Source organism: Perspicuibacillus lycopersici, assembly GCF_025660475.1.
GTDB classification, from domain to species: domain Bacteria; phylum Bacillota; class Bacilli; order Bacillales; family Caldibacillaceae; genus Perspicuibacillus; species Perspicuibacillus lycopersici.
The window spans coordinates 461,371-519,041 of record NZ_JAOUSF010000001.1 but is presented as its reverse complement, the minus strand read 5'-3'; the positions used below and the strand labels follow the sequence as shown (position 1 = coordinate 519,041).

Genomic DNA, 57,671 nt, shown 5'->3' with positions numbered 1-57,671 from the left:
ACCAAATAATTGCTTTAAGTGATTTTATTGGATATTTCATCCAAACATTTCATTCTACACAAGGCTACATACTCACATTAGACCCCGAAAGAAGACTATTTTTCACCTATACAAATATTATTCCAATTTCAACAAATCGTGCCTATACGATTCAAAAACAACATCGTTTTGCCAATTCTTTTAAAGATCTAATCGGAAATAACATATTTCCCCAATATTTTTACCATCCGTGGATTCAATCAATCGAAAGCTGGCTAAAAAATTGTATTATCAGTCCTGACGCAAGGAAAAATGCATTTCTCCAATTTCTGTATGTTAATCGAATACATCCGTTAGAGCTACCCCCAGAGATTGGCGTCCCAGTACCGGAAATGTATTACATCAAAACACCACCACTGGAATGGCAAGCATATCTATGGGTAGCCTTTCTATGGGATAAACCAGTAAATAGTAAATTTCATTTATCAAGTATTCGGGCGTATATTTATCATAAGATGAAAAATTATATTGTGTGGAGGCAATTAGCTACTCTGATTGGAAACGAAAATATGAGGCCATTTGTCCATTATTTACAATTTCTCACGAAAACCGGACATTTAAAAAAAGAGGGGGATACATTCATTGTAAGAAAATCAGGTAAGTTAATAGATAAGCCGAATATATGTAGGGAACCTTTAAGAAACGATTTTTTTCGTCGGTATAAAGGTGTATTAATCAGAAGTTTTCTGTTGACGGATGAATAGAATAAGTTTATTTTAAAAGATAACAATATATTTTTCGTTCTAATGAAAATTTTCTATCAGTATAGATTTTTTTATTATTTTGGGGAATATATTATACAGATGAAAGAATGGAGGAATAGGTATGTCTAATGAAACAACGGTAAAAAAGCTACCTACAAGAAGTGAAATTAAAGTAGAAGATACTTGGAGATTAGAAGATATTTTTGTAACGGATGAAGCTTGGGAACAAGAATATGAAGCAATTAAATCATTGCTACCGAAAGCAGAGCAATATCAAGGAAAGCTAGGAGAGAGTGCAGAGCTATTATATGAAGCACTTCAATATCAGGATGAAGTGTTATCACGACTTGGAAAACTTTATACATATGCACATATGCGTTATGACCAAGATACAACGAATTCGTTTTATCAAGGTTTAAACGATCGTGCTCGCAGTTTATACACTTCAGCAGCAAGCAGCTTTGCATTTGTTGTTCCAGAATTGTTATCCATTGATGAAGAAAAGCTTAAACAATTTTTAGAGGAAAATAAAGAGTTGAAACTATATGAACATGCAATTGAAGAAATTAATTTACAACGTCCACACGTACTAACTGCAGAATTAGAATCTGTTTTAGCACAAGCAGCCGATGTAATGGGTGCATCCAGCAATACTTTTGGAATGTTGAATAATGCAGATCTTCAATTTCCATCGATTAAGGATGAAAATGGGGAAGAAGTAGAGGTTACCCATGGACGTTATTCACGGTTTTTAGAAAGCTCCGATCGTCGTGTTCGTCAAGATGCATTCAAAGCAGTATATGATACATATGGTAAATTCCGTAATACTTTTGCAAGTACTTTAGTAGGACAAGTGAAAAGAGATAATTTTAATGCGAAAGTAAGAAATTATAAATCTGCAAGACATGCTGCACTTTCGAACAATAATATACCAGAAGAAGTGTATGAAAATCTTGTAAACACGATTAACAACAATCTACACCTATTGCATCGCTATGTGTCTTTACGCAAGAAAGTGTTAGGTGTGGACGAAATTCATATGTATGATCTTTATACTCCGCTAGTGAAAGATGTAAAGATGGAAGTTACCTATGAAGAAGCTAAGGATTTAGTATTAAAAGGCTTAGCACCATTAGGTGAGGAATATTTATCCGTATTGAAAACAGGCTTCGAAAATCGCTGGGTAGATGTTCATGAAAATAAAGGGAAACGTAGTGGCGCATATTCTTCAGGATCATATGGAACAAATCCATATATTTTAATGAACTGGCAGGATAATGTAAATAATTTATTTACTCTTGCACATGAATTTGGCCATTCGGTGCATAGCTACTATACTAGAAACAATCAGCCGTATCCATATGGTGATTATTCTATTTTCGTGGCAGAGGTTGCATCTACCTGCAATGAAAATATTTTAAATGATTATTTGTTAAACACTTTAGAGGATCCGAAAAAACGTTTGTACTTGTTAAACCATTATTTAGAAACATTCCGCGGTACTATTTTCCGTCAAACAATGTTTGCTGAATTTGAACATGATATCCATGTTCGTGCGCAAAATGGCGAAGCTCTTACAGCAGAGTTATTAACGAAGCTTTATTATGATTTAAATAAAAAATATTTCGGTAAAGATATAGTTGTGGACGAAGAAATTGGCCTAGAATGGGCACGTATCCCACATTTCTATTACAATTATTATGTCTATCAATATGCCACTGGATTAAGTGCTTCTACTGCGTTAAGTAAGCAAATTTTAGAAGAGGGTGCACCTGCAGTTGAACGATATATTGGTTATTTGAAATCAGGTAGCTCCGATTATCCAATTGAAGTATTGAAAAAAGCTGGAGTAGACATGACAAGCTCCAAACCAATTGAAGATGCTTGTAAAGTATTTGAAGAAAAATTAACAGAAATGGAACAACTATTGGCTGAACTATCCTAAGTCAATGGAATAAAAATAAGGCTGATTTTATCAGCCTTATTTTTTTAACCCTTTAAATCGGTTTCGATTATTTGAATAGAAAATAAACAAAAACAATGAAAGAATCAAAATTCCAGAAGTAATCGATAGCGGATAAATATTTAATATCCCAAATATATGTATAATAAAGGCGATGACAATAAACAAAAGCAATAATATAAATAGCATGGTATGACCATCCTTCATCAAGCAAGTGTATATTTCATTTTATGTACAAACAGGGATAATATGATACTATAAGAAATACGAGTCAATCATACAATGCATATTAAAACAGTTAGTACCTACTAATAAACAAAAAAAGTAGAACGTTTGGAAAACAATCCAAATTTATGTAAACATGTTACGGAATTGTGAAACATTGAATAATCTCTTGCTTAGAATGAAAAATCATGTTATTATTTAGGTGTGAAGTTATTCACAAGCAAACATATACCCCTTTGTTTGACCGTGAAAATTTCTCCCATCCCCTTTGTTCGTAACATATAAGAAGGTTCAGTGGACTACCCATCTACTGAACCTTCTTTGTTTTTATTAGAAATGCCAAAAGAAAAACAGCCTGTTAACAGACTGCTTTATGATTTACATATTATTTCCAGTAAAGCACCAAAAGGTTCCATAGCTTGATTTAATTTTGTCCACTTCCTGGCGAAGCATTAATTTCTTCATTTCCATTTCCACTTGGAGTGGGGACCAATTATAAACAAAAGCAATTTCATCCGTTGTTAAAAAATGATAATGTTGGATAAAAGATAATAATGGCGGTAACGGATGCTTTAATGGTTTTTTACCAAGAATTTCAGACATAATCTCAATATAAATCTCATATGGATTTACCCCAGCTACCTTAATTCCAGCTTCTTCGACATTATTATTAAAAAAAACAATGGTTGGGATTTCTGTAACATCCATCTCATTCGTAATTTTCAAATCACATTGGAATGCATGGGAAGTACTTACAGAATGGATATCTTTAATGAATTCCTCGACATCCAAATCAGCTTCTTTTGCACAGTTTATTAATGTATGAACTTCGGTAATATTCATATTTTTAAAGAAAAGATATTCTTGCAGCTTTCTTAAAAATCTTACGCCAGCTCTTCTACCTTGCAATTCTGCAGCTTTTATTGAAATAGAAGCCAAAAATGGGGACGACAAATTTACTTCTGTTAGAATATCATTACAATCAATACATTCCCGACTAATCGTTTTATCGGTTGATTTTGATGTGGACTTACAATTTCTCGTTTTTGTCGTAAGCTGGTTTAACCGTGTAAGCTTTCCTGCTAATACATACGTCAATGTAAAATAATGACCGAACTCTATTTGTAATTTTTTGATGATTGGTTCAAGCGACCAACAATCCGTGCATAACGGATCAATAAATAAATAGAGTTCTAAAGGTTTATTTTCATTATTTGCAAACTTGGAAAATTTTACCTTATATTTATTTTTGTCTATCACTGAACTTCACCTTTTTCATTTTGTTCTTCATATTCATCAGGGCTATTGATCATATGGTGGGCAGTAATGACAAGTCTTGAATATAATTCCTCTCGCTCAGCTCCTGTTAATTCAACCTCATCCATTGCCTCTCTCATGCAATTGAGCCAGCTTTCTGCACGCTTTGGTGTAATAGGAAATGGTAGATGACGAGCTCTTAACCTTGGATGTCCATGTTCACTCGTATATAAAGGAGGTCCGCCTAAAAATTGTGTTAAAAATTGAGTCTGTTTTCGTGCTGTTTCTGTTAAATCCTTTGGGAAAATTGGTGCTAAATCAGGATGCTGACCAACCCGATGATAAAAAGCATTTACTAATTGACGTAATTTATTTTCACCAATTTTTTCGTATTGAGAAATATATTTGTTTTCCATTCGGATAACTCCCTTAACGTACTATGGATTTATTTTATCAACGGATTGCATATATCTCAAATAAATCGCACTGCTAAAATTTTTCCAATTCGTTTACAGGGGAAGTTTACCAAAAAAAAATAGCAATATCCGCTTGTGGGGATAATTAAAATTGCAATCTGTAAATGAGCAAAATTTTTTTATAGAAATATCTATGGAAAACAGGAGATAAAAAGAGCTAATCAATATCGGTTGTCTTCTAAAAAACAATGTTGATTAGCTTCTTTCTAAAATTATACGGTTAAATCGCTCATTATTTTTCTTACATAATTTTGTGTTTCGTCAAAAGGAGGGATTCCATTATATTTGTCAACATTTCCTGGTCCAGCATTATAGGCTGCTAATGCTAATTCAATACTACCGTATCGATCGAGCATTTGCCGTAAATATTTACTCCCTGCCATAACATTTTCATATGGATCTTCTATATTTTTCACCCCAAGTGATTCGGCAGTCGTCGGCATAAGTTGCATTAATCCTTTAGCACCTACATAGCTTACTGCCTCTGGATTGAAATTCGATTCATGCTTAATGACCGTGGATATTAAGGAAGCTGGAAGATTGTATCGATTACTAGCTTCAGAAATAATGGATTGGATATCGGAATTTTCTGTTGTTGTTGAACTTTCTACAGTATTGTTGCTACCTATGCTCGATTCCGTTTGACTATTGGCAAGGATAGAGGATAGCGTATTTAACCACGCTGTATTTACAGAAGCATCCAACTGGATTCCTACTTGATTGGACAACTTACTCGTCATATCAGGCTGGAGCATTGTTTGCAATAATTCACTAAAGCTATTTGTTGTATACGCCGAATTACTAGTAGTAGGTTTTTGTATTTGTTTTAAAGCATTTATTTCCATTAATGTTTTCAATTGTTGGATATTCATTAGAACAACCTCTTTTGCATTAATTATTCAATAATCGTTGTTTTTCTTTGTAAAATCGAACAATTTTATTATCCGTTTTTCTTTTCGGGATATTAAATTGACTCAATAAATCAAGAAAGTTCTGTTCTCCTAATTTTGGATCGATTACTTCATATTCTAGTTCATAATCCTCTTTTTTTAAATAACTACTTTTATCCAATACTAAAAGTCCGTTTTTGTAAGATGTTTCCGCACGGCGAGTGGTTAATGTACCAAAATAAATAACCGCTGGAATGTCAATCGTTAACGAGAGTAATCGCTCATAAATACGCCCACTTGGAAATGATTGATTGTTTTTTAATTGATTGTAGTCTGCTTCGGTAATGATTTCATTTGTCTCGAGTAATCCGATTGCTTGAGGTTCCTTTAATGTAAATTCATAACTACCATTCTTTTTTCGAACACGCAATGCACAGCCTAACTGCTTTAAAGAAAAATCCGCTGTGTCAAAATAATCATTTTCTTGCATAAAAAAATCTTGCTCCGATACGTTAAAATATGATTGTATTTGTAGGAATTCGTTTGGCATTAATATATTTTTATATTCAATTTCTAAATGTTGACTCAAGATTAGCCCTCCAATAATAATTAAGGAGAAAAAGAACTAGTAAGTTAGATTTTGACTTTCATCTCCATTAGTATATGGTAAAATGATAACAGATTCTGTGAAGAATGTGTATGTAGAAAGATAATCTACATATCGCTATTCATTACTATTTTGAAGAAAATTTGTACATAGCTAATGGGCAATATTGAACAGGTAATTTGTTTACAACAAAAATGGATATTTATGAATCGATGAATATAAAAGGTACTGGTTAATGGAAAATAATATGAAATTATTTACCACTTTCCTTATTTGAGGTGATTGTTGTGTTGGATTGGGAAGAATTTTTAGAACCATATAAATTAGCTGTAGAAGAATTGAAAGTGAAATTAAAAGGGATTCGTCGGCAATTTGATTTAGAGGGTACGCATTCGGCTATTGAATTTGTCACTGCTCGTGTCAAGCCGATTCCAAGTATAATAGATAAAGCGAAATTAAGAAATATCGCACTAGAAAATTTAGAAACCGAAATGCAGGATATTGCAGGACTAAGAATCATGTGCCAATTTGTCGATGACATTAGTAAGATCGTCAGGCTGCTTAGAATGCGCAATGATTTCAAAATAGTAGAGGAAAAAGATTATATTTCCCATAAAAAAGCAAGTGGCTATCGTTCTTATCATATGATTATCGAATATCCTGTACAAACCATTCATGGTGAACGAAAGGTGTTAGCAGAAATACAAATTCGGACGCTTGCGATGAACTTTTGGGCGACAATTGAGCATTCATTAAATTATAAATACAATGGTGTATTTCCTGAAGATATTCAATTTCGTTTACAAAGGGCAGCAGAGGCTGCATTTTTACTTGATGAAGAGATGTACTTAATTCGAGAAGAAATACGAGAAGCACAAGCGTATTTCTCTGCGAAAAAGATAACTAAGGATAGAGGGGAATAGGGATGAAGTTTACGGTAGTATCCAAAGGGGATGAAAAGTCGAATACACTCAGTGAAAAAATCCGTATATACTTACAGGATTTTGATTTAATACTGGATGAAAATGAGCCGGAAATTGTCATTTCCGTTGGAGGAGATGGGACGTTATTAAATGCCTTTCATCGATATTCGCATCGATTACGAAATACAGCGTTTGTTGGCGTACATACAGGACATTTAGGATTTTATGCAGATTGGATGCCAGATGATTTGGAAAAGCTAGTCATTGCAATAACAAAAACTCGTTTCCAAATAGTGGAATATCCGTTATTAGAGGTAAACATAAGCTATACTCACGGAAACAAAGAGTCTACTTATTTAGCTTTAAATGAAGCTACTGTTAAAAGTGTCGAAGGTACATTCGTTATGGATTTGGAAATAAAGGGCGAGCATTTTGAGCGATTCAGAGGCGATGGTTTATGTATTTCAACACCATCGGGAAGCACTGCATATAATAAGGCATTAGGTGGAGCTATCATTCATCCTAGTTTAGAATCGATTCAAATTGCAGAAATGGCATCTATTAATAATCGTGTATTCCGTACGATTGGTGCCCCATTGATTTTACCAGCTCATCATACATGTAGATTAAAGCCCGTAACCCAGCCTGATTTTACTATCGGGATTGATCATATTACGTTTCTCCAAAAGGATGTAGCATCGATTCAATTTCGAGTAGCTGATGAAAAAATCCGATTTGCGCGCTTTAAGCCTTTTCCGTTTTGGAGCCGCGTAAGGGCATCATTTATTGACGAGTAATGTTTTTTGTTTTTACATAAAGGAGTATTTGGATTATGACATCACCGTTTACTTTAGAATGGACCGTCCAGGAACAGGATGCTGGAAAAACGGTCAAACAATTTTTACAGGAAAAAAGCATTTCGAAGGCGGCATTAACAGAAATTAAATTTAATGGTGGAGACATTCTTGTGAATGGCGGCCATGTCACGGTAAGAAATGTATTAAATGCAGAGGAAACAATCACTGTTATTTTTCCTGATGAGGAAGTAAGTCCTTCTCTCGTTCCAGAAAATCTGTCATTAGCAATTGTGTATGAGGATGACTATCTACTCGTGGTAAATAAACCCCCTTTTATGAGCACCATTCCTTCAAGAGAACACCCAACAGGCAGTCTAGCAAATGGCCTCATGGGGTACTATGAAACCATTGGGTTGCATACTAGTCCACATATAGTAACAAGATTGGACAGAAATACTTCTGGTCTTGTTTTAATAGCAAAGCATCGGCATATTCATCATCTATTTAGTAAAAATCAACGCGAAGGAACTATTAAAAGGGGCTATGAGGCGTTTGTCGAAGGTCCGTTATTACAGGCTAAAGGAACGATAAAAGCTCCGATTGGCAGAAAAGCAGGAAGTATTATTGAACGAGCAGTTTTAGAGGGTGGACAATATGCTTGTACACATTTTGAAGTTATTGAAAATTACCCATTGTTAACCCATATTAAGCTCCAACTAGAAACTGGTAGAACGCATCAAATCCGGGTGCATATGGCCAATATCGGTCATCCTTTACTTGGCGATGATTTATATGGTGGGAAAATCGATCTTATACAGAGACATGCATTGCATTGCAAAAGGTTGTCCTTTGTGCATCCGATGACAAAAGCTGTTTTTTCATTTACTGCAGAATTAACGGAAGATATGGAACGATTAATTCGATAAAATCAAAGAGTATAGGACATAATTGAATGTTTCTAAAAATTTCTTATACTAATAATAAAAATTGAATACTTTTTGGAAATTGATTGGAGTGAAGGGGCAACTTCTGCGGGAAGAACCCGTGACTCGAGACCCCGTAGGAACGAGGATGCTCGAGCAAGGACATGCAGAAGCGTCCCTGGGAAGGAAAACAATTTGTATTCTTATCATTAAAGATATCATTTTTTCAATCAAGAAAATTACGTTTTTTCGTTTTGTCACAGCCCCATTTCATTTATAATGCCTTAAGGAAATTGTTTAAATTTCTCTTTAAGTAATGGCATACTGGATGGCACTTGGATAATTTCCATACTTGGATATCGAAGGGCTGTTAATTTACCTCCAAAAACTGCACCAGTATCAATATTGTATGTATGATTTATTACCCGAACCGTCTCTACTGGTGTATGTCCATAAACGATAGTTGCCTTGCCTTTATAATGTTTTGCCCAATCTCGTCGCACTGGTGAACCATCTTCATGTTTTTCCCCTGAAATATCCCCATATAAAACAAAGGTTTTTACTTTTTTGTTATGAAGTCCAATCAGATCTTCCTTTATCCCAGCGTGTGCAATAATTAGCTTCCCATCATCCAATACTAAATAAAGTGGTGCAGCTTCATATAAGGAGATGAATTTTTCTCTTATTTCATGTTTTTGTTTAGCAATCAAGCTTTCGTATTCGGCAACCGTTGTTTCTAATCCGTGAGAGATTTGGACTTTATTGCCTAGGAAAAATCGATAAAGTTTATTGCAGTGGTTGCCTGGGGTATAAAAGGCTATTTTTTGCTTTACTAATGAATCGACAAAATTTATTACGGAAAGTGAATCAGGGCCACGATCCGTTAAATCACCTAAGAAGGCATTTTTATTATTTTCAGGGTGGCTGAGCTTACCGTTGTCTTCTATATAACCAAGCTTCTTAACCAAGGTGCGCAGCTCTTGATAACACCCATGGATATCACCAATAATATCTATTTTCATGTATGGGTCAAACTCCTTTTTCGTAAACTATAATTTAGCATCTTGCAAACGCTTATTTGCAACTACATTAGGTGTATGATAATAGTTTTTAAAGAATACACATCCACATAAGGCAACCTTATTCTTTGACAGTAGGGAAATGTCTATTATAAAATGTGTTCATTGTTTTACATATTGAGAATAATCATTTTTTGTTTAATATAAACACAAAACAAAAGAATATGGGAAAGGGTGAGTATATGGAGCATGGAGATTCCATCACTTCATTAGTAATTGTCATTATTGCCGCTTTTTTAACGCCTATAGTATTGCACAGACTAAGGCTAAATATCATACCTGTAGTAGTTGCCGAAATCTTGATTGGATTAATTATCGGGAAATCAGGGTTAAATATGGTACATGGTGGTACTTGGTTAGAAACATTATCTACTTTAGGCTTTATATTTTTAATGTTTTTAAGCGGTTTAGAAATTGATTTTTCTGCCTTTTCGAAGCGAAAAAAAGACAATGAACAAAAAAATGGACCAAATGCATTATTTATTTCCATTATTATTTTTGTCGGAATTTTTATCATTTCATTCGGATTGTCCTATTTGTTCGTTATCGCAGGTTTTATTGATAATGCAATCTTAATGACAATCATTATTTCCACCATTTCATTAGGTGTAGTAGTACCAACATTAAAAGAAGAGCATTTAATGAAATCTACGATAGGTCAAATCATTTTATTAGTAGCAGTAATTGCTGATTTAGCAACAATGATCATGCTAGCTATCTTTGTTTCCTTATATGAGGGTGGAGGTAATACATGGTTATTATTAGTGTTATTTGGTGTCGGTATTATTATTTACTTTGCTGGTAAACGATTAAAGAATGGCAAAATAATGGAGTCATTGGCAAAGGGTACGGTTCAAATCGGCACAAGAGCGGTGTTTACGTTAATTATATTTTTAGTAGCATTATCGGAAACGGTTGGCGCAGAAAATATATTGGGTGCTTTCCTAGCGGGTGTTCTAGTTTCCTTACTAGCCCCAAGCCAGGAGCTTGTTCATCAGCTTGATTCCTTTGGATACGGATTTTTGATCCCGATCTTTTTTGTTATGATTGGTGTAGATTTAGATATTTGGTCATTGTTTAGTGATCCGAAATTACTATTATTGATCCCACTGTTATTGATTGGATTATTAATATCAAAAATCATTCCAATTATTGTATTAAAAAAATGGTTTGATAGTAAAACAGTTGTTGCATCTGGAGTTTTATTAACGTCGACACTATCATTAGTGATTGCAGCTGCCACTATTGGGGAACGAATGGAATTAATAACCCCTGAAATGAGTGGAACATTAATATTAGTGGCAATTATCTCCTGTATTATTGCTCCTATCCTTTTCAAGAAGTTTATGCCGAAACATGAAACGGTAGATAAACAGCTTACAGTAGCATTAATTGGTGCAAATCAATTAACAATGTCTGTATATAAAGACTTGAAGTCAAAATTATATATTCCAACTCTTTTCCATCGTAAGCAGGAAAAGGAAGAAATTAGAACAAGTGAATCGATTTTTGATATTGTCCAATTAGATTCATATGATGAACAAGTGTTGGAAGCAAATCGAGTATTTACCCGTGATATTGTAGTTACTTGTACAGGGGACGAGGAGATTAATGCTAATATAGCTGTATTAGCTAAAGAAAAAGGTGTAGAGCGTGTCATTGCTAGAATTGAAAATCCAGAAATCGATAATATATTACAAGAGCAAGGAATCGAAATATTTTCTGTACTTTTATCGCAAAATGTTCTGTTACGTGCAGCAATTGAGTCTCCATCCATGATCGACTTATTAACAAACCGTGAAACTGCACTATATGAAATCCGGATGAGAAATCCGAAATATAAAGACTTAGCTATCCGAAGATTTCCTTTTACAGGGGATATCATTTTCGTAAGGATTTTCCGTGGACTCGACTCAATCGTACCTCATGGAGAAACGCAATTAAAAATGAATGACCGTTTAATTGTCACAGGTTCAAAAGAATATGTAGACGAGTTGAAACGTGAACTTGAATTTAATGATTAAAATAATTCCTAAAAAGGTTGTCAATTCCTTGAGAAAAGGGACATGGAATTGAATAGGTGAGCAGAATGAATACACGAAGACTCCCGCAGGGAATCGGAGTGTATTCATTCTGTGGTCTTTTAAAAATAGCAACAAACTTTGCAAAACAGCCATTATTGTTGAAATGCTGCTAGATAAGAAATAACTTTGTTCCTGTCTGTCATGTTTTTTTTCATAAAAGGAAAAATAATGTGGATTGAATAATAGTGCTTTTCGGGCTTTTTCATACGTATCCAACAGGAAAGTTAACATTTACACTTTTCATTTCCAACTCTTTCATGTAAAATTAGTACTAGGTACTAATAACATATAGTAAATCGGAGGATTAATTATGACATTTTCATTAAAGGGAAAAACATTCGTCATTATGGGAATTGCCAATAAACGAAGTATTGGATGGGGGATTGCCCGTTCATTACATAATGCTGGTGCACAATTGATATTCACCTATAACCGTGATCGTATGGAAAAAAATGTTCGCGATCTTGCGGAAGGATTAGAAGGAGAAACACCGCTTGTTCTTCAATGTGATGTTTCCAATGATGAAAGCATCCAAAGCTTTTTCCATGCAGTAAAAGAAAAAGTCGGTGTGATTCATGGAATTGCTCATTGTGTAGCATTTGCCAATCGGGAAGATTTAGAAGGCGAATTTGTGGATACTTCCAGAGAAGGATTTTTACTTGCTCATAATGTTAGCTCCTATTCATTAACGGCTGTTGCACGTGAAGCACGTCCTCTAATGACAGAAGGTGGAAGTATTATTACCATTACTTATTTAGGTGGAGAGAGAGTAGTAAGAAATTACAATGTCATGGGTGTTGCAAAAGCATCATTAGAGGCAAATGTAAAATACTTAGCTAATGATTTAGGGAAAGATGGTATTCGTGTAAATGCCATTTCCGCAGGACCAATCCGTACATTGTCTGCTAAAGGGATTCGTGACTTTAATTCTGTACTAAACGAAATTGAGGAAAGAGCACCATTGCGTCGCTCGGTTACAGCTGAAGAGGTTGGGGATACTGCGTTATTCCTACTTAGTGATTTATCTAGAGGGGTTACAGGAGAAAATATTCATGTCGATTCTGGCTTCCACATTATTTCTATCTAAGGTAAATAGTATTTAAACAATACCACAGGGGCTAAAGTCTCTGTGGTATTTTTCTGTTTAGAGCCTTTATTGATTATCACAATGATGAACACAATCTGGGCACTTGCATATAATATAAAGATTAATTTTGCTGTGGGAGGATGGTTAATGATTAAGTATTGGCGTTCAACGAAAACGAAGCCATTGTTATTAATTCAACAGCCGAACGTTCCAAAAGTGAATGTTACAATGCAGGAAAAATTTCGATTTTCCGCTGAGGATGAGCTTAATAATCCATATGAAAGTATAACTGCAGCTGGATTGGACGAATTGGAATTAAAAGGTGAAGAAATCTCGGATATGATTACGGAAGCTGAAATCGACAATGTTGAGAATGCTAGAGAAGAATTGCTATGGAAGTAATGTAATGAGAGTATAAACAATAAGTCGATTCATGTAGGAATAGACTTGTGTAAATGTTACACCGTATATACCCTTCAAATACCATAATACACCTTTAAAAAAACATGCAGTTTAAGTAATTTTACTGAAATTATCCTGTTTTCATTTAATAAATTCACTTATCTGCCTCATATACTTACTTAATAAAGGAGGGGAGGGGTATTCGATGTCTCAATTCGATGCATGGTCCATCATCTTAATCGCATTAGCAGCTTTTCGATTGACAAGACTTATTGTATTTGACAAAATTACAGAATTTATTCGTGCGCCATTTTTTGATGAAATTACAGAATTGGATGAATTTGGTAAAGAGGAAATCTATGTAACCCCGAAAAAAGCTGGAATAAAGAAATGGATTGGAGAACTTCTTAGTTGTTATTGGTGTACTGGTATATGGGTAAGTATTTTTTTAGTCATAATCGTTTATTTTTATCCAATTTATGCAGAGCCCCTTATAATAGTATTAGCTGTAGCAGCAATTGCAGCAATTATTGAATCGGTAATTACACATATAATAGGATAATCGAATAAGCAATTTCATATTATCTTCATATAATATTCAGAAGAAGGTAAAGGGAGATGAAATTATGCTTCAGAAAAAAGCTGCTACACCTAAATTGACGCTGAAAACAAAAGCACCGATTGCAACAAAAAAGAAAAAGGATTGTGGTTGTTCTAAGAAAAGACCGTTGAGTTAAATAATTACAGAATTCGCAAACTGTCCAAAGCGGACAGTTTTTTATTTGTCTTTTGTAAAAAATACCCTTTTTTCTTGAGGCATTTTTATAAATAAAAAAACTATATTGTGAAAAAATACAAAAAGACAATTAGAACAACATCTTGTACATAGGAAGGGAATCGAATGAAGGAAAAAAAATATCAAGGTATTCAAAAGGCGTTCGTTTGTTTCTTGTTTCTGCTTGTCCTATCTGCCTGTCAAGCGCAAAATGATACGAGCGAGACAAGAACGGCACTTCTTAAAACCACTAACCCTTCAGCTGTAACAACTGAAAATAAAGCGGAAGAGGAACAATTGGTAGCTAAAATCAAACAAAAAGTGTTATCTATGAAGGAAATTTATGATGTTGCAGTTATTAAAGGGGAAAAAGAAATACTTGTCGCTTATAAAGTACGGCATTTACAGAGATTTCATATGAAAAAAATAGAAAAAAACCTTCAAGAAAAATTGGAAAAGGCTTATCCTGACGAGAACTTCTCTGTATCGAGTGATTATAAGATTTTTTTAGAGGCGGTCCGACTTCAAGAGAAAAGCGAGCATGGAAAAGTTACGAGGGATGAAATGGAGGAGCAATTAGGGAAAATATTTAAGCTTAGTAAAGAAAAAACGTAAGGAGTGAGCAAATATGGCGAAGAAGAAAAAAACAGCAGAACAAAAAGAATATGCAAAAATTGAACAGAAGCATGAGCTCAAACGTCCGGTCTTGCGAAACTGTATTGTCGCCTTTTTGGTCGGTGGAACGATTTGTATGATTGGTCAAGCAGTAACGTATTTTTATATTTATTTTTTCAATTTTACGGAGCAAACAGCAAGTAATCCAACCGTTGCTACCATGATTTTCTTTTCCATGTTATTAACTGGTTTCGGAATATATGATCATCTTGGTCAGTTCAGTGGTGCTGGGAGTGCAGTGCCTGTGACCGGATTTGGAAATTCTGTAATATCAGCAGCGATTGAACACCGCACCGAAGGATTTGTATTAGGGGTTGGCGCAAATATGTTTAAACTAGCTGGTACCGTTATTTTATTTGGTGTCTTCTCTGCCTTTGTCGTAGCATTAATCAAAACAATTCTAGTGCAATGGGTGGGAATCTAATATGTTAATTGGCAACCAATCATGGCTATTTCAAAACAAACCAGTAATTATTTCTACTGGTGTAACTGGCGGTCCGTTTGAGCGTGAGGGACGGCTTGCTGATGATTTTGATGTCCTCCATGAGGATTTATGGATGGGGGAAGACTCCTATGAAAAGGCACACCGCCTTTTAATAGAAGAAGCGATTCAAGTTGCTTTAGAAAAAGGAAGCATACAAAAGAATCAAATTCAATTTATGATTTTAGGAGATCTAATTAATCAAATTACACCGAGTAGTTTTGCAGCTAGAACCATTGGGATTCCATATTTTGGGATATTTGGTGCGTGTTCCACCTCGATGGAAGGACTAGCACTTGCTGCTTTTATATTGGATAAGGGTGGAGCGAATAATATTGTTACAGGTGCAGCTAGCCACAATGCAACAGCAGAGCGGCAATTTCGTTATCCAACGGAATATGGGGGTCAAAAACCACCAACTGCACAGTGGACAGTAACGGGTGCAGGCTTTGCGATCGTTTCTAAGCAAAATAACAGTAATCAAAACGAACCGAAAGTAACAACGGCAACGATAGGTAAGGTAGTAGATATGGGTTTATCAGATCCGTTTAATATGGGAGGCGCAATGGCACCGGCTGCAGTTGATACAATTGCTGCACATTTTAAAGATACGGGAAGAGATCCGAGTTACTATGATTTAATTGTCACTGGTGATTTAGGAAAAATTGGAAGAGCAACGGCACTAGATCTTTTTCATCAACAAGGATTAAATATTATGGAAGATAAATTTCAAGATTGCGGTTTAATGATTTACAAGGAGGACCAACCAATCCAGGCAGGTGCAAGTGGGCCAGCATCGTCAGCAACAGTTATTTATGGGCATCTGATCAAACAATTGAAACAAGGGAAATATAAAAAAATATTATGTGTAGCAACAGGAGCACTGCTATCCCCTATGACAGTGCAACAAAAAGAATCAATCCCATGTATCGCACATGCTGTTTCCATAGAAATTTAATACTGTAAAGGTTTTGAAAGATTTATTTCAAATGGTTAATGTATTCAAAAAAAGAAGGTGAAAATATGCTAGCAATGTTTTTTTGGGCATTTGTCGTTGGGGGACTTATTTGTGTCATTGGCCAATTATTGTTTGATGTGGTAAAACTGACACCGGGTCATACAATGAGTTTATTAGTAGTAATAGGTGCGATTTTAGATGGTTTTGGATTATATGAACCATTAATGGATTTTGCAGGTGCAGGTGCTACGATTCCAATCACTAGCTTCGGGAATTCATTAGTCCACGGGGCATTACAAGAGGCGGAAATGCACGGCATAATTGGAGTTGTAACAGGAATGTTTGAAGTTACAAGCTCTGGTATTTCTGCTGCAATCATTTTTGCATTTATCGGAGCACTGCTTTTTAGAGCGAAAGGATAAACAGATATCTAGAAATAGCATGTAAGAAAGTGAAACGAAATAACAAACATGGAAAAAAGCCCATACATACTTACCTTTAGTTACATATGCTAAATTGACAATAGTAAAGTGAGGTGAATACTATGGGCTGGGGCTACGGCGGCGGATGCGGCTGGGGCGGCTATGGCTACGGTAATGTTGGTGGTGGCTATGGTTCCTCATTCGTTTTAATTGTTGTATTGTTTATCTTATTGATTATCGTTGGCGCAAGCTTTATTTAATTCTTGCGGGTAGGATAGGTAAACCCTATCCTATTTCTACATAGAGGCTATTTTAAAACTAATTTTCTAGTTGTTTGTTGTTTTCTCTAAGCATAAATGAAAATCTCGCACGTTTTGTCAATTAAGGAATACAATATTGTAGCCTTAAATGGGAGCGTGAAAAAGAGAATGGATAATCAATTTTTTAAAAGCATAGAGAAAAAGACAGGCGTAAACATGAATGATATTTTGCAATTAGCGAATTCATTACAAAATGCAAATTTTAAAGATGAGAATACTGTTCGAAGAGTGGTGCAGCAAGTATCTCAAATTGCAAATCGTAATATTCCAAAAGAAATGGAAGATAAAATCGTAAAAACAATTGTAAATGATGGAAAACAACTAGATTTTAATACCATTGCCAAAATGATTAATAACAAAAAATAGGCTTTAGAGCAATCTAAAGCCTTTCTTGTATATCAGAATGTTGGTAAAATATTGATAAAGGTGTTATATTGCTTGGAGGTGGAAATGATGGGTTATCTTCTTCCAATTGATTATTTCCAATATATGGTGTACCGTACACCGGATAACTATATGAAAAATGAACCGGAAAATGTCAATTGTGTTCAAAAGAGCAATAACTCTCAGTTAGCCAATCACCAACGAGAAGCACACATAATTAGCTATAAACGGGATAAACCGACAATAGAATTTGCTAAACCATTAGAATTGGGCAAGGGAATATACATTGATTACTATATATAAATTCCTTATTGATAGGGTTGAATATATAATGGCTCGTTTTCAACCCATTCTGCAAACAAAACATCTCTTACATGATCAATTCCTTTATTATTAAGCTCTGTCATTAATTGTTGTTGATTCCAGCCAATCATTGCTAAATTATCGGGAATGATTTCTCCATCTAAAATGATAGATACAGGAAGGCTTCTTGTTTGGTTAGCAATATTCAGTTCATTCTTTGTTACATAATCATTTGCTGCTTTCTTTAAAACACTCACCTGACCATCGGTCTCTAATATTGCAAACTCACATTCTTGGATGGAGAATACTCCTTGAAGACGTAGTAAATGTTGAAGTTGATTAATATCCAAATGATTCTTTTTTAGTGCATCAAAATCTATTAGCCCCTTAGAAATGACAATTGATGGCCCCCCTTCTAATATGGGACGGGTTTTTCGGAATTTTTGCGTAGTAATTTCCGTTACATAGACAAGTACTCCCCAAATAGAAACGGCAAATAGAATTTTCGCAATTCCAATTTCATCATCGAATAATGCATTGCCAACTAATTCTCCTAAAACGAGTGCGGAGATAAAATCAAATGCGGTAATTTGGGACATCTGTGATTTGCCTAATATTTTCGTCAACAATAAAAGGGCGATATAGCCAATCATTAACTCAATAAAAATATGAAAAAAATCCATGATAAAAATTCTCCTCAGCTGAGTAATCTATTTATCATCTTGACCAAGTTCGATTATATTAAACATCTAAATGAAGAAAATGAAAAAACACGCTTGCCAAATTTGACTAGCGTGTTGTAGAGTACTTTCCTTCGTTTAAATATTCATCGTCATTGTTTTATGTGGAATTCCGGCATCCATAAATATGTCAGAAACCGCCCGGAAGCCTAATTTTTCATAAAATGGAATAGCATGTGTTTGTGCATTTAATTTAAGCTTGGAAAAATGATTTTCTTTTGCATAAGCAATAATTTGCTCCATGATTAATTTTCCTATGCCGTATTTACGGTAAGAGGGGAGAACACAAATTCTTTCGATTTTTCCATAGCCTTCATGTTCACGAAATCTTCCTGCAGCAATTGGATCTTTTTCATCGGAATATACAACAAAATGTGTAGATTCTTTTTCAAATTGGTCGATTTCCTCTTCTGGTGGTACGTTTTGCTCCTCCACAAAAACAATGGTGCGAATTTTAAATGCATCTTGGAGCTGTTCCTTATTTTCTACTACTATTACATTCATTACGTACGCTCACTTTCCTAATAAAAATGTTTCATATACTGTCCAAATTTCATTATCTAATTGATAAAGTAAGTGGAAGCGATCGATTGTTTCCTGATGCTCAATTTTTTGTAATTGTAGCTGTCCGAACACATCCGCATGCTCACTATTGGATAATTGTTGGCCAATAGTAATATGCGGAACAAAAGCATACTCTGCTGGACCTCCAAAGAAACTTGTGTTAACAGCCTGGTGCAAGCCAACTAATTCTTCCGTTGGCTCTACCTTTAAAAATATGACATTATTCACTGGGTGAAAAGAGCTTATTTTTTTTGTGTTTAATGTAAACGGTTGAAACTTCTCTGAAATTTTTTCCAATTCGGAAGATACTTCTGTTAATTCTTCTTCATTTAATTCGAATGCTGATTTTAAAGTAATATGTGGTGGAATTAAAGCATATTGCGGATCATAGCGCTTTCGATAGGAATTAGCTAAATCCTGTAATTTTTTTGAAGGAAATATTGCGATACCTACTTTCATTTACTCATACCCCTCCTTAAATAAGAATTTTTTGTAAAGTCCCATAGTTCTTTCATTATAACAAAATAAAATAAATATAAAAGAAGAATTTGGAAGCAGACTTCAAATTTTTCAGCACAAAAATATTGTATTACTCATTTGGAAATAAAAAGGTTAGCGCTCTTTTTATATCCTTCTGCCAATATTTCCAAGTATGATTGCCATCAAATTCATCATAAAAATAATCGGCAATGTTGTTTGTTAATGATTTGGACAGCGTTCGATTTGGTGTAAGAAAATCGGCAGTTTCACCATTAGTCATTTTAACGAATGTTTCTTCTTTCCCAATCACATGATAGGCAGTGAGCAAATCTCCATTGGAAAAATGATTAACAGCGTTTATCACATTTTCATCAACATATGGAGAATGTAGCATAATCTTTCCAAAAGTGTGTGGGTATTCTAGTGCTGTTAATAGAGAGATGGTGGCAGCTAATGAATCTCCTGCTAATGCACGTGATTGTCCCATATGTAAAACAGGAAATCTTTCTTCGATAAATGGAATAAGCTCGTAGACAAGGAAACGCATATATTGTTTTTGCATGGAACCTAAAGGATGGTATTTTTTTCTACGATCGGCTACATTTTGATAAGGAATACCGAAAAATAATATTGGTTCTATCTCTCCATTGTATAATAGCTCATCAATGGTGCGGGCAATTCTTCCTAATTGAAAATAATCCTTCCCATCTTGGGCAATACAATATGCATATTTATTTAATGGAGTAAATTGTGGAGGAGTATAAACAAGTATTTGAACTTGTTCCTGTAATTCATTACTGTAAAATGATAAATCTGTCGTTTTGCCTTTTTCCATTATTCTCTCTCCCGTTTTTTAGTGAGCGTTTACACGAGTAAATCATACCATAAATAATTCGAGGAGGGCGAACGGAATGAACTAATTTTTTGATTTTATGAGCAAAATGTTTCATTATGCCGTAGGCTTTCTTTGTTTGTTGGTCGGTTGAATCGCTAATATTTGATCAATTAAAAAGGAACGGTATTGTTTTTTTGTTAAACAGTAGGCGTACATATGCGTAGAACTAATTTTCTTTACATAAATAACACGTTTAGAAATATTACCATGCTTAGATTCATATATCATTTCCAGTGGAATTTGTTGCTGAGCACTTTTCAAAAGTAACTTATACATGGAAAACCTCCGAGTTATTAGTTGTTATATTTATTATAACCAAACTTATGTTCGCCATTCAAGTCGAATATTTTTTTCTGAAATGATGGAGTGTGCTTTTTGTTATAGACTGTAGACTGAATACACTCCATTTTTTTAAGGGAGCATCCCAATATTTTCTTTCACTAACCCAACTCTTGAAAAAGCTACACTGCCTAAGAAAACAGTCTAATAAAAAATATAAGAATACAAAAAATAAATTACTCGAAAAATATAATAGGATGAAAATAATGCAAAGAAATGATATAGTCAACAAAGTAGCATGAAAAGAAGGAAGGATAAAAGTATATGGTATCATTAAATCCAGGATCAAGCGTTACATTAAGAGTTGCAAGAGAATCGTCATTTGGTTACTTTTTAACGAATGAAACAGAAGATGTATTACTTCACCAAAGCGAAATTACTTCTCCTATTGAAGTAGATCAAGATGTGGAAGTATTTTTATATACAGATAAGCAGGGAAGAACTGCTGCAACAATGGTCATTCCAGAAATTGAAGTCGGCAAGTATAGCTGGTGTGAAGTAGTCGAGTCAGTGGAAGATTTAGGGGTATTTATCGACATTGGTATAAGTAAAGATATTTTAATTCATAAGGATGATCTTCCTAAGCTAGAAGAGGTTTGGCCAACAAAAGGTTGCCGATTATATTGTACATTAAAGGTAGATAATCAAGGCGGTCTTCTTGGTAAATTAGCAACAGAAAATATTATGAGCGAGCTATTTAAAATAGCCGATCGAAGTGCCTTTAATAAAAATGTAACAGGTACGGTTTATCGAACATTGCATTCTGGAACCTTTATTATTACAGAGGAAGGTTATCGTGGCTTCATTCATGAAAGCCAACGAATGAGAGAACCGAGAGTCGGGTCTGAAGTTCAAGGGCGGATTATTGATGTGAAAGAGGATGGAACAGTAAATGTTTCGTTATTAAAACGCGGTCATGAGGCATTGGACCAGGATGCAGAAGAGATTTATGCATATTTAGTGAAACGGGGCGGCAGCATGCCTTATACTGATAAAAGCCAGCCGGATGATATTCAAAGGCGGTTTAATATGAGCAAGGCGGCATTTAAGCGATCCATTGGTAGGTTAATGAAAGAAGGCAAGGTATATCAAAAAGATGGTTGGACGTATATAAAAGAAAATTAACAGAAAAACCCATCGGTTTGGAGGATTATCCAAATGGATGGTTTTTTTCTGTTATTGGCTAGTAAGTTTCTTTGGGAATTGATTACTTTATATAAATTTTTGAGTTCTTACTAATAGAAGTTTGTTGATTGGATGGTGATTGTTTCATCAGTTAAGGCTCAACTACTTGCTTAGTTAATTTGGCGTGGCTCCTTCTCTTTCATACAGAATCATTTCACTAAATAGTCTGCCATTCACCTTGGGCAAACAAAGAAAGGGGAGGAAATAATAATAAGGAGAGAATGCAAAAAAAACAGAGCGAATTGAAGTATTGAATACTTGGTTTGCTCTGTTTTGGAATATCCTGTATGTAGGCTTTATTATTTCGTTAGCTTTTCAAAAATAGAAGTTAATACAGGGACAACTTGTTTTTTCCGAGAAACGACACCTTTAAGTAATGCAGTATTATTTTCTAAAGTAACATTGTATGCTTTTTCAACAGCTGCCGCTTCTTTACCTAGTGCAAGTCCTACAGAATTACTGTTTAGAATGTCGGTAATGACAAATAAGAATAAATCTAATTCTTTTTCATCGATTACTGTTTGAATAGCTTTTTCAACCTCAGCTTGTCTATTTAGCACATCATTAGTATCTACTGTGTTTATTTGCGCAATAACTAGGTGATAGTCAGCAATTTGAAAATCTTTTGCATCAAGGGAAATAAGCTGTTCAGCAGATTTTTCACTTACATTTGCTCCAGCTTTTAGCATTGCCATTCCATATGCTTCTAAGTCTACACCAGCAATTTCCGCAAGCTCTTTTGCAGCTTGAACATCTTCGTCTGTGCATGTTGGGGATTTAAATAATAAAGAGTCTGAAATTATTGCTGATAGTAATAAACCGGCAATTTCTTTAGTTATCGTTACATCTTTTTCCTTGAATATTTTTTTCAAAATTGTTGCAGTACAGCCAACAGGCTCTGCACGGTAGTAAACCGGATCAGCAGTTTCAAAGTTAGCAATTCGATGATGGTCAATAACTTCAAGTACTTTCGCTTCCGCAATATCATCTGCACTTTGTTGTCGTTCATTATGATCTACTAATATAACTTTAGAGGTTTCATCTGTAACTTTCTCCACGAAACGTGGTGCCTCCACATGAAAATAATCTAACGCATATTGAGTTTCGCCATTAACTTCCCCAAGTCGTACTGCTTCAGCATCCACACCAAGGGCTTTTTTTAATTCAGCATAAGCAATGCTTGAACAAATGGTATCGGTATCCGGATTTTTATGACCAAACACAAGAATTTTTTCCATAATATTTTCAACTCCACTTCTTGAATTTCACTTTTTACCATTATTATGGTACTCTAAACAGCAAAAATTAACAATATGTTTGTTCTGTAAAATAAGAGGGAAGAGACAAGCGATATCAATTTATTCTAAATATTCAAACTCGAAAATGTATTCTGAAAAATACTTGTGTTATAAATTATGACTCACTATAATATTATTATTATAGCACATTAGTGCTATGCAAGAAAATAATTTATAGCGCTTACATATTTGGTTGGGAGGGAGCTTTATGAGCGAGTTAAACAACTTAAATATACCGGTAAAACCAGTTGCACCGAAAAAATGGTCGATTATCGGACCGGGCTTGCTTGTGGCTGCAACAGGGGTAGGAGCAGGAGATTTAGTAGCTGCATTAGTTGCTGGACAAAACTATGGCCTTGTTTTTTTATGGGCAATTTTAGTTGGTTCCATACTAAAATTTGCCTTAAATGAAGGGGTTGGCCGTTGGCATTTAGTTACAGGGAAAACTATTTTGCAGGGTTGGAATTCCATGGGAAAATGGACAATGGGCTATTTTGGTGTTTATATCATTATTTGGGGATTCGTATATGGAGCGGCCGCTTCTTCCTCAAGTGCACTTGCGTTAACAGCGATGTTTCCTGCATTACCGTTATGGGCTTGGGCAATTATTAGTTCATTATTAGGATTTGTTTTAATCTGGTGGGGTAAATTTAAAACTTTTGAAAACGTCATGAATATTTTAGTAGGAATTATGTTTATTACTGTCGTTGGTTCTGCAATCATAGTTCTACCTGAACTTGGTAGTATTATTGATACATCGGTTCCAAAACTGCCGGAAGGTTCATTAATTTATGCACTTGGTTTAATTGGCGGTGTAGGCGGATCGATTACAATGGCTTCCTATGGATATTGGTTACAGGAAAATAAATGGGAAGGTAATTCCTTTGTACGTACCGTACGAATTGACTCCGCAATTGCATATATTGTTACAGCTATATTTACGATTTCCTTATTAATTTTAGGTGCTGCTTTATTATATGGTACGGATGCAAGTATCAGTGGGGAACAAGGTCTTGTTTCATTTGCCTCAATTTTAGGAAATGAATTATCACCAACATTTCGAAGGTTGTTCTTAATCGGTTTTTGGTCTGCATCTTTTACTTCATTGCTAGGTGTTTGGAATGGGGTTTCTTATTTGTATGCTGACTTTGTTCGTACAGTAAAAAAATCCGATGTAAAGAATAGCCAACTTAGCCAAACTAAATCATTTAAATTTTTTGTTTTTTGGTTAACATTCCCTCCAATGCTTCTTCATTTTATCGGAAAACCTGTTGGTCTAATTATTGCTTATGGTGCTTTAGGCGCATTATTCATGCCATTTTTAGCATTTACATTAATTTATTTATTAAATAGTAAAAAACAGGTTGCCACACTGGAAAACAGAAATAAATGGCTGTCCAATACGTTTTTAGGTTTAAGTATTGTCATTTTTGTCGTATTAGCAGTTAATGAATTGATAAATATTTTTAGCTAATTTCACCCTATAGTATTCAGGTAATGGGACAAAAGTGAATTTGGAAAAGTTTCTTGTACCAATAATAACAATTGGATACTTTTGAAAGTTAATTGGAGTCAAGGGGCGAATCCTTCGGGAACAGCCCGTGACTCAAAATCTCGCAAGAACGTAGTGACGAGGAGGCTCGAGTCATGCCACTGAAAACGCCACCGAAAACGCCACCGAAAACGCCACCGAAAACGCCACCGAAAACGCCACCGAAAACGGAAATTAATTTTATTTTTAATATAAAAACATCATTTTTCTAATAAAGTAAATTAGCGTTTTTTTCTCTGTCCCAACCTCTTTTTTGTTGAGCCTGATATATTAAATAACCTGCAAACCTTGAATAAAAGTTGATCTTATCTCATGAAATTGCAAAATTCGTTTAGAATACCGGATTTGTTTATATCATATTCTCCTATAATATAAAGACGGAAAGAATAAAATAGTGATATAGTATAATGGAAAATTCATTCCTTAAAAAATATATTCTTGAAACATTTGTATTGGGGAGAATAGAATGGGAAATAAGCAGAAATTAAAAGCTACTTTGGCTCCGATGAGTAATAAACAAAAGGTAGAGTATATTTGGAGCTATTATAAGTGGTATTTTATTATCGCAATAATTTTTCTTATCATTGTAGCGATGGTCATTAATAACTTTACCTCGAAAAAAGAGGATGCATTTCATATCATGGTGTTAGCGGTTCAAGCAGACTCTTCCAAATTGACAGATATTCAAAATGAGCTCAATGATCTGTTGCTGAAAAAGGAAGAGCGGGAAACATCTGAGGTAAACATTCAAGTAATGCCTTTTTCATCAAATACCGGAATGGATTTACAAATAGCAGCATTACAACGTGTGACCGGTGAAATAGCTGCAAGTAATCTCCATGTATTATTGATAGATGAAGAGCAATTTCGCATGATGAATACAGATGAATATTTTATTGATTTACAAGGATTAGTAAACAATAAAATAGAAATTGATAAGGAGCATTTGTATTACTCTACAGATAACAGTTACATAACGGGTATAAATATTTCGGCACTACCTTTATTTTCGGGAGCAATTTATGATAAAAATTTAGTGTTATGTATCCCGAAAAACGGTGTGAAGGATGATTATACTGAGAAGTTCTTATCCTATATTTTAAGTAAGAACGAATGAAAGCGAAAAAAGGCTAACCTATACTAGGACATAGTAGGTTAGCCTTTTCTGTTTATTCAACTTTTGTCCATTTTCCGTTACCAAACGTTTGAAAACCAATGTCACCTTCCGCAATTTCCACTATTGTAGGACCTTCTGGATTTCCATTTGCGATAATATCATCCAACTCTCCAGAAAAACCACTGAGACGAGCCCAGTATCCAAAGCTGTCGCCACCATCACTTTTATATTTTCCAGGTGATATATCCTTGCCGACAATATAGGTTCCATCACTAAAAGAGGTTAACATTTCTGGCTTGTAATTATCGTCCACTTTAAACCAATAGCCTGAACCTGAGGTTTGAAAACCGACATCTCCCTCATCAATATTGACAATATCGGATCCCTGTGGATTACCATTAGCGATAATCTCTTCTAGAGATCCCCCAAAACCAGATAAACGAGCCCAATACGTAACACTTCCTTCACTTTTATATAAACCGGGTTCAATATCTTTTCCAACCTCAAAAATTCCTGATTCAATTCTACCTTCCGTGTTTTCTGCTTCCTCGTTCTCTGCTGTATTTTCTTCCTCATTTGTAGCATTTTCGTCAGTGGTCTCGTTTTCATTATTTTCAGTAGCATTCTCTTCCGTACCATTTTCAGCAGTCTTATTACTATTTTCCTGCTGATTTTCAGCGGTATCGTTATCTTCATCCCCTATGGCGTTGCATGCTCCGATAATAATAATGACTACAATTAGCCAAAACCACCAACGCTTAAACATTGGCTTTTTTTCTTTTTCCAAAATGAACACTCCTCATTAATGTAAGTAAACATATATTTCCATGCAGTTAGAAAAAATAGTTATTGCGACCATTAGTTTGTGCAGTATATAAAAGAATATTCGGATTCCGGTTTTAACGAGTATGGTTTGTACGCCACTAATCACTCGCCGTTGCTTTTGGGTATCGGCTAGCAACGGCGCATAGTGGCTAGCAAACTTCGCCACTCCTCCGAACGATAAGTCAACATCGACTCGCAAGCTCGTCGTGTTTCCTATATCTTCTGCGGAAGGGCTCCAGTTTGTACGCCACTAATCATTCACCGTTGCTTTTGGGTATCGGCTAGCAACGGCGCATAGTGGCTAGCAAACTTCGCCACTCCTCCGTACGATAAGTCAACATCGACTCGCAAGCTCGTCGTGTTTCCTATATCTTCTGCGGAAGGGCTCCAGTTTGTACGCCACTAATCATTCACCGTTGCTTTTGGGTATTGCAATTGATTGAAAACAATAATAATATTAATATTAATTAATATAATTATTTTTTGACATTATATGACGTTTTTAAACAACAGGAGATTGGGGTGTACTGTTTGAAAAAGAAGCTTGTAAAAACTAAATCTAGCAAACGAACTTTTTTTAAGTTTAAAAGTTTAAAAGCGAAAATACTAAGTGGATTTTCGTTTGTTCTTGTTTTAGTATTAGCTTTATTTGTATTGAATTTTTTCAATATTAGTAAAACAAATGATGAAACAGAAGAAATCGTTGATGAACAAATGCAATTATTAATTACATATGAAAAAATGTCTTACAATGTTGCAGCTCGTTTAGCATCGGTAAGAGGGTATATGCTATATGATGATATGGCATATCGAAAGCAGTTTAATCAGTATGCGGCAGAAAGTGATACATATGCTGATACTATTTTAAGTAGGAATCCTTCGCCAGAAGAAAAAGCATTAGTGGATAAAAGTGTAGAATGGCAAAGAATGATTATCAATGAAGTTTATAGTGAATATTCGAAAGGAAATAAAGCAAACGCCCTTCAAATTTTATCCGAGAAGGTGCAGCCACTATCTACCGAATTAATAGATGGATTTGATAAACTATCAAAGGCACGTGAAGGGACGATAAATACATTAGGGGATACGATTATTTCGGATGGGGAACGTTCATTATTAATCACCACTATTGTATCCCTCCTTGTCATTATTGTAGGAATCGGGATTGCTATTACAACTTCGCGATCCATTACTAATCCGATTCGTTTAGTAATGAAACGAATGAAGCAAATTGCGGAAGGTGATTTAAGTAATCCGCCATTAATAGAAACAACTAGTGATGAAGTAGGACAACTTGTCATATCGACTAATGCAATGAATGCAAATATGCGAAATGTATTGATGAAAATTCAAAATGTCTCCGAAACGGTTAGCTGCCAAAGTGAGGAATTATCGAATTCTGCAAGTGAAGTGAAAGAGGCAAGTGAGCAAGTTGCATCTACTATGCAGGAATTAGCCTCTGGATCTGAAGCACAAGCAAACAATTCAATAGAGCTATCTTCGATGATGGAAAAATTTGCAAACGGTATTCAAGCAACGAATGTATATGGGGAGCAAATAGAGAAATCTTCCAATAATGTTTTAGATATGACAAATAATGGTAGTCGATTAATGGAATCTTCTACTACCCAAATGGCGAAAATTGACGAAATTGTACAGGAGGCAGTCGAGAAGGTTCAAAGCTTAAATGTACAATCCCAACAAATATCCAAGCTAGTAATTGTCATTAAAGAAATTGCGGACCAAACAAATCTATTAGCATTAAATGCAGCTATTGAGGCAGCAAGAGCAGGGGAACATGGCAGAGGCTTTGCAGTAGTTGCCGATGAGGTTAGAAAATTAGCAGAACAAGTAGCCTTCTCTGTAAAAGATATAACAAAAATCGTCTCCAATATTGAATCGGAATTTACGATTGTTTCCAGTTCCTTAGAGAATGGATATAAAGAAGTGGCACAAGGAACAAGTCAAATTAAAACAACGAATGAAATGTTCCACAAAATTAATCATTCTGTTAGTGAAATGGCAAATAGTATGAAAAATATATCAGACAATTTATCTAGTATTGCGGAAAGTAGTCAAGAGATGGAAGTACGAATCCAAGAAATTGCTGCAATATCAGAAGAATCGGCTGCGGGTATAGAACAAACCTCAGCTGCAGCTCAACAAACAAACAGTTCGATGGAAGAGATTGCAAATAACTCTACACAGCTATCCCAGCTTGCGGAAGAATTGAATGTATTAGTGAAACAATTTAAGATCTAACTTTACATTCTATAATGTTAATCAACAGGTGCTCCTTTATCGGAACCACCTGTTTTTTATTTGTCCTATCACGTTTATAGAATCGAATGAGTTTCCCTAGCATTTTTATAAATTTCTAAAGAAAATCTTTCATATATTTAGGGAAACGAATTTTTACGGATAAAATTTACGGTATAATTAGAAAATGAACATCAGAAATGTTTCGAAGGAGCAAAGCATATGTTAAATAATCAAGTTTTTCGTTTATTAGAAACCTTTCTAGTTGCTACTTTTGGCGGCTATATTTTCTCTTTGTTACATCTGCCACTACCTTGGGTACTAGGCGCTCTTTCCTTTGTTATGCTTTGGCAAGGATTTATGAAAAGGAAAGCTTTTGTGCCAAATACAGTAAAAAATAGCGGATTTATTATTTTAGGATTAAATTTCGGATTATATTTTACGAAAGAAACATTCGAAACTGCTTCTGCATATTTTTTACCATATGTACTAATTACGATAATGTTGATTATTATCAGCATGGTCATCGGAATTATCATTTCTAAGTGGATAAAGGTTGATAAAATGACAAGTGTTTTTTCTTGTATTCCAGGTGGACTTTCGGAAATGACTGTTGCAAGTGAGTCACTTCATGCAAAATCATCGTTTGTGGCAATTTTTCAAACGGTAAGATTAGTTACAGTTCTATTTACTGTGCCATCGGTAATGTCTTTCTTGTTTCTTGATAAAACAACAACGACTATCCAACAAGCGGTAACTACGATTTCTGCTCCACCTATCTGGAATTATTTATGGTTTATTATTCCGATTGCTGTTGCACTATTTATTCAAAATAAAGTGCCTGCTGGCATTATTATAGGTGCGCTCGGATTTACAGCATTATTAAATTTGAGTCCGATTGAATTACCGAGCATTCCTATTGTACTCATGCACGTTGGTCAAATTCTAGTGGGGGCTGGCATCGGAAAGAATATTAATTTCCAAGATTTGAAGATTGGCGGAAAATATAGTCTTGTTTATTTCGGAGCTTCACTTACTATTATTGCGTTTGCATTTGGACTTGGCATGATATTTGCAAGCTTTACCTCGTTGAATTATGCAACTGCTATTTTAAGCATTGCACCTGGTGGTTTATTTGAAATGGTTGTGACTGCATATAACATTGGCGGTGATCCAGCTATAGTCAGTGCGTTACAACTAACACGGATATTAATGATCGTATTATGTGTACCGCCTTTTATGAAATGGAAATATGGAGTTGCAGAGGAATCACCAATTTATAATAGTTGATAAATAATTGATTAATAGAATTAAAAAGGGTAATATATATACTGTAAACGCTATCATTCTTTTTGAGGGGGAGTTTTGATGGGGAAGCTGGATGGTAAAGTCGCAGTTATTACAGGCGGTGCTGGTGGTATTGGAAAAGAAACAGCAGCTTTATTTTTAAAAGAAGGTGCACGTGTTGTTTTAGTAGATTTATTTGAAGATTCGTTACAGAAAACGAAGACTGAGCTACATACATATGGGGAAGTGTTAACGGTTCAGGCAGATGTTTCGAAGGAAGCGGATGTGAAAAACTATGTAAAAACAACAGTAGATCATTTTGGGAAAATTGATGTGTTCTTCAACAATGCTGGTATTGAAGGGAAAGTTGCACCCATTGTAGAACAAACAGTGGAGGATTTTGACAAAGTTATTGCAGTAAATGTCCGAGGAGTTTTTCTAGGATTGAAGCATGTGTTAAATGTAATGAATAGCCAAGGATATGGTAGTATAATCAATACTTCATCAGTGGCTGGATTACATGGGAGTGAAGGTGTTTCTCCATATGTTGCCTCTAAGCATGCTGTAGTTGGTTTGACAAAATCGGCTGCATTAGAAGCAGCACATGCAAATGTTCGCGTGAACTCTATCCATCCATCACCAGTGAATACAAGAATGATGCGATCACTTGAGGCAGGATTTAATCCAGAGGATGCAGAAGCGGTAAAAGAGGAGCTTGCAAAATCGCTTCCGTTAGGCAGATATGGGGAACCAAGTGATATTGCAAAATTAGTATTGTTTTTAGCTTCCGATGATAGTGAATTTATTACAGGTGCACAGTATCGTGTAGATGGTGGCCAAGGGGCAAAATAACGGGGGCAAGTCAAACAGGGGTTGAAATATATCGTAATTTGAGTTCACTTTAATAGTGAGCTCATTTTTTTATTAATCATAATAGCTTTCAAACGAAAAATGCGCAGCATCCGAGGATGCTGCGCAAAAGAGATAAGCTTATTCTGCAACAAATGCAAATATCGATAATGGCTCCCTATTATTTGTTTGAATAAACTCTTTTAAAATATTTATTTCAGATTTAATTAATAGCTTAAGTTTTTCTGGCATGCCAATTGAATTTTCAAACATTGTATCGATTTCTTTTAAAGTGTAACTAATTTCCCACTCTCCATCTTGTAGCTTAGGGGAAACAATTGATTGTTCCTTAATCGTTTTCCAACCGCTGCTTTCCAATAGTGACTGTATATCATTTGGAGTGAACAGAGTTCGGACATTTGCTTCACTTTGTTGCTTAAATGCTTCATACTGCGCTTGAATCAATATGGAAAGTAAATGGGGATATTGATTCAATGATTGAATCCGTGTATCCCATTCTGCAAAGCAAAGTTGCTTCCCCCATTTCCGGATTTTTTGAAAAATCTTTTCTAATTGGACAGCAGATGAGAAATACCAGGAGCAGTGAGATAATACAATATAGTCAAAGGAATGATCAGGAAAATCAATTTCAGTAGATAGTATATCTACTTCAAACTCCATTTTTATTTGTTTACCTAGTGCCGATTTCATTATATAGGATGCAGAATCACCTAATGTTATTGGGGCACCATAGGATGCAGAACCAATATCTACGCCATGAACAAGCCCATCTTCGCCAACTAAATAAGCTAAAACAACCGTAGTATCCCCTTGGCCACAGCCAATTTCCAATACCCGCTTGCCTTTCTCAATCCCCCAAAACTCAGCTAATTTCAAACGATGTTCCGTCTGGATTTGTTGTATTTCATTATCGCTAGGCATACAGGAAAGAATCGTTTGTAACCTATTAGTATTCATTATATTCCCCCTTTATAAACGAAAGCTTATTCACGAAAATACGAAACTATCTAAATGTTAACATATTCATTTAGAAATAATAAGCTTTTGATCAAATGCTGTTAGTGGTTAAATATACGAAAAGAGGTTCTACTAGGAAACTAACGATTATCAATATTTTTTTTAAAAAAAGTATTGCCTCGTATTGTGACAATATGTTATAAATATACATGTTAGTAAATATTAATACATCTCATACAAAAAAGGTGATCCAATATCATGAAGGAAAGTTTGAAAACGGAATGGAATAAAATTGAACAGCAATTATGGAATTTAAGTGATTATTTATATGAACATCCCGAAATTGGAGATCAAGAATTTGAATCTAGTAAATTACTAGCTAATTTGCTAAAAGACCATGGGTTTACAATAGAAATGGGAATTGTTAACCGTCCGACAGCATTCAGAGCAGAATATAAAAGTGACAAGCCTGGTCCAACTATTGCCTATTTAGCGGAGTATGATGCATTACCGGGAGTCGGCCATGGGTGTGGGCATAATTTAATTGGTACGATGAGTGTTGGTGCTGGTATTCTAATTAGTAAAGTAATTAATCAAATTGGTGGAAATGTAGTAGTTCTTGGAACTCCTGCTGAGGAAACAAATGGTGCAAAAGTACCGATGAGTGAACAAGGAATTTTTAATGCGATTGATGTTGCAATGATTTTACATCCAAGTGACCAATCCTTTGTTAGTGGAGAGTCATTAGCAATGGATGCAATCCAATTTGCGTATACTGGAAAATCTGCACACGCAGCAGCTTCTCCTGAGAAAGGAATTAATGCACTAGATAGTGTGATTCAATTATTTAATGGAGTTAATGCCCTTCGACAACATGTCACACCAGATGTAAGGATCCATGGGATTATTGCAGAAGGTGGAAAAGCAGCCAATGTCGTTCCAGATTATGCAGTGGCACAATTTTATGTGCGTGCAAAGGAACGGGAATACTTAAATGACGTAGTTGAAAAGGTAAAAGCTATCGCAAATGGTGCAGCCTTAATGACAGGTGCTTCGTTGGAAATATCCAATTATGAGTTAAGTTATGACAATATGATAACAAACCAACAATTATCCGATATTTTTACTGCAAATTTACAAGCGGTAAGCGATCTGCCGATAAATGAAGCGAAACAAGGATATGGCTCCATTGACATGGGGAATGTAAGTCATGTCGTTCCGGCTATTCATCCATACATTAGTTTGAATAAACTAGGTTTAGTAGCACATACACAAGAATTTGCAGATCAAACCATTACAGAAGATGGACATACAGCATTGTCTAGTGGTGCATTGGCGTTAGCTGGAGCAGGTTATGATGTGTTAACAGATGAGAATCTTTTGAAATCAATACAGGCAGAGTTTAAAAATAAGTAGTATTTTTATAGATAAAAATGTATAAATATCAAAAAGTGATTATAATTATGAGGGGAGAATAAAAATGAAAAAATGGGTTATTAGTAGCTTTTTACTTGTTATCGTTATAGGAATGTTAGCAGCATGTGGAACAGCCGAAAAATCAAATGGTTCATCTAGTGGGTCTGGGGAAAAGAAAATATTGAAGATGGCAACATCTGCTGATTTTCCACCGTTTGAATCCTATGATGCAGAAGGTAATTTCGAAGGCTTTGATATAGAATTAGCGCATATCATTGCGGATGAATTAGGTTATGAATTACAAATAGAAGATATGCAGTTTGATGGACTTATAGGTGCATTACAATCTGGTCGTGTGGATATGGTATTGTCTGGAATGAGTGCGGATGAAAAACGTAAAGAAAATGTTGATTTCTCTATGGAATATCACCGTTCAGGAGAAATGTTTATTTCCCAACCAGATGCAGGAATAGATAAAATTGATGATTTACAAGGTAAAGTTGTTGGCGTTCAGCTTGGTACTATTCAAGAAGAAGGTGCGGATGAATTAAGTGAACAATATGGATTTGAAGTTAAAAAAGTAGATAACGCAACAATTTTAATACAAGAATTAGTATCTGGTCGTATCGATGTTGCTTATATGGATAAAACAGTTGCTACTGGCTATATTAAAGCACAAGGCTTTGTAGGTTTTGATGATCCAACAACCAGTTCTCCTGGTATGGGAATTGCCTTCCCTAAAGGTAGTGAATTGGTGGATGACGTAAATAAAGTGTTAGAAGAACTAAAAGCAAATGGAAAAATTGCAGAACTAGAAGAAAAATGGATTAAAGAATAAACAGTTAATTGCAACTAGAAAGAGAGGTGATAAGGCATGAATTTGGATTTTAGCCAAATCGTGCCTTATATTCCTTTTATGTTGAAGGGAATAGGGGCAACACTAAAATTTGTTAGTATTTCAATATTGGTAGGATTTATATTAGGGACAATATTAGCATTATGTAAAATAACGAATAAACCAGTGTTGAAATGGTTTGCAGCAGCATATACTTCCATTTTTCGCGGTACACCATTAATTTTGCAATTAATGATTATATATTTTGCGATACCACAACTAACAGGATATGATATTGATGGGTTTTTAGCGGCGATACTAGCCTTTGGATTAAACTCCGCAGCCTATGTTTCGGAAATTATTCGTGCCGGAATTATGGCGGTTGATCATGGACAAACGGAGGCAGCAGAAGCCCTTGGTATCCCATATAAACCAATGATGCTAAACATTATATTACCGCAAGCAATCAAAAATATTTTACCAGCACTTATGAATGAATTTATCACGTTAACTAAAGAATCTGCCATTGTTTCTACGATTGGTTACCTAGACTTAATGCGGAGAGCACAAATTGTAGGTGCCGATCTATATCGTAATTTTGAACCATTATTAGTTGCAGGGCTTATATACTGGATAATGGTTGTTATTTTAACGAAGATTGGTAGTATGGTAGAAAGGAGGATGCGATATAGTGATTAAAGTAAATAATATTTCTAAAACGTTTGGTAAAAATGAAGTATTGAAAAATATTTCGACATCGATTAATCAAGGTGAGGTTGTTGCTGTCATCGGTCCTTCTGGTTCTGGAAAATCTACCTTTTTACGTTGTATAAATTTATTAGAAACTCCATCAGCGGGAGAGATTTGGATAAAAGATACCGAAATAACAAATCCTAAAACGAATAAACAAATGGTAAGACAAAAAATCGGTATGGTATTTCAACATTTTCATTTGTTTCCACATATGACAGTGCTAGAAAATATTACTTACGCACCTCAAAAAGTGAATAAATTATCAAAAGAAAATGCGGAAAAAATTGCAAAGAATCTTTTATCGAAAGTTGGTCTACTTGATAAAATGGATAGCTATCCTAATCAATTATCTGGCGGTCAAAAACAACGGGTTGCAATTGCAAGAGCATTGGCGATGGAGCCAGAAATAATGTTATTTGATGAACCAACATCCGCATTAGACCCAGAAATGGTAAAAGAGGTGCTAGATGTTATGAAGGATTTAGCAAACACTGGCATGACTATGATTATTGTTACACATGAAATGAACTTTGCCCGTGAAGTAGCTAATCGTATTTTATTTTTAGATGAAGGTGTTTTATTAGAAGAACAAATACCAGCCATATTCTTTAATCAACCATCTACGGTAAGAGCTCAGGAATTTTTAGCTAAAGTATTATAGTTTTGAAATAGTAAAAGAGGAAAAAGACTGTCCCGAAAGTGATGTACTTTTGGAGGACGTCTTTTTTTTTGATAATTAGCTATAGAAATGAATATTAACCTTTTTTCCATTTCTATTAAACTTTCCTTCAATTAACACTAAAGATTTGCTGAAAAATGTCGATAAAGAAAGAGAAGGAATAATTAAATATAGTCGTTGTTATAGTGTGATAGCTTTCACAATAGAAATAGACAAACTCTTAATAGCAACGATATAAAAGGTTAATGCTTTAAAAATTAAACTGTTTTCTAAAGGATTGTTGTTATTTCATGAGATAGGATTATTAAATGAAACGCTGAGCAGACGGAATATACGAAGACTCCCGCGAGAAAGCGAGACAGGGGAAACCCTGCAGGAGCGAAAGTGACAAGTAGCAACGCTGCTCGCCCGAATGGATGTGCGGACAGTATACCGTCTGCGTTCTTTTGAGAAAAAGCAACAATCTATACGAAAACAGACAAAAATTAAGTTTGAAAAGAATAGACAGGTGAGTATGATGGATAAGTCTTCAATCATTGGAGTTATATTTGGTATCGTAGCCATTGGGGTCGGAATGGTTTTAAAAGGGGTTAGTCCAGAAGTATTGGTCAACCCTGCGGCAATATTAATCATTATTTTAGGTACAATCGCATCCGTTGTTATTGCATTCCCACTGAATGAAATTAAAAGAGTACCAAAATTATTTGGAATTTTATTTAAGGAAAGTCAAAAGGAATCTATTACTGATTTAATCGTAATGTTTTCCGAGCTGTCTCAATTAGCAAGAAGAGAAGGTATTTTGTCTTTGGAAAGACGAATAGAAGAAATTGATGATCCATTTCTAAAAAATGGACTTTCCTTAGTAATAGATGGGAAAAACTCTGAATTCATTAGAGATGTATTAAGCGAAGAAATTGATGCGATGGAAGAAAGACATCAAGCAGGTGCATTAATATTTACACAGGCAGGAACATATGCACCAACTTTAGGTGTTCTTGGTGCGGTTGTCGGGTTAATAGCCGCATTAGGTAATATGAATGATACCGAGGCACTTGGTCATGCCATTAGTGCCGCGTTTGTTGCAACATTACTAGGTATCTTCACTGGATATGTTTTTTGGCATCCGTTCGCAAATAAATTAAAACGTAAATCAAAAAACGAAGTGCAAGTAAAATACTTAATGATTGAAGGAATTTTATCCATAATTGAGGGAGAGGTTCCATCAGTAATTGAACAAAAACTATCATCCTATTTACCAGCTAGTGAACGGAAACGATTCCTAGAAGAAAGAAGTGGGCAAAAATCATGAGTAAACGAAAGAAAAAAGAGAAACATGAAGAACATGCAGATGAATCATGGCTTCTTCCATACTCCGATATGCTCACCTTGCTTTTGGCACTTTTTATCGTTCTCTTTGCAGCAAGTAATGTAGACGCACAAAAATTTCAAGCGATGTCGCAAGTGTTTGGTGAAATATTTACCAATGGTGAAGGGATTATGGAGCAACCTAATACAGTTCCAAGTACGGAATTAGATGCAATGGTTGAGCAAAAGGAAGAAAAGGAAGAAAAGGAAGATAAGCAAGAACAAGAAGAATTAGAAAAACAACAAGGAACAACAGAGGAGCAAGAAGCGAATAAAGTAGGAAATACAGAAAAAGAACAATTAACTGCAATACAAGAAAAAATTAATAATTATATTATTAATAAAAATTTATCTGGTCAGCTGCAAACAAAGCTAACGGATGAAGGGTTACTAATTGTGATTAATGATAATGTGTTTTTCGCATCGGGTAGCGCATCTGTTCGTCAACAAGATATACAAATTGCCCAGGAGTTGAGTGAATTATTAGTACTCAACCCACCACGAAATATTATCATCAGTGGCCACACCGATAATGTGCCGATTCATAATAGTAATTTTCAATCGAATTGGGAACTTAGTGTAATGCGTGCGGTAAACTTTATGAAAATATTACTTCAAAATGGTAATTTAGATCCTGCTCATTTTAGTGCAAAAGGATTCGGGGAACATCAACCGGTTGCTTCAAATGATACGAATGAGGGAAGAGCAAAAAACCGAAGGGTAGAAGTACTAATATTACCTAACTAGTAAAATGAAGCGTTAAAAAATTATGGAGAGTTTGAGAAAGGTCTACGTCATTTACGTAGACCTTTTTTTATATCAAAGGGAAATCATACGTCGAGGAAAAATGGGATTATTGGATAGCTTTAAACTTTCTGGAAATAATATACTCGATTTCTATTGATAAGGGGAATTTACCATGAAAAACAGTTTTTTTAAAAAAGGCGGAAAAGACAAGGAAAGTAAAGATATCAAAGACAAAACAAGCAAAAAAGAAAATCTCATTTCCATGTCTAAAGATTATAAAAAAGTTATATATACGAATGAAAAAACGAATATTGAGTTTAAAATTGAATATATTTCCTCCCTTGTCGATGAGAAAATTATTCAAAAAAGTGCACTCCCATATTTATTAGAAAAAGAATTTACAAAAATAACGGATATTAAGGAAATTCTCCCGATTGCGGAGGTAGAAATTTCTGAGGACCCGAAACAAATCGAAGAACGTTTATTTACAGGATTTGTCGTGCTAACTATTTCCAGTAATAAAGAAAAATTTTGCTTCTTTTCTGCACAGAAAGAAATCGGCAGAAATATTTCTGTCCCTGAGGTAGAATTTAGTGTTATCGGTCCAAAGGAAGCTTTTGTAGAAACATTAGAGCAAAATTTAAATTTAATTCGTAAACGATTACCAGTTAAAGAACTTATTGTAGAAGAAACAACGGTTGGACAATTATCGAAAACGAAAGTTGCCATTATTTATCTACAAGGAGTCGTTGACGATGAAAATGTAAATACAGTGAAACAGAGAATTAATGATATAAAAATAGACCAAATTACCGATAGTTCCTTTATCGGTCAAATTATTTCGGATAATAGAAATTCTCCATTTCCGCAAGTCCTAGACTCGGAACGACCAGATCGGGTAGCAGCAGTTCTATCAGAAGGAAAAATAGCGGTTATTGTGGATGGTTCACCACATGCTCTAATTGCACCAACAACTTTGATTGAATTTTTTAGCTCATTTGAAGACTATTTGTTAAATTGGATTCTTGCTTCCTTTTTCAGGGTTATTCGTTTATTTGCAGTTGCTTTTTCGATTTTAGTTACACCATTATACGTAGCAACACTAACCTATCATTATGAATTAATCCCACAGGATTTATTAAGCATTTTAATTACATCAAGAAGAGTGATCCCGTTTCCACCAATTTTAGAGGTTCTCTTTTTAGAGCTTACAATTGAATTATTGCGTGAAGCTGGAGCACGACTTCCAACAAAGGTTGGCCAGACAATCGGTATCGTAGGAGGGATTGTAATTGGAACGGCAAGTGTAGAGGCTGGTCTCACTAGTAATGTTTTACTAATATTTGTGGCATTAGCAGCACTTGCTTCCTTTACTACTCCTGTATATCGGATTGGTAATACGATTCGATTATTACGGTTCCCATTTTTATTACTGGCAGAGCTATGGGGAATCATCGGGATTGCACTAGGGTTCTCCCTATTGTTAACACATCTTATTCGCCTGACATCCTTAGGAAGACCTTATTTAGAACCAATTTATCCAACAAGACTTGTGGATTTTAAAGATTCATTTATTCGATTACCACTAGATGCGCAAAGGAAGCGTCCATTATATTTAAGATCAGAATCACCTAAACGAATGAATCCTAAAGGAAATAAAAAGAAAGATATTGATGAATAGAGGTTGTTATTATGTCAGTAAATATCCCAGTGACAAACAAAATATCACCATTTCTTGTGTTTTATCTCATTCACACGATGCAAGTCGGTGTTGGAATGCTGGGGTTTCAAAGAATTATTGCAACATATGCTGGGACAGATGGCTGGATTTCCGTTCTTTTGACAGGAGTAATACTTCATATTCTCATGTGGATGATGTATAAAATGTTAGCTATAGTGGACGGAGATATCGTTACAGTACATAACTATATTATCGGAAAAAAAGCAACAAAAATTGTCTGCATCCCGATTATTCTTTACTTTTGCTTATTTGCTATTTCAGTATTACGAACGTATATTGAAATTATCCAAGTGTGGATGTTTCAGGAATTAGAAACATTTTGGTTTGCGCTTATTTATTTGCTTTTAGTTATTTATATTATTTATGGTGGTTTTCGAACCATTGTTGGAATCGCATTTTTTTCGATAGTTTTGCCAATATACATATTGGTATTATTCTTATTCACGGTACCTTTTGCGGATTTTTCTAATCTTCTCCCAATTTTTGATCACTCGATTGGAGATATTTTAAAAGGATCACGTAATATGACATTTACCGTGTTAGGTTTTGAAAGTATTTTATTATTTTACCCTTTTATAAAAAACCCCAAGAAATCGCACAAATATGCACATTTGGCGATTTTATTTACAACGATTGTATATCTATATATATGTATATTGACATTTTCCTATTTTTCCGAAAATCAGCTTCAAAAAAATACATGGCCAACATTAACGATGTGGAAAATCATTAGATTGCCTTTTGTGGAGAGGTTTGAATATATCGGAATTGCTAGCTGGTTTTTGCTTATTTTACCTATTATTGCCATTAGTATATGGGGGACAAGTCGAATCATTAAGCAGGTATACTCTATTCGGCAAAGACGCTCGGTTCTTGTTATTTCTCTACTATGTTTAATTGGTATTTGTATACCGACCACAAGATCCGAAATTAATATGGTAACAGATTTGACCGCTAAAATCGGATTTTATTTTTGCTATATATACGTCCCAATTTTATTTGTTGCCACTTTAATTAAAAAGAAGGTGAAAAAATCGTGAAATCAATTGAGACTATACTAATAATGGCTATTTTCACACTTTTTCTTAGTGGTTGTGTTGAAAAAGAAATATTGGATGATATTAATTTAATTGATGGAATCGGATTTGATTATGTCGATGGGAAGAAAATAAGGGGGACAATCGTTTTTCCTATTTTTATAAAAGATAAACCACCGGAAAATCGGGTCTTAACCGGAGAATCATTGTTGAAAAAAGAGATATTGCAGGATATTCAACTGCAAGCAGCAGATCCAATTGTTACAGGTAGTATGGAAGTTGTTTTATTTAGTAAAGAACTAGCAACGAAAAGTGGCATTACGGAATTAATGGATCCCTTTCAACGAGATCCTGGAGTAGGATCAGGCATTTATTTGGCCGTAGTAGAGGGAGAGACGAAGGAGTTATTTGAAGGGAAATATGGGGTTCGTGGCAATTCCACCCATATATCCGATATAATTGATGAAAATATTCGGAATGAAGATTTACCAAAAACCAATTTGCAAATTTTTCTTGCCGATTTTTATTCGGAAGGGAAATCTCCGTTCATGCCAATTATTAAAAAGAAATCAAAAGATGTGGTGGAATTAACAGGAGTAAGCTTTTTTAATAAGGGAAAGCTTGTCGAAACAATTTCATCAGATAAGATGTTTTTCTTCAAGCTTCTTGTCGATAAATATAGTGAAGGATTACATCGTGTGAAAATAGAGGAAGGGGAAGCGGCGATTCGAAGTATTCGATCGGTTCACCATTACAAATTGATAAAAAAAAATCCAATGGAAGTGGAGGTAACAATTGACGTTCAAGGTATTATTAATGAATTTAATGGAGATAAAATGTATCCGAATTTAGAACGAAAATTAAACAAACAATTTGAGAAAGAAATAAATCAAGAATGTCTTGCATTAGTAAAAAATTTTCAGGAGAAAAATATTGATCCAATTGGTTTTGGTCATTTTGTAAAAACACAAATTCGTGGCTTTGATTATAAAAAATGGCATGAATCTTTATATAAAGACTTAGTAGTAAAAGTAAAGTCAAATGTTGAAGTTACCGAGGCAGGAGTCATTCAATAAATAGAATAAATAATTCCACTAGCATAAATAGAAAAAGTAATAGATAATATTGATAGGCTATACGTACTATTTTTTATAGAGGAAGTTAAAAGAAAGGAAGTATGTACATGGAAATCATTTCTCATGAGGTCGAAAAATTATTTGATCCAACAGGAATTTTACCGGGTGACCGTTATGAATTTCTATTAAATATTGAGGTACCTGAAGATGACGAGTTATACTCGGAAAATGGTTTATACATAAAATTAATTTATGCCGTGGATGATAGAGGACCGCGAATTGCTCAATATCAAATTTTTGAAAGTATAACCGATACGTATTTAGACTTTGCCTTGGATGAAGAAGAAGAGGCGGCAATTAGCGATTACTGCAAACAATTTATTGAATAACGATCCAAAAGAGGTAACTGAATCAGTTGCCTTTTTTAATTGTGGCGTTTCAAAAAAGGGGAAGAGATTATGGGGAAATATCGATTGATTTTATTTGATTTAGACGGAACACTTTCTGATCCAAAAGAAGGGATTACAAAATCAGTTCAATTCGCATTAAAGCAAATGGGAATAGAAGAGCCGAATCTAGATAGATTGGAAGAATTTATTGGGCCACCACTTCAGGAATCTTTTGCCCGCTATTATGGGTTTTCGGAACAAGAGACGCAGGCTGCCATTACATTTTATCGGGAAAGATTTATGACTAACGGAATGTTTGAAAATGTTTTATATGAGGATATTTTTTTGCTACTGTCATTGTTACATAATGAAAACTATCACCTAGTAGTCGCCACTTCCAAGCCTACGGTATTCTCTGAAACAATTTTATCCTATTTTCAACTAGATAAGTATTTTGAAAAAATTATCGGGAGTAATTTAGATGGAACTAGATCATCGAAAGCAGAGATTATAAAATTCATTTTAGAAGAATATAAGGAATACCGAAAAGAAGAAGTGATTATGATTGGTGACCGAAAGCATGATATTATTGGTGCAAATAATATGGGGATTGATTCGATAGGAGTTACCTATGGATATGGAACTTTAGCTGAATTACAGCAAAGTGGACCTACGTATATTGTGGATAGTGTAATGGGAATTAGAAATGTATTAGAAAAGCCAAGCAGGTAATAAGTATAGTACTTGCTTGGCTATCAGGAAAGTTAACTATTTGTTAAGAGCTGATCCTCATGTACAATTTTAAAGTTTGCTTCTGTTAAATCTTTGCGAAGATTCGCTAATGCTTTTTCCTCAATAGTTTCAGGAACAGTGAAAACAATTTGGCGAACAAATTTACTGCTATGCAATGTTATTAACGATTGGATAGAAGAATGCTTGCTGACAATCTTCGTTAGTGTTTTTAGCGTATTATCGAAGTCATAAACTGCTATTGTTATAGAATGACCTTTAGAAGAAATGGCAAAAGCATCTTCCGCTACACTCATAACCGCTGCATGGGTTAAAATACCAACAAATTCTTGGTTGGTATTTAATACCGCAAGAAATGGTAATTTTTTAATGGTAAAAAACACACGGTAAAATGATTCGTCCTCATATACTACAGCGTCTTTGTCATCGGCAATTTGTAAAACAGAATCTGCAAGTGATCCTTTGTACTTATACGTATCAATTTCATATACATTGCCTAAAAATTTTGTTTTAGTCTTGTCTAGAATAGGTACACAACGAAACCCGGTTCTCTCGAGGTGTTCGCGAGCCTGTGCAATAGAGTATTCTTCTGTAATAAATTGAACTAAGCTTTTTTTCATGTAATTATTTCGAACCTGCATACGTTTCCCCCCTTAAAATCATAAGTATATTAATTATACAACAGATTTCAAGAAAAAAAATAATTATATAAATATTTTCACAAATAAAATAGATATCTTATAAAAAATATCCCTAAAGACTAGCCAAGGGATATTTATAAAAAACTATTATCTACCATGTAAACCTTTCGTTTTTTGGATATTTTTCAGCTTTTCCGGGGTTACATCATTATTTTCCTCATCAATAATCTTTAAGCCTTCAATTGTATTGCGCATCCCACCACGAAACGATTCTATGTAGGCTTTTCTTAATTCTAATTGTTCTTTTTGTTCCGATAAAGTTAAACTACTAGATTTTGCTTTTCTTGCAAGTTCATTTATTCTTTCTAATTGTTTTTTTGGTAACATTGTTGCATCTCCATTTCTTATTGTATGATATAGAGTACCTTTATTTCGTAATTTCGTAACAATAATCTTTTACAGTATTTCAAAATATATTCGTACTCATGCAGTAATCGTTAATCATTTCTAATTAAGTCTAAATTTTGTAAAAAATTCCAGTTGACCAGTACGCAGAATTATCGTATACTTATTAAGGTTTGTTATTGGTATATCGTATCTCTATATCTTTGCCGAAAGATTTGTGCCTAATGAGATAGACCATTCGTGATATTTGCTGAGAATTGACTCCGAATATTACGATTGCACCGTAGGGAAACGGTACTCATTGTGATGAAGCGAATCAAGGCTGAAAGGGGATTTCCCCAGCTTTTAATTTCTTTCAACAAAACCTAACATAAAATAGATACAGTTTATAAGAAGAGATGCTCATGAAAGAGCAATCTCTTTTTTTGTTCTTAGTTTTAAAAAGCAATAATTGCATTTGTAGAGCTATTAATTACAAACCAAATGATGAAGAACGTTTCCTTTCACTACTTAACTAATTCTTTTTCATTAGGTAAAAATGCCGAAAGTATTGCTCCTAGTAGAGGTAATAAGGAAAGCATAGTGAAAACCATCGATACTCCAAAGATGTCAGAAATACTACCCATGAAAACCGAGCCTATGCCCCCAGCTCCTACCCCAATTCCAATCGTTAATCCGGAAGCAAGGCCGATATTTTTTGGTAACAATCGTTGCATATAAACAACAGTTATGGAAAAGGATGCAAGAACCGTTAAACCAAATAGCAATAAATCGACAATTGCTAGAAAGCCATGTAAATGTGGAAATAGTAATGCAAAAGGTGTGGCAATGGTCATTGAAATAACAAGTAACCGTTTCATGCCTAGTTGATCCGATAAAATACCACCTAACAATGTACCAAGTGCACCTGCTCCTACAAAAACAAAGTTTAATATTTCTGCTTGTTCCAAACTAAGATTTGAAAAATAAAAAGGAAGAAAGACGACAACACCCACTTGACACCAAGATCGGAGAATGATGACAAGTACTAATAGGGTGGCTCCTGAAATATGATTTTCTCCCGTTATCGATTTGATTGGACCTCTATTTATTTGTACTCTTTCATTTAACCATTTTAGCAATGGTACAGTAAGAAAGAATGATAAAAATGCTACCGGTAATAACCAAATAAGTCCTTCTATTCCTGAATACACTAAAAACAGTGGAATCATCAACGGTCCAATAGCCTGTCCTGCATTTCCTCCTACTTGAAAAATGGCTTGTGCAAGTGCCTTTTTCTGACCGGAAGCAAAATGTGTGCCACGTGAAGCTTCTGGATGAAAGATTCCCGATCCTAGTCCTGACATTGCAATAAAAACTAACAGCCATGGTAAAGATGGTGCGAGTGCTGTTAGTGCTAGCCCAGTAATGGAGAGAAACACTCCGAGTGAAAATAACCAGACTCGTGGTTTTTTGTCTGCAAGCATTCCAAATAGTGGTTGCATTATTGATGATGTCAAATATGAAACTAAAACAATCATTGTTGATTGTGTATAATTCAACTCGAATGCATCTTTATACATTACAACAAGTGCTGGAACCATTCCGGTTGTGACTAAATCGTTTAAAAAATGTGATCCACTAAAAGTATACAGTGCTCGAGGATAAAAATCTGGTGTATTGACTGCAAGAATCTTTTGATTCGCGAGCTGACTTCCCATCTGAATACCTGCTTTCTATTTCTAGTAATGAAATAATCTGATAGTCGTATTTTATCATAGTAATGTATTAATAGGTTATCGATTGAATTTAGTTCTGTGAAGTTTTTCCTATTTATGTTTTAGAAAATGAATTAGAAACATAAAAAGTGAGAAAAGTGGTGAAATTATAAACGGAATACATCATGAAGGAAGTGACAGCTTGAAGAACCATCTGAAATTTATCTTTGCTTTTTCTAGTCTGTTTTTTTTGTTTTTTGTTGGTGTAGAACAAATACAGAATACAAGGATGGTTATTGCGGAAAAGAAAAATTTACTTGCACCAGTAAATCTGGATGAAAAGGGCACGATGTCTTACCTTAATTACTTGGAATATTTATCGATAACGGAGAAATCGGTAAAGATTGCAGTAATTGGTAGCAGTGTAACAAAGGGATCAGGTGCTTCAAAGCAGGAGTACCAATGGCCAAATCAATTGATTCATTATTTGAAAAGGCTACCTGGCAAAGATTTTTCTAAGCTCAGCTTACATAATTATGGGGTTTCCCGATTTAAAGCGAAGGACTTAATAGCAAACCGTCAAGTAGATAAGCTTATATTTGAAAAACCAAAACTTGTTATTTTTGAAACATCTGTCATTAATAATTTTCGTCAATCCACGCCAATGAACGACACGCTTTTTTATATAGAGGAACTGCTGCGAACAATTCAGGAAGGATTACCCGATGCAAAAATTTTAGTGATTTCCCCAAATCCGATTAGTGATAAAGGGAAAAATAAGAGCGGTTACTTTTATCAGGATTATTTAGAAGAAACAGGTCAGTTTATAGTAAAAAATGGTTATGATTATATAAATATGTATGAGGGTATCAATCAATATCTTTCAAAGGAAAAGCTATCATTAAATAATATTCTCGCTGATGGAATTCACCCGAACGATGAAGGCTATCGAATTTGGTTTGAAGTGTTAAGGAATTATTTGGAACATATGCAGGTAATTATTGAATAAAGGAGGAGAGAGAAAGTCATCCACTATTCCTCCTTCATTCTTTTCCCTTACTTTCCCGATAAGCTATGATGGTTGTTTTTAAGGATGCATAGGAACCAATTGCTGCATACCCATAAAACCATCCCATAAAAATACCTGCGATTACATCCTTTTTATGGCTAAAAAAGACCGATATGATTAATCCAATAACTAAGGCTATTGATGGAACAAACTGTTTTGGGACTTTGAAAAATAGTTTGATGAGCTGTGTTACTATCATGACGATTGGCACTGCTGTTACGGCATCCCAAAAGTTTGTATGAATCGTTGGAAAATCCATAATTATCACCACCTAAAGGGTAGTTTTGCGTTTGAATCGGAAATTTATCCAACAGTATTAAAACAAATTAAACTATTTGCAAATAGGTAATACAACATAAAAAAGTTGTCAGTACCCTTTTAGGAATACTAACAACTTTCCTTTCGAACTATTCACGGAGCTTTATAATTCTACAAGTGATATTTCGGCTGTTTCGTTTAACTGTTTTATCATTTGTAACCATTTTTCTGGCTTGTTGGAAAGTACTTGATAATAAATTTGCAAAAATTGTGCGATAAATTTTCCTTCTAAGCCATTGATTTCTTTGTAAGGCAAAAAGCATAAATCTAATTGCTGAACAGCTTCCCCATTATTCTCCCATGATGGATGAACGTAAGGGAAATTAAGACGGCGATAACCAAGATGGGATAATACTTCCCTACGAACAAACGGATCCATCACTTTGTTCCCACCAAACGAATAATCTTTTGCACGATAGGGATCATAAATTTCTGCAAACATTCCTAATATTTGTGTTCCAGACTGATCGGCTAGTTGTTTAAGATCAGCCTCCCGATTGGCTGCCAAAAAGCGTCCAATTCCAAGACCTTCCCGTTTAATAATGGTGAAGTCAGTCATCGCAACATTCATATTTGGATAATAACGATATTCCGTTGCCCCCACAACTTCCTCCTTATGAACGGCAACAAATACGCGAATTGACGGATCTTCTAACGGTTCCTTCCATAATTCAAAAGCTAAAACCTCTTCTGCTGGAAAAATTTCCTTCATTAAATTATGTAGCTGCCGAAAAAGTGGATTTTGAATATTATTAATTTGAACGTATTCCATAACCATCCTCCTTGTAGTTTTTTGCAATAAAATACTATTAGCTTTTAGTTTAAAAGTTTCCTATGTTTTCGACAAGCTATCAATCTTGAACAATCGAATGTTTTTTATCGATAATTATAATGAAACAAATAAAAATATGATAAAATAATATCTAAAATTAATTTAGAATCAGAAGTGTCGGAATATTTTAGTATGGAGATTTCAAAAGTTATATCCGAAGATTATTTTCTTTAAAAAAGGCGAGGAGAAAAAGCATGAAAATATTGTTTATGATACGTGATGCCTTCTATGAGGCAAATCCTAAGCTAATCGAGGATGCAAAAAGGCTAGGAGAAGTAAAGGTTCTTTTTACAGATAATGGTATTGACAATCGAACATTATTGGAAGAGGTAGCCGAAGTAGATATTATTGTTGTAGCCGTTGTGAAAATTACTAAGGAGGTCATTGATGCGGCTACAAACTTAAAATATATTATTAAATATGGTGCTGGATATGACAACATCGATGTTGCTTATGCAAATGTAAAAGGGATTGTTGTTACAAACTCACCAGGACAGAATGCAGAATCAGTTGCCGATCATGCTTTTGGACTAATGCTTGCATCTGCACGAAACATTGCTCAAAAGGATAAGGAACTAAAAGAACATCATTGGGAATTAACCTTAGGATATGAAATCCATCGGAAGCGACTAGGGATTATTGGATTTGGTTCGATTGGTAAAGCAATCGCGAAACGAGCATTAGGATTTGAAATGGACACTGTTGCTTTTGGAAATTATAAGGATTTCGAAACGGCGGAAAAATTGCATGTTCAATTTGTCGAGAAAGAAGAATTATTTTCTACCTCAGATTTTATCATTATTGCAACTTCTATTAATGAGAAAAATCGCGGTATGATCAATAAACATACCCTTGGTATGATGAAATCTACCGCCTTTATCATTAATGTTTCTCGTGGGGGGTTAATAAATGAAGAGGATTTAATCGATTTCTTGAAGTACCGTAAAATAAAAGGTGCGGCACTCGATGTTTTTGCAACAGAACCACCTTTGAATGAGTTAGCAACATTGGATAATGTCGTTGCAACTCCGCATATTGGTGGTTCAACGAATGAATCCATCCGCAGAATCGGCGAGGTAACGCTCCGTAACATTCAACGATTTCTCGAAGGTGAACAACTTGATTATATAGTGAAATCGAAATAAAACATTATTAGTATATTAGCTATCGCCTAAAATTATTTAAATGAATGGTATTTGGGTAAAGTTATGTATATGAGGATCCGTAATTCAAGATATAAAATGATGGAATGGAGGCGCAAGTATGGCAGAAATAAAATATGACATTATAAAAAATATCGGTAATTTATCGACATCACCTAAAGGGTGGTCAAAGGAACTTAATATCATTAGCTGGAATGGGAAGGAAGCTAAATATGATTTGCGAGACTGGTCACCTGAGCATGATAAGATGGGGAAAGGTGTAACACTTTCTACAGAAGAGATGAAAAAATTAAAGGATCTATTAAATGGGTTGGATTTTTAGTTAGTTTCTCAATATCAAAAATGTAAATAATTGACGTATTGCGTGGGGGAGGGCTAAAATGTTTACTATTGGAAACTTTTTCACCGAATCCACTGATAAAGAAAAACTAGACTGAAGGAGTTTATTAACATGATAGATTTTTTTCAAACTCTTCACCCAATTACCCAAGCGCTTTATGCCACATTATTTACGTGGGGAATGACTGCGCTTGGTGCAACCCTAGTATTTGCTACAAAAACATTAAATCAAAAATTATTAGATAGTATGTTAGGATTTGCTGGTGGAGTTATGATAGCTGCAAGCTATTGGTCATTATTAGCACCTGCAATTGAAATGTCAGAACATAATAGTATTGGCTCTTGGTTTCCAGCAGCATTTGGTTTTTTATTAGGGGGAGTATTTTTATGGGGAATTGATAAAATATTGCCTCATCTACATCCGAATGCACCGATTGGAACAGCAGAAGGCTATCATCCGAAGGAAAGAAAAAGAAGTACTTTATTAGTACTTGCAATTACATTACATAATATACCAGAGGGATTAGCAGTAGGGATTGCTTTTGGAGCACTTGCAAATGGTGGAACAGAGGCTTCATTAGCAGGGGCATTGACATTAGCACTTGGTATCGGTATTCAGAACTTTCCTGAAGGGGTTGCAGTATCGATGCCGTTAAGAGGAGAAGGGATGTCTCGCCGTAGAAGCTTCTTCTATGGGCAATTTTCGGGTATGGTGGAACCAATTGCAGCGGTTATTGGAGCATTAGCAGTTGCATTTATTGAACCGTTATTACCATACGCGCTAAGCTTTGCAGCTGGAGCAATGATTTTTGTAGTTGCTGAAGAGGTTATCCCTGGTTCTCAGGAAAAAGGGAATAAAGATTTAGCTTCCATGAGCTTAATGATTGGCTTTGTTGTAATGATGATATTAGACGTAGCATTAGGTTAAAGACTAGTGAATATTTTTCTCTATTACCATACGAAGATATAAAAGGAAGAGGCTTGGACATAACAATTGATGTTTAAATGTAAGATGAACAATAATTCGGAAAGCGAAGGAAATATACGTAGACTCCTGCGGGAAAAGCATGAGCCGAAGACCCCGCATGAAGCGTAGCGGAGGAGACTATGGCCATGCCCGCGGAAAGCGAAGTATATTTCCAGAGCAAATTTACCTACTTAACTTTGTTCGGATTCTCTTACATAAAAATACTTTTGTCCCAGCCTCTTTTTCATTGGGTAATTCCTAAAAATTAGTAGCTTGTTGATATAATCTCTCTATTTCACTATCGATGCATTGTATATCGATACGGGTGAATAACGGTTTTACAGGATCAGCAAGTTTGCCTGAATAGGCAGAAATTGGTTCCCATTGAAGCGGTGGTAATGATAGCCATTGGGCTAATTGATTACTAGAAAAGGGAAGGAAAGGCGCTAATAATTGGGTTAAATTTGCAATAATTAATACACAATGATAAATCGCCTCATCACATTCCGTTTTATTTTCTGTTATCGTTTTCCAAGGCTTTTGTTCATCGAAGTACTTATTAGCATCTCGAATAAATGCAAAAATTAATTCTAATGCTTGTTTGAAATGTGCATTTTCGATTAATGCACTGCTATCTCGATAAAGTTTTTCGATTTTCACTTGAATGTTAGCATCTGTTTTAGCTCTCGGTACAACTCCGTTATAGTTTTTTTCAATAAATTTCAATGTTCGATGAACAAAATTTCCGTATCCACCAAGAAGTTCGGAATTATGACTATAAATAAATTCCCGCCACGAAAAGTCGGTGTCACGGTTTTCTGGTGCATTTATTGTTAAAAAATAACGAATGGAATCTGGCTCATACCGTTCTAAAATATCGGGTACCCAAACCGCCCAATTTCGACTAGTGGATAATTTTTTTTTCTCTAATGTAACATATTCGTTAGAAACAATATAATCCGGTAAAGCCTCTTGCTTTTGTAAGCCTAGTAGTATAGCTGGCCATATAACGGTATGAAACGGAATATTATCTTTCCCATGGATATAATAGGAGATCGTATTCTTTCCCCAAAACTCCGTCAAATCTTGCCCGGTTTCCTTTGCCCATTGGATACTAGCAGTATAATAACCGGAAACGGCTTCAATCCAGACATATATTTTTTTATCCTCGTATCCTGCCACTGGAATATTAACCCCTAGTGGCAAATCTCTTGATACTGCTCGGTCATGTAAGCCTTCGTTTATATACCGTTCCGTAAGTTGGATTGCATTATCTCGCCAAGTGCCTTTCGATTTCATTTCGTTTACATAGCTAGTTAATTTATCTTCCCATTTGCTTATAGAGAAATAAAAGTGCTCTGTTTCCTTCACTGTAGGAGTAGAACCGCAAAGCTTACAACGTTTATCCAGTAAATCAAGTGGATCTAAAATGGTAGAGCAAAAATCACATTGATCGCCCCGTGCTTGTTTCCCGCAATTCGGACATATTCCTTCCACATATCGATCTGGAAGAAACTGCACACATGATTCACAATATGTTTGTTCGATTACTTTTTTATAAATAAAGCCATTTTCCATTAGCTGCAAAAAGATTTCCTGTACGGCTTGATGGTGTGTGGAGTTATCTGTTCTTGTGTATATATCATAGGAAAATCCTAGTTTTGAAAAACATGCTGCAAATTCTGCATGATAACGGTCGGTAATTTCTTTTACTGGTACGTTTTCTTGTTTAGCTCGGATAGCAATTGGTGTTCCATTACAATCACTTCCAGATACATATAAAACATTTTCCCCCCTTTGGCGATAATATCTTGCTAATATATCCCCTGGCAATAGACTAGATATATGACCAAGATGTAAGGATCCGTTAGCATATGGCCATGCTCCTCCAATAAAAATACTCATTTGACATTCCTCCAATGAAATAATAATGACATTAAAAAAAGCCTCGTCCTTAAAAATAAATTTAAGGACGAGGCTTGGATTCCCCGTGGTACCACCTTTATTTACTAATTGTTCACACAATTAGTCTCAACAAGTACGAGAGATATACTCTGATACTGTGGTTTTGATAACGAGTACCAACACTCGTCATAGCCTACTTACAAGTAAATCTTGTGTTCAGTATGAAGCTCAGAGGCCATTGTTCGAATACGTATCAATGCTTCTTTTCAGCAACCGAAGCTCTCTGGAAGAGATAAGCGTATTTTACTTTTCCTCGTCAACGCCTTTAATAATGTTATTAATATAATAAATTATTCGAATTAATAATTCAATAGAAAAAATAGAAAATAAGTGGATATTATGTAGCATTTAATGACAGGTAAGAAATAAGTAGGAAAATGTCGAATTATTTTACAAGGAAAACATAATGAATTATCGAAATGGAATAAGTAGGTAATCACCAAAAATGCTTAATACATCCGTGCTTTACAGTTGCTGGTGAAAGTAAAGGAGGGTGTCGCTTGTTTTGGAAAATTAGTGGATTTACGGATGAATTAAAACGAATAGTAGGAGAGGAGATTTCCTCTAAAACCATCAACAAATGGTTTCATAGCCTGGAAAAGGAAGGAATCCATTACATTAACCGAACAGAAGAAACAAAGGAAAAAGTGTATGATGAATTAGATTTGCAAATAGCATTATTTATTAAAGGGAAGCGGAAGGAAAATTGGTTATTGGCTGCAATATTCCAAGAAATTAAAGAAAAATTTCCAGTGAGACCATTTCCAGAAAAGCTTGTGGACAACCTATCGAATCATGTTAATCCAAGCATATTCCAAGAAAAATTAATAAAAGAATTATCTTCTGCTTTTCAAGAGGTAGCTGCCACGCAACTAGAGATTCTAAAAAATAATTTTGAAAATCAAATACAAAGGCAGCTCCCTTATCCAAAATCAATAGAGGAGGATCGAGAAAAAAAGTTTCAAGAAATGGTTCTAAGAAAACGTATAGAATATGGATTAGAGCTGGAGGCATTGAAATTTTGGAATGGAAAACCTACAACTGAACGGTTGAAACGAATTGGTTGGTTTCGGAAAGAGGAAGATATAGCAAAACGTGATGCCTTTGTTAGAGAATATGTTTTTACACATTTTGAAAATCGATTGCGAAAGGAGCTTTTAGAAGTCGAGAAGCGGGAAAAAGATTACGAGAATCGTTGATATATTAAAAGTCCTTCAAGGAAGTACGCATTACTTACCCACTGAAAGATAACCGCAACAAACATCCACATAAAAAATATACGTTCCATAAGTAAATTGGGGAGAAATATTTGTAAAAAGTCCTCCCTAATTTTTATTGTGTACACATATCTTACTCCCTAGCTTATTCCGGAAAATGATTGTTACCTTTTTTTCATTGTTGGTAATCTTCCAAATACATGGTAATGTAAGGGGAGGGGGAATATTGATGAAAATTAGAAATGCTAAGCTAACAGATATTGCTGGGATTGCTAAGGTACAAGTGGACAGTTGGAGAACTACCTATCGGAATATTATTCCAAATGACTATTTATCTACCTTATCTTACAAGAAAAGTGAAGAAAGATGGGCTAAGATTATTCCGCATTCAATTGTCATGGTTGCCGAACACAATAACGGAGAAATAGTAGGATTCATTTCAGGAGGAAAAGAGCGGACAGGAAACTACCCTGATTATTCTGGAGAGCTTTATGCAATTTATATTTTACAAGAATATCAAAAAAATAGTATTGGGAAAAAATTGGTAGAGGCACTTGTTTATGAATTTTTAGAGCGAGAAATTTCGAGTATGACTGTTTTCGTATTGGAGGAAAATCCTTCCCGGCATTTTTATGAAAAGCTGGGTGGGAAATATGTTGATACGGTAGTAGATGAGGTTGGTGGAAAAACGGTAAATGAGCTTGTTTATGGGTGGAAGGATATACGTTCTATTATCCAAGAAAAGAATGCCAAATAGTCATTTATCGTTTACATAAGAAAAATAAGGAACCGCTAGATTATCAACGATTTAGCGGTTATTCGTTAACTGTACCTACCAGTTCAATGCAATAACTAATTCACAGCAACGACCAGGCATATCCCGATTATCTAGCGTGATGTGGATTCCGGTCGGAGTAAAATTCGTTGAAACCTTAATAGAAATGCCTACCGACTTAATTAATTCTTCCACCTTCTTTTTGTCGGATAATTGTGCAGCATTCATAAGCTCACGTGCAAAGGAGGAAGAGGATATGATCTTATTGATAAATAAATCTGCCTCTTTTATTAATGCTTGAAATTTACGCGCAGATTGATCCAACTGCTGAATGTTTACTGGTGGAAATGGATTTTGTTGGCGGAATCCAGTATATATACTTACTGGCTGATGAATCTGTGGTGGAAGATAATCCATTAGAACATTACGATATCCATATGGATGATAGTAAGAATTCATTGGGTAAGCACTAGGATAATAATACAAAACAATCGCCCCTTTCCATTTTTCAATTAGCACTATATCCTATGTGCACTATTCTAGAATGGTTATTAGTCGAAGGTTTGTAATTAAATAGTAAAAACAATAGCTTAAAAAAAATGTTACAAAATGGTACACTTACTTTATCAAATGTTAGAGGTGATTTTATGAAAAAAATCCAATTAGGCACCAGTAGTTTACAAGTATCTGATATTGCTCTTGGCTGTATGAATTTAAGTAGATTAACAACAAAAGAAGCAGCAACTGTTATACATAATGCACAACAATTAGGAATTAATTTCTTTGACCATGCAGATATTTATGGGGGTGGGAAGTCCGAGGAAGTATTTGCAGAAGCAATTGGCATGAACCCTTCTATCCGAGAAAAAATGATAATTCAAACAAAGACGGGAATTCGTCAAGGATACTATGATTTTTCTAAAGCACATATTATCGAATCTGTTAACGGAAGCTTAAAACGTTTGCAAACCGACTATGTGGATGTATTGTTGCTTCATCGTCCAGATGCACTTGTAGAGCCAGAGGAAGTTGCGGAGGCATTTAATGAATTACATGAAAGCGGTAAAGTTCTTCATTTTGGTGTCAGCAATCATAATCCAATGCAAATTGAATTATTAAAACGATTTGTTCGCCAAGATTTAATCGTTAATCAGTTACAATTCGGTGTAATGCATACAGGAATGATTGATGCAGGGGTTCAGGTAAACACGAAGCATGTGAATAGTATTAATCGGGACGGCAGCATCCTTGATTATAGCAGATTAAATGATATGACTATTCAAGCATGGTCACCATTCCGCTATGGAAATTTTGAAGGTATATTTATCGATAATGAAAAATTCCCGGAAATTAATGTGAAACTGCAAGAAATTGGCGATAAATATGGAGCAGACAAGTCCGCTGTTAGTGTCGCATGGATATTACGTCATCCAGCAAAAATACAAACGATTGTTGGGACGATGACGCCAAGTCGATTAACAAATATTGCGAAGGCATCTGAAATTGAATTGACTCGTGAAGAATGGTATGAAATTTACCGAGCAGTAGGAAATCAACTTCCATAATATATATTCCTTTGATAAGTGTAAAAATGTATACGATGGAAGCTAAAGAGGGATAAACATGAATGAAAAACAATTAGTTGGTGAAAAAGCGGTAGAATATGTGAGAGATGGTATGATTGTAGGTTTAGGTACTGGATCTACTGCGTATTATGCAATTCAAAAGCTCGGGCAACTTGTCCAAGCAGGGTTATCAATAAAAGGAGTTCCGACATCCGTTCAAACGGAAAATTTAGCAAAGGAGCTTAAAATACCATTAACAACTTTTACTGAAGTTGACTACCTCGATATTGCAATTGATGGTGCAGATGAAGTAGATCAACAACAAAATTTAATTAAAGGTGGCGGTGGTGCACTACTTCGTGAGAAAATCATTGCTAGAGCTGCAAAGCAATTTATTGTGATTGCAGACTCTTCGAAAATGGTTAATACATTAGGAACGTTTCCACTTCCTGTGGAAGTAACACAATTTGGGCATAAAGTAACGAAATCCCATATTGAGGCACTTGGAGGAAAAGCAACACTCCGCCAAATGGATGGAGAAATATTTATTTCTGACAATGGTAACTATATTTACGACGTAAAGTTTGAAAATATAATGGACGCTAAAGAATTAGAGCAAGCACTAAATTTAATCCCTGGTGTTGTTGAAAATGGGTTATTTGTTCATATGGCCGATAAAGTAATTACGGTAGATAAAAATAAACAAATTGTCATCCGCTAAATGAATCGGACGAGCCAGTCTCTTTTGTGTATTTTATATACAATAGGAGACTGGCTTTTTCATATAAAAATGGTATAGTTCCGCCGTTGCAGGACAAAATATTTCCAGTCTGATAAATTTTTATGAGGAAGTGAATTTTATGCTGGAAAAGGATGAAAAAAATCGTGAAACCGGAACAAATGTATCTGGAGTAGGCGGCAATATGGATGGCCGCATGAGTGAAAATGAAACAACGGAAACATTAACAAATCGCCAAGGGCATGTCGTAACGGATAATCAAAATGTTCGTACGGTAGGGGACCGTGGACCAACAGTGTTAGAAAACTATGATTTTTTGGAGAAAATTAGCCATTTTGATCGAGAACGAATTCCAGAAAGAGTGGTTCACGCACGTGGTGCTGGAGCACATGGTTATTTTGAGGCATATGGCACAGTTGGTGATGAGCCGGTCGCAAAATATACCCGTGCAAAGCTATTTCAAGAAAAGGGGAAACAAACACCAGTATTTGTTCGCTTTTCGACAGTGAATCATGGTGGACATTCCCCAGAAACATTACGGGATCCCCGTGGTTTTGCTGTGAAATTTTATACTGAAGATGGAAATTGGGATTTAGTTGGAAATAATTTGAAAATCTTTTTTATTCGCGATCCGTTAAAATTTCCTGATTTAGTACATGCTTTCCAACCTGATCCGGTTACAAATAGACAAGATGGAGAAAGAATATTTGATTTTATTTCGCAAAGCCCAGAAGCAATGCATATGATCACCTTTTTATTTTCTCCATGGGGAATTCCGGCAAACTATCGGATGATGCAAGGATCAGGAGTAAACACGTATAAATGGGTAAATGAAAAAGGAGAGGCACATCTTGTAAAATACCATTGGGAGCCAAAACAAGGAATTCGTAATTTAACCCAAGAGCAGGCACAAAAGGTACAAGGCATGAATTTTAACCATGCAACACAGGATTTATATGATGCAATTGAACGAGGGGATTACCCAGAATGGGAATTATTTGTTCAGTTAATGCCAGATGGGGAGCATCCTGAATTAGACTTTGATCCGC

At 35.0% G+C, this 57,671-nt stretch carries 61 protein-coding genes, 1 pseudogene and 1 other annotated feature (2 of these 63 only partly in view); of the genes and pseudogenes, 42 read left to right on the top strand and 20 right to left on the bottom strand.

Going from position 1 to position 57,671, the window contains the following annotated elements; translation table 11 throughout:
- Positions 1 to 743 carry the 3' portion of a competence protein CoiA gene (locus OEV98_RS02515; protein ID WP_263071587.1) on the top strand. Its footprint begins 454 nt before the window's first position, so only the last 743 of its 1,197 coding nucleotides appear in the window; its start codon lies beyond the left edge, outside the window; it ends in the stop codon at positions 741 to 743.
- Positions 744 to 864: 121 nt separating this feature from the next.
- Positions 865 to 2,688 (top strand): oligoendopeptidase F, encoded by a 1,824-nt coding sequence (gene pepF, locus OEV98_RS02510; protein ID WP_263071585.1) that lies wholly within the window; start codon positions 865 to 867, stop codon positions 2,686 to 2,688.
- Between the two features lie 621 nt (positions 2,689 to 3,309).
- On the opposite strand, the gene OEV98_RS02505 is transcribed toward pepF, so the two are convergent.
- The 4 genes from OEV98_RS02505 to OEV98_RS02490 all read right to left on the bottom strand — a co-directional run bounded on the left by OEV98_RS02505 (position 3,310) and on the right by OEV98_RS02490 (position 6,143).
- Positions 3,310 to 4,191: a ClpXP adapter SpxH family protein gene (locus OEV98_RS02505; protein WP_263071584.1), complete on the bottom strand. Its 882-nt coding sequence runs from the start codon at positions 4,189 to 4,191 to the stop codon at positions 3,310 to 3,312.
- Positions 4,188 to 4,604: a globin domain-containing protein gene (locus OEV98_RS02500; protein ID WP_263071583.1), complete on the bottom strand. Its 417-nt coding sequence runs from the start codon at positions 4,602 to 4,604 to the stop codon at positions 4,188 to 4,190. Before OEV98_RS02500 ends, OEV98_RS02505 begins: the two co-directional genes overlap by 4 nt.
- A gap of 272 nt (positions 4,605 to 4,876) precedes the next feature.
- A complete protein-coding gene (locus OEV98_RS02495) occupies positions 4,877 to 5,536 on the bottom strand; it encodes a lytic transglycosylase domain-containing protein (RefSeq protein WP_263071581.1) in 660 nt (219 codons plus the stop codon).
- 19 nt (positions 5,537 to 5,555) lie between these two features.
- Positions 5,556 to 6,143: a CYTH domain-containing protein gene (locus OEV98_RS02490; RefSeq protein WP_263071580.1), complete on the bottom strand. Its 588-nt coding sequence runs from the start codon at positions 6,141 to 6,143 to the stop codon at positions 5,556 to 5,558.
- 308 nt (positions 6,144 to 6,451) lie between these two features.
- On the opposite strand from OEV98_RS02490, the gene OEV98_RS02485 reads away from it, so the two are divergent.
- The 3 genes from OEV98_RS02485 to OEV98_RS02475 are packed head-to-tail and all read left to right on the top strand — an operon-like array spanning position 6,452 to position 8,807.
- Positions 6,452 to 7,084, top strand: coding sequence for a GTP pyrophosphokinase (locus OEV98_RS02485; protein WP_407676478.1), 633 nt, complete (start codon positions 6,452 to 6,454; stop codon positions 7,082 to 7,084).
- 2 nt (positions 7,085 to 7,086) lie between these two features.
- A complete protein-coding gene (locus OEV98_RS02480) occupies positions 7,087 to 7,881 on the top strand; it encodes an NAD kinase (RefSeq protein ID WP_263071577.1) in 795 nt (264 codons plus the stop codon).
- Positions 7,882 to 7,916: 35 nt separating this feature from the next.
- Positions 7,917 to 8,807, top strand: coding sequence for an RluA family pseudouridine synthase (locus OEV98_RS02475; protein ID WP_263071576.1), 891 nt, complete (start codon positions 7,917 to 7,919; stop codon positions 8,805 to 8,807).
- Positions 8,808 to 9,088: 281 nt separating this feature from the next.
- On the opposite strand, the gene prpE is transcribed toward OEV98_RS02475, so the two are convergent.
- Complete coding sequence (prpE, locus tag OEV98_RS02470) at positions 9,089 to 9,826, bottom strand: bis(5'-nucleosyl)-tetraphosphatase PrpE (protein WP_263071575.1); 738 nt, start codon at positions 9,824 to 9,826, stop codon at positions 9,089 to 9,091.
- Between the two features lie 239 nt (positions 9,827 to 10,065).
- Here prpE and OEV98_RS02465 point away from each other — a divergent pair, with 239 nt between their 5' ends.
- The 11 genes and pseudogenes from OEV98_RS02465 to OEV98_RS02415 all read left to right on the top strand — a co-directional run bounded on the left by OEV98_RS02465 (position 10,066) and on the right by OEV98_RS02415 (position 17,774).
- Positions 10,066 to 11,907: a monovalent cation:proton antiporter family protein gene (locus OEV98_RS02465; RefSeq protein WP_263071573.1), complete on the top strand. Its 1,842-nt coding sequence runs from the start codon at positions 10,066 to 10,068 to the stop codon at positions 11,905 to 11,907.
- A 370-nt stretch (positions 11,908 to 12,277) separates the two neighbouring features.
- Complete coding sequence (gene fabI / locus OEV98_RS02460) at positions 12,278 to 13,054, top strand: enoyl-ACP reductase FabI (protein ID WP_263071572.1); 777 nt, start codon at positions 12,278 to 12,280, stop codon at positions 13,052 to 13,054.
- A gap of 147 nt (positions 13,055 to 13,201) precedes the next feature.
- Complete coding sequence (locus OEV98_RS02455) at positions 13,202 to 13,456, top strand: hypothetical protein (protein ID WP_263071571.1); 255 nt, start codon at positions 13,202 to 13,204, stop codon at positions 13,454 to 13,456.
- A 205-nt stretch (positions 13,457 to 13,661) separates the two neighbouring features.
- Complete coding sequence (locus OEV98_RS02450) at positions 13,662 to 14,018, top strand: DUF1360 domain-containing protein (protein ID WP_263071570.1); 357 nt, start codon at positions 13,662 to 13,664, stop codon at positions 14,016 to 14,018.
- Positions 14,019 to 14,357: 339 nt separating this feature from the next.
- The gene (locus tag OEV98_RS02445) at positions 14,358 to 14,846 is read left to right on the top strand and encodes a YhcN/YlaJ family sporulation lipoprotein (RefSeq protein ID WP_263071569.1); all 489 of its coding nucleotides are present in this window, start codon (positions 14,358 to 14,360) and stop codon (positions 14,844 to 14,846) included.
- Between the two features lie 13 nt (positions 14,847 to 14,859).
- On the top strand, positions 14,860 to 15,330 hold the full coding sequence (gene spoVAC / locus OEV98_RS02440; RefSeq protein ID WP_263071566.1) for a stage V sporulation protein AC: 471 nt from the start codon (positions 14,860 to 14,862) through the stop codon (positions 15,328 to 15,330).
- A gap of 1 nt (position 15,331) precedes the next feature.
- Positions 15,332 to 16,345, top strand: a complete 1,014-nt coding sequence (spoVAD, locus tag OEV98_RS02435; protein ID WP_263071565.1) for a stage V sporulation protein AD — start codon at positions 15,332 to 15,334, stop codon at positions 16,343 to 16,345.
- A 65-nt stretch (positions 16,346 to 16,410) separates the two neighbouring features.
- Positions 16,411 to 16,767 (top strand): stage V sporulation protein AE, encoded by a 357-nt coding sequence (gene spoVAE / locus OEV98_RS02430; protein ID WP_263071564.1) that lies wholly within the window; start codon positions 16,411 to 16,413, stop codon positions 16,765 to 16,767.
- Between the two features lie 191 nt (positions 16,768 to 16,958).
- Positions 16,959 to 17,027, top strand: a pseudogene (locus tag OEV98_RS17800) (YjcZ family sporulation protein); the annotation flags it as partial.
- Between the two features lie 168 nt (positions 17,028 to 17,195).
- Complete coding sequence (locus tag OEV98_RS02420; protein WP_263071560.1) at positions 17,196 to 17,453, top strand: stage VI sporulation protein F; 258 nt, start codon at positions 17,196 to 17,198, stop codon at positions 17,451 to 17,453.
- 87 nt (positions 17,454 to 17,540) lie between these two features.
- Positions 17,541 to 17,774 (top strand): hypothetical protein, encoded by a 234-nt coding sequence (locus tag OEV98_RS02415; protein ID WP_263071559.1) that lies wholly within the window; start codon positions 17,541 to 17,543, stop codon positions 17,772 to 17,774.
- 5 nt (positions 17,775 to 17,779) lie between these two features.
- Here the strand turns inward: OEV98_RS02415 and OEV98_RS02410 are convergent, their stop codons facing one another.
- The 5 genes from OEV98_RS02410 to OEV98_RS02390 all read right to left on the bottom strand — a co-directional run bounded on the left by OEV98_RS02410 (position 17,780) and on the right by OEV98_RS02390 (position 20,729).
- Entirely contained in the window at positions 17,780 to 18,457 is a 678-nt protein-coding gene (locus OEV98_RS02410) for a YetF domain-containing protein (protein WP_263071557.1), read from the bottom strand.
- Between the two features lie 135 nt (positions 18,458 to 18,592).
- Positions 18,593 to 19,018, bottom strand: coding sequence for a GNAT family N-acetyltransferase (locus OEV98_RS02405; protein ID WP_263071556.1), 426 nt, complete (start codon positions 19,016 to 19,018; stop codon positions 18,593 to 18,595).
- A gap of 9 nt (positions 19,019 to 19,027) precedes the next feature.
- On the bottom strand, positions 19,028 to 19,537 hold the full coding sequence (locus OEV98_RS02400) for a YjcG family protein (protein ID WP_263071553.1): 510 nt from the start codon (positions 19,535 to 19,537) through the stop codon (positions 19,028 to 19,030).
- A gap of 130 nt (positions 19,538 to 19,667) precedes the next feature.
- Positions 19,668 to 20,393, bottom strand: coding sequence for an alpha/beta hydrolase (locus OEV98_RS02395; protein ID WP_263071551.1), 726 nt, complete (start codon positions 20,391 to 20,393; stop codon positions 19,668 to 19,670).
- Positions 20,394 to 20,507: 114 nt separating this feature from the next.
- A complete protein-coding gene (locus OEV98_RS02390; protein WP_263071549.1) occupies positions 20,508 to 20,729 on the bottom strand; it encodes a hypothetical protein in 222 nt (73 codons plus the stop codon).
- 327 nt (positions 20,730 to 21,056) lie between these two features.
- On the opposite strand from OEV98_RS02390, the gene OEV98_RS02385 reads away from it, so the two are divergent.
- A complete protein-coding gene (locus OEV98_RS02385) occupies positions 21,057 to 21,917 on the top strand; it encodes a CvfB family protein (RefSeq protein ID WP_263071547.1) in 861 nt (286 codons plus the stop codon).
- Positions 21,918 to 22,276: 359 nt separating this feature from the next.
- Here OEV98_RS02385 and OEV98_RS02380 read toward each other — a convergent pair whose 3' ends face one another.
- The gene (locus OEV98_RS02380; protein ID WP_263071546.1) at positions 22,277 to 23,215 is read right to left on the bottom strand and encodes a manganese-dependent inorganic pyrophosphatase; all 939 of its coding nucleotides are present in this window, start codon (positions 23,213 to 23,215) and stop codon (positions 22,277 to 22,279) included.
- A 268-nt stretch (positions 23,216 to 23,483) separates the two neighbouring features.
- Here OEV98_RS02380 and OEV98_RS02375 point away from each other — a divergent pair, with 268 nt between their 5' ends.
- Both OEV98_RS02375 and OEV98_RS02370 read left to right on the top strand, forming a co-directional pair.
- Positions 23,484 to 24,749, top strand: coding sequence for an Nramp family divalent metal transporter (locus OEV98_RS02375; RefSeq protein WP_263071544.1), 1,266 nt, complete (start codon positions 23,484 to 23,486; stop codon positions 24,747 to 24,749).
- Positions 24,750 to 25,293: 544 nt separating this feature from the next.
- Entirely contained in the window at positions 25,294 to 25,944 is a 651-nt protein-coding gene (locus tag OEV98_RS02370; RefSeq protein WP_263071542.1) for a hypothetical protein, read from the top strand.
- A gap of 52 nt (positions 25,945 to 25,996) precedes the next feature.
- Here OEV98_RS02370 and OEV98_RS02365 read toward each other — a convergent pair whose 3' ends face one another.
- Complete coding sequence (locus OEV98_RS02365) at positions 25,997 to 26,731, bottom strand: hypothetical protein (protein WP_263071541.1); 735 nt, start codon at positions 26,729 to 26,731, stop codon at positions 25,997 to 25,999.
- A 569-nt stretch (positions 26,732 to 27,300) separates the two neighbouring features.
- Here OEV98_RS02365 and OEV98_RS02360 point away from each other — a divergent pair.
- The 3 genes from OEV98_RS02360 to OEV98_RS02350 all read left to right on the top strand — a co-directional run bounded on the left by OEV98_RS02360 (position 27,301) and on the right by OEV98_RS02350 (position 31,167).
- The gene (locus OEV98_RS02360; protein ID WP_263071540.1) at positions 27,301 to 29,031 is read left to right on the top strand and encodes a methyl-accepting chemotaxis protein; all 1,731 of its coding nucleotides are present in this window, start codon (positions 27,301 to 27,303) and stop codon (positions 29,029 to 29,031) included.
- Positions 29,032 to 29,250: 219 nt separating this feature from the next.
- On the top strand, positions 29,251 to 30,318 hold the full coding sequence (locus OEV98_RS02355; RefSeq protein ID WP_263071539.1) for an AbrB family transcriptional regulator: 1,068 nt from the start codon (positions 29,251 to 29,253) through the stop codon (positions 30,316 to 30,318).
- A 78-nt stretch (positions 30,319 to 30,396) separates the two neighbouring features.
- Positions 30,397 to 31,167: an SDR family NAD(P)-dependent oxidoreductase gene (locus OEV98_RS02350; protein WP_263071537.1), complete on the top strand. Its 771-nt coding sequence runs from the start codon at positions 30,397 to 30,399 to the stop codon at positions 31,165 to 31,167.
- A 138-nt stretch (positions 31,168 to 31,305) separates the two neighbouring features.
- Here OEV98_RS02350 and OEV98_RS02345 read toward each other — a convergent pair whose 3' ends face one another.
- On the bottom strand, positions 31,306 to 32,142 hold the full coding sequence (locus OEV98_RS02345; protein WP_263071536.1) for a class I SAM-dependent methyltransferase: 837 nt from the start codon (positions 32,140 to 32,142) through the stop codon (positions 31,306 to 31,308).
- A 258-nt stretch (positions 32,143 to 32,400) separates the two neighbouring features.
- On the opposite strand from OEV98_RS02345, the gene OEV98_RS02340 reads away from it, so the two are divergent.
- The 11 genes from OEV98_RS02340 to OEV98_RS02290 all read left to right on the top strand — a co-directional run bounded on the left by OEV98_RS02340 (position 32,401) and on the right by OEV98_RS02290 (position 42,912).
- Positions 32,401 to 33,558, top strand: a complete 1,158-nt coding sequence (locus OEV98_RS02340) for a M20 family metallopeptidase (protein WP_263071534.1) — start codon at positions 32,401 to 32,403, stop codon at positions 33,556 to 33,558.
- A gap of 64 nt (positions 33,559 to 33,622) precedes the next feature.
- A complete protein-coding gene (locus OEV98_RS02335) occupies positions 33,623 to 34,396 on the top strand; it encodes a transporter substrate-binding domain-containing protein (protein ID WP_263071533.1) in 774 nt (257 codons plus the stop codon).
- A gap of 36 nt (positions 34,397 to 34,432) precedes the next feature.
- On the top strand, positions 34,433 to 35,092 hold the full coding sequence (locus OEV98_RS02330) for an amino acid ABC transporter permease (RefSeq protein ID WP_263071531.1): 660 nt from the start codon (positions 34,433 to 34,435) through the stop codon (positions 35,090 to 35,092).
- Entirely contained in the window at positions 35,085 to 35,807 is a 723-nt protein-coding gene (locus OEV98_RS02325; protein WP_317633775.1) for an amino acid ABC transporter ATP-binding protein, read from the top strand. Before OEV98_RS02330 ends, OEV98_RS02325 begins: the two co-directional genes overlap by 8 nt.
- A 535-nt stretch (positions 35,808 to 36,342) precedes the next feature.
- Positions 36,343 to 37,134 carry a flagellar motor stator protein MotA gene (gene motA, locus OEV98_RS02320; protein ID WP_263071530.1) on the top strand — a complete coding sequence of 264 codons (792 nt, stop codon included), beginning with the start codon at positions 36,343 to 36,345 and terminating at the stop codon, positions 37,132 to 37,134.
- A complete protein-coding gene (gene motB / locus OEV98_RS02315) occupies positions 37,131 to 37,937 on the top strand; it encodes a flagellar motor protein MotB (RefSeq protein WP_263071528.1) in 807 nt (268 codons plus the stop codon). The genes motA and motB overlap by 4 nt, the downstream gene beginning before the upstream one ends.
- 172 nt (positions 37,938 to 38,109) lie before the next feature.
- Positions 38,110 to 39,618 carry a spore germination protein gene (locus OEV98_RS02310; protein WP_263071526.1) on the top strand — a complete coding sequence of 503 codons (1,509 nt, stop codon included), beginning with the start codon at positions 38,110 to 38,112 and terminating at the stop codon, positions 39,616 to 39,618.
- Positions 39,619 to 39,629: 11 nt separating this feature from the next.
- Positions 39,630 to 40,718, top strand: a complete 1,089-nt coding sequence (locus OEV98_RS02305; RefSeq protein ID WP_263071524.1) for a GerAB/ArcD/ProY family transporter — start codon at positions 39,630 to 39,632, stop codon at positions 40,716 to 40,718.
- Complete coding sequence (locus OEV98_RS02300; protein ID WP_263071523.1) at positions 40,715 to 41,791, top strand: Ger(x)C family spore germination protein; 1,077 nt, start codon at positions 40,715 to 40,717, stop codon at positions 41,789 to 41,791. Before OEV98_RS02305 ends, OEV98_RS02300 begins: the two co-directional genes overlap by 4 nt.
- A gap of 107 nt (positions 41,792 to 41,898) precedes the next feature.
- Positions 41,899 to 42,180, top strand: coding sequence for a DUF6509 family protein (locus OEV98_RS02295; RefSeq protein ID WP_263071522.1), 282 nt, complete (start codon positions 41,899 to 41,901; stop codon positions 42,178 to 42,180).
- A 69-nt stretch (positions 42,181 to 42,249) separates the two neighbouring features.
- The gene (locus OEV98_RS02290) at positions 42,250 to 42,912 is read left to right on the top strand and encodes an HAD-IA family hydrolase (protein WP_263071521.1); all 663 of its coding nucleotides are present in this window, start codon (positions 42,250 to 42,252) and stop codon (positions 42,910 to 42,912) included.
- A 32-nt stretch (positions 42,913 to 42,944) separates the two neighbouring features.
- On the opposite strand, the gene cbpA is transcribed toward OEV98_RS02290, so the two are convergent.
- From cbpA to OEV98_RS02275, 3 genes are all read right to left on the bottom strand, one after another.
- A complete protein-coding gene (gene cbpA / locus OEV98_RS02285) occupies positions 42,945 to 43,571 on the bottom strand; it encodes a cyclic di-AMP binding protein CbpA (RefSeq protein ID WP_263071520.1) in 627 nt (208 codons plus the stop codon).
- A 147-nt stretch (positions 43,572 to 43,718) separates the two neighbouring features.
- Positions 43,719 to 43,958 carry a DUF896 domain-containing protein gene (locus tag OEV98_RS02280; protein WP_263071519.1) on the bottom strand — a complete coding sequence of 80 codons (240 nt, stop codon included), beginning with the start codon at positions 43,956 to 43,958 and terminating at the stop codon, positions 43,719 to 43,721.
- 524 nt (positions 43,959 to 44,482) lie between these two features.
- Positions 44,483 to 45,676, bottom strand: coding sequence for an MFS transporter (locus tag OEV98_RS02275; RefSeq protein ID WP_263071518.1), 1,194 nt, complete (start codon positions 45,674 to 45,676; stop codon positions 44,483 to 44,485).
- A 199-nt stretch (positions 45,677 to 45,875) separates the two neighbouring features.
- Here OEV98_RS02275 and OEV98_RS02270 point away from each other — a divergent pair, with 199 nt between their 5' ends.
- Positions 45,876 to 46,682 (top strand): SGNH/GDSL hydrolase family protein, encoded by an 807-nt coding sequence (locus OEV98_RS02270; RefSeq protein WP_263071517.1) that lies wholly within the window; start codon positions 45,876 to 45,878, stop codon positions 46,680 to 46,682.
- Positions 46,683 to 46,716: 34 nt separating this feature from the next.
- On the opposite strand, the gene OEV98_RS02265 is transcribed toward OEV98_RS02270, so the two are convergent.
- Positions 46,717 to 47,001: a hypothetical protein gene (locus OEV98_RS02265; RefSeq protein WP_263071516.1), complete on the bottom strand. Its 285-nt coding sequence runs from the start codon at positions 46,999 to 47,001 to the stop codon at positions 46,717 to 46,719.
- 162 nt (positions 47,002 to 47,163) lie between these two features.
- A complete protein-coding gene (locus tag OEV98_RS02260; RefSeq protein WP_263071515.1) occupies positions 47,164 to 47,832 on the bottom strand; it encodes a GNAT family N-acetyltransferase in 669 nt (222 codons plus the stop codon).
- 254 nt (positions 47,833 to 48,086) lie between these two features.
- On the opposite strand from OEV98_RS02260, the gene OEV98_RS02255 reads away from it, so the two are divergent.
- From OEV98_RS02255 to OEV98_RS02245, 3 genes are all read left to right on the top strand, one after another.
- Positions 48,087 to 49,037 carry an NAD(P)-dependent oxidoreductase gene (locus OEV98_RS02255; protein ID WP_263071514.1) on the top strand — a complete coding sequence of 317 codons (951 nt, stop codon included), beginning with the start codon at positions 48,087 to 48,089 and terminating at the stop codon, positions 49,035 to 49,037.
- A 118-nt stretch (positions 49,038 to 49,155) separates the two neighbouring features.
- A complete protein-coding gene (locus OEV98_RS02250) occupies positions 49,156 to 49,377 on the top strand; it encodes a YdbC family protein (RefSeq protein WP_263071513.1) in 222 nt (73 codons plus the stop codon).
- 129 nt (positions 49,378 to 49,506) lie between these two features.
- On the top strand, positions 49,507 to 50,322 hold the full coding sequence (locus OEV98_RS02245; protein ID WP_263071512.1) for a ZIP family metal transporter: 816 nt from the start codon (positions 49,507 to 49,509) through the stop codon (positions 50,320 to 50,322).
- A 297-nt stretch (positions 50,323 to 50,619) separates the two neighbouring features.
- Here the strand turns inward: OEV98_RS02245 and metG are convergent, their stop codons facing one another.
- Entirely contained in the window at positions 50,620 to 52,266 is a 1,647-nt protein-coding gene (gene metG, locus OEV98_RS02240) for a methionine--tRNA ligase (RefSeq protein WP_407676477.1), read from the bottom strand.
- 60 nt (positions 52,267 to 52,326) lie between these two features.
- Positions 52,327 to 52,595 (bottom strand) — a binding site (T-box leader).
- 231 nt (positions 52,596 to 52,826) lie between these two features.
- On the opposite strand from metG, the gene OEV98_RS02235 reads away from it, so the two are divergent.
- Together OEV98_RS02235 and OEV98_RS02230 are read left to right on the top strand one after the other, a co-directional pair.
- Entirely contained in the window at positions 52,827 to 53,525 is a 699-nt protein-coding gene (locus OEV98_RS02235) for a hypothetical protein (protein WP_263071510.1), read from the top strand.
- Between the two features lie 247 nt (positions 53,526 to 53,772).
- Positions 53,773 to 54,300: a GNAT family N-acetyltransferase gene (locus OEV98_RS02230; protein WP_263071944.1), complete on the top strand. Its 528-nt coding sequence runs from the start codon at positions 53,773 to 53,775 to the stop codon at positions 54,298 to 54,300.
- Positions 54,301 to 54,375: 75 nt separating this feature from the next.
- Here OEV98_RS02230 and OEV98_RS02225 read toward each other — a convergent pair whose 3' ends face one another.
- On the bottom strand, positions 54,376 to 54,804 hold the full coding sequence (locus OEV98_RS02225; RefSeq protein ID WP_263071509.1) for a hypothetical protein: 429 nt from the start codon (positions 54,802 to 54,804) through the stop codon (positions 54,376 to 54,378).
- 161 nt (positions 54,805 to 54,965) lie between these two features.
- Here OEV98_RS02225 and OEV98_RS02220 point away from each other — a divergent pair, with 161 nt between their 5' ends.
- From OEV98_RS02220 to OEV98_RS02210, 3 genes are all read left to right on the top strand, one after another.
- Positions 54,966 to 55,883 (top strand): aldo/keto reductase, encoded by a 918-nt coding sequence (locus tag OEV98_RS02220; protein WP_263071508.1) that lies wholly within the window; start codon positions 54,966 to 54,968, stop codon positions 55,881 to 55,883.
- A 58-nt stretch (positions 55,884 to 55,941) separates the two neighbouring features.
- Positions 55,942 to 56,604, top strand: a complete 663-nt coding sequence (gene rpiA / locus OEV98_RS02215) for a ribose-5-phosphate isomerase RpiA (protein WP_263071507.1) — start codon at positions 55,942 to 55,944, stop codon at positions 56,602 to 56,604.
- 202 nt (positions 56,605 to 56,806) lie between these two features.
- On the top strand, positions 56,807 to 57,671 hold the 5' portion of the coding sequence (locus OEV98_RS02210) for a catalase (RefSeq protein WP_263071943.1). 725 nt of this gene lie beyond the right edge of the window; the window shows 865 of its 1,590 coding nt (coding positions 1–865); the start codon lies at positions 56,807 to 56,809; its stop codon lies beyond the right edge, outside the window.

Excerpts from the sequence above, each read along its gene's own strand:
- pepF (WP_263071585.1), top strand. The coding sequence starts at position 865 with ATGTCTAATGAAACAACGGTAAAAAAGCTACCTACAAGAAGTGAAATT.
- OEV98_RS02500 (WP_263071583.1), bottom strand. The coding sequence starts at position 4,604 with ATGGAAAACAAATATATTTCTCAATACGAAAAAATTGGTGAAAATAAA.
- OEV98_RS02495 (WP_263071581.1), bottom strand. The coding sequence starts at position 5,536 with ATGAATATCCAACAATTGAAAACATTAATGGAAATAAATGCTTTAAAA.
- OEV98_RS02480 (WP_263071577.1), top strand. The coding sequence starts at position 7,087 with ATGAAGTTTACGGTAGTATCCAAAGGGGATGAAAAGTCGAATACACTC.
- OEV98_RS02475 (WP_263071576.1), top strand. The coding sequence starts at position 7,917 with ATGACATCACCGTTTACTTTAGAATGGACCGTCCAGGAACAGGATGCT.
- prpE (WP_263071575.1), bottom strand. The coding sequence starts at position 9,826 with ATGAAAATAGATATTATTGGTGATATCCATGGGTGTTATCAAGAGCTG.
- OEV98_RS02465 (WP_263071573.1), top strand. The coding sequence starts at position 10,066 with ATGGAGCATGGAGATTCCATCACTTCATTAGTAATTGTCATTATTGCC.
- fabI (WP_263071572.1), top strand. The coding sequence starts at position 12,278 with ATGACATTTTCATTAAAGGGAAAAACATTCGTCATTATGGGAATTGCC.
- OEV98_RS02455 (WP_263071571.1), top strand. The coding sequence starts at position 13,202 with ATGATTAAGTATTGGCGTTCAACGAAAACGAAGCCATTGTTATTAATT.
- OEV98_RS02450 (WP_263071570.1), top strand. The coding sequence starts at position 13,662 with ATGTCTCAATTCGATGCATGGTCCATCATCTTAATCGCATTAGCAGCT.
- OEV98_RS02445 (WP_263071569.1), top strand. The coding sequence starts at position 14,358 with ATGAAGGAAAAAAAATATCAAGGTATTCAAAAGGCGTTCGTTTGTTTC.
- spoVAC (WP_263071566.1), top strand. The coding sequence starts at position 14,860 with ATGGCGAAGAAGAAAAAAACAGCAGAACAAAAAGAATATGCAAAAATT.
- spoVAD (WP_263071565.1), top strand. The coding sequence starts at position 15,332 with ATGTTAATTGGCAACCAATCATGGCTATTTCAAAACAAACCAGTAATT.
- spoVAE (WP_263071564.1), top strand. The coding sequence starts at position 16,411 with ATGCTAGCAATGTTTTTTTGGGCATTTGTCGTTGGGGGACTTATTTGT.
- OEV98_RS02420 (WP_263071560.1), top strand. The coding sequence starts at position 17,196 with ATGGATAATCAATTTTTTAAAAGCATAGAGAAAAAGACAGGCGTAAAC.
- OEV98_RS02415 (WP_263071559.1), top strand. The coding sequence starts at position 17,541 with ATGGGTTATCTTCTTCCAATTGATTATTTCCAATATATGGTGTACCGT.
- OEV98_RS02410 (WP_263071557.1), bottom strand. The coding sequence starts at position 18,457 with ATGGATTTTTTTCATATTTTTATTGAGTTAATGATTGGCTATATCGCC.
- OEV98_RS02405 (WP_263071556.1), bottom strand. The coding sequence starts at position 19,018 with ATGAATGTAATAGTAGTAGAAAATAAGGAACAGCTCCAAGATGCATTT.
- OEV98_RS02400 (WP_263071553.1), bottom strand. The coding sequence starts at position 19,537 with ATGAAAGTAGGTATCGCAATATTTCCTTCAAAAAAATTACAGGATTTA.
- OEV98_RS02395 (WP_263071551.1), bottom strand. The coding sequence starts at position 20,393 with ATGGAAAAAGGCAAAACGACAGATTTATCATTTTACAGTAATGAATTA.
- OEV98_RS02390 (WP_263071549.1), bottom strand. The coding sequence starts at position 20,729 with ATGTATAAGTTACTTTTGAAAAGTGCTCAGCAACAAATTCCACTGGAA.
- OEV98_RS02385 (WP_263071547.1), top strand. The coding sequence starts at position 21,057 with ATGGTATCATTAAATCCAGGATCAAGCGTTACATTAAGAGTTGCAAGA.
- OEV98_RS02380 (WP_263071546.1), bottom strand. The coding sequence starts at position 23,215 with ATGGAAAAAATTCTTGTGTTTGGTCATAAAAATCCGGATACCGATACC.
- OEV98_RS02375 (WP_263071544.1), top strand. The coding sequence starts at position 23,484 with ATGAGCGAGTTAAACAACTTAAATATACCGGTAAAACCAGTTGCACCG.
- OEV98_RS02370 (WP_263071542.1), top strand. The coding sequence starts at position 25,294 with ATGGGAAATAAGCAGAAATTAAAAGCTACTTTGGCTCCGATGAGTAAT.
- OEV98_RS02355 (WP_263071539.1), top strand. The coding sequence starts at position 29,251 with ATGTTAAATAATCAAGTTTTTCGTTTATTAGAAACCTTTCTAGTTGCT.
- OEV98_RS02350 (WP_263071537.1), top strand. The coding sequence starts at position 30,397 with ATGGGGAAGCTGGATGGTAAAGTCGCAGTTATTACAGGCGGTGCTGGT.
- OEV98_RS02345 (WP_263071536.1), bottom strand. The coding sequence starts at position 32,142 with ATGAATACTAATAGGTTACAAACGATTCTTTCCTGTATGCCTAGCGAT.
- OEV98_RS02340 (WP_263071534.1), top strand. The coding sequence starts at position 32,401 with ATGAAGGAAAGTTTGAAAACGGAATGGAATAAAATTGAACAGCAATTA.
- OEV98_RS02335 (WP_263071533.1), top strand. The coding sequence starts at position 33,623 with ATGAAAAAATGGGTTATTAGTAGCTTTTTACTTGTTATCGTTATAGGA.
- OEV98_RS02330 (WP_263071531.1), top strand. The coding sequence starts at position 34,433 with ATGAATTTGGATTTTAGCCAAATCGTGCCTTATATTCCTTTTATGTTG.
- motA (WP_263071530.1), top strand. The coding sequence starts at position 36,343 with ATGGATAAGTCTTCAATCATTGGAGTTATATTTGGTATCGTAGCCATT.
- motB (WP_263071528.1), top strand. The coding sequence starts at position 37,131 with ATGAGTAAACGAAAGAAAAAAGAGAAACATGAAGAACATGCAGATGAA.
- OEV98_RS02310 (WP_263071526.1), top strand. The coding sequence starts at position 38,110 with ATGAAAAACAGTTTTTTTAAAAAAGGCGGAAAAGACAAGGAAAGTAAA.
- OEV98_RS02305 (WP_263071524.1), top strand. The coding sequence starts at position 39,630 with ATGTCAGTAAATATCCCAGTGACAAACAAAATATCACCATTTCTTGTG.
- OEV98_RS02295 (WP_263071522.1), top strand. The coding sequence starts at position 41,899 with ATGGAAATCATTTCTCATGAGGTCGAAAAATTATTTGATCCAACAGGA.
- OEV98_RS02290 (WP_263071521.1), top strand. The coding sequence starts at position 42,250 with ATGGGGAAATATCGATTGATTTTATTTGATTTAGACGGAACACTTTCT.
- cbpA (WP_263071520.1), bottom strand. The coding sequence starts at position 43,571 with ATGCAGGTTCGAAATAATTACATGAAAAAAAGCTTAGTTCAATTTATT.
- OEV98_RS02280 (WP_263071519.1), bottom strand. The coding sequence starts at position 43,958 with ATGTTACCAAAAAAACAATTAGAAAGAATAAATGAACTTGCAAGAAAA.
- OEV98_RS02275 (WP_263071518.1), bottom strand. The coding sequence starts at position 45,676 with ATGGGAAGTCAGCTCGCGAATCAAAAGATTCTTGCAGTCAATACACCA.
- OEV98_RS02265 (WP_263071516.1), bottom strand. The coding sequence starts at position 47,001 with ATGGATTTTCCAACGATTCATACAAACTTTTGGGATGCCGTAACAGCA.
- OEV98_RS02260 (WP_263071515.1), bottom strand. The coding sequence starts at position 47,832 with ATGGAATACGTTCAAATTAATAATATTCAAAATCCACTTTTTCGGCAG.
- OEV98_RS02255 (WP_263071514.1), top strand. The coding sequence starts at position 48,087 with ATGAAAATATTGTTTATGATACGTGATGCCTTCTATGAGGCAAATCCT.
- OEV98_RS02250 (WP_263071513.1), top strand. The coding sequence starts at position 49,156 with ATGGCAGAAATAAAATATGACATTATAAAAAATATCGGTAATTTATCG.
- OEV98_RS02245 (WP_263071512.1), top strand. The coding sequence starts at position 49,507 with ATGATAGATTTTTTTCAAACTCTTCACCCAATTACCCAAGCGCTTTAT.
- metG (WP_407676477.1), bottom strand. The coding sequence starts at position 52,266 with ATGAGTATTTTTATTGGAGGAGCATGGCCATATGCTAACGGATCCTTA.
- OEV98_RS02230 (WP_263071944.1), top strand. The coding sequence starts at position 53,773 with ATGAAAATTAGAAATGCTAAGCTAACAGATATTGCTGGGATTGCTAAG.
- OEV98_RS02220 (WP_263071508.1), top strand. The coding sequence starts at position 54,966 with ATGAAAAAAATCCAATTAGGCACCAGTAGTTTACAAGTATCTGATATT.
- rpiA (WP_263071507.1), top strand. The coding sequence starts at position 55,942 with ATGAATGAAAAACAATTAGTTGGTGAAAAAGCGGTAGAATATGTGAGA.